Source organism: Saccharomonospora sp. (assembly GCF_027317685.1).
In the GTDB taxonomy this organism is placed as follows: domain Bacteria; phylum Actinomycetota; class Actinomycetes; order Mycobacteriales; family Pseudonocardiaceae; genus Saccharomonospora.
The window spans coordinates 1-50,492 of sequence record NZ_DAHVQP010000149.1 but is presented as its reverse complement, the minus strand read 5'-3'; the positions used below and the strand labels follow the sequence as shown (position 1 = coordinate 50,492).

General features: G+C 66.2%; 45 protein-coding genes. 21 read left to right on the top strand and 24 right to left on the bottom strand.

Translation table 11 applies throughout. From position 1 onward, the window contains the following. A partial coding sequence (locus M7H19_RS18525; RefSeq protein WP_298183405.1) for an aldehyde dehydrogenase family protein occupies nt 1-549 on the bottom strand: 549 nt, incomplete at its 3' end. A gap of 92 nt (nt 550-641) precedes the next feature. Next, nucleotides 642-1,544, bottom strand: coding sequence for a 3-hydroxyacyl-CoA dehydrogenase family protein (locus M7H19_RS18520; RefSeq protein WP_363321385.1), 903 nt, complete (start codon nt 1,542-1,544; stop codon nt 642-644). A gap of 126 nt (nt 1,545-1,670) precedes the next feature. Between M7H19_RS18520 and paaI the strand changes: the two genes are divergently transcribed. The 7 genes from paaI (at nt 1,671) to M7H19_RS18485 (ending at nt 9,054) form a co-directional block, all read left to right on the top strand. Continuing rightward, nucleotides 1,671-2,057, top strand: a complete 387-nt coding sequence (paaI, locus tag M7H19_RS18515; RefSeq protein ID WP_298183413.1) for a hydroxyphenylacetyl-CoA thioesterase PaaI — start codon at nt 1,671-1,673, stop codon at nt 2,055-2,057. Between the two features lie 14 nt (nt 2,058-2,071). Next, on the top strand, nt 2,072-3,418 hold the full coding sequence (paaK, locus tag M7H19_RS18510; protein WP_298183401.1) for a phenylacetate--CoA ligase PaaK: 1,347 nt from the start codon (nt 2,072-2,074) through the stop codon (nt 3,416-3,418). 22 nt (nt 3,419-3,440) lie between these two features. After that, entirely contained in the window at nt 3,441-4,058 is a 618-nt protein-coding gene (locus M7H19_RS18505; protein ID WP_298183399.1) for a TetR/AcrR family transcriptional regulator, read from the top strand. 263 nt (nt 4,059-4,321) lie between these two features. Continuing rightward, nucleotides 4,322-5,203: a manganese catalase family protein gene (locus tag M7H19_RS18500; protein ID WP_298183396.1), complete on the top strand. Its 882-nt coding sequence runs from the start codon at nt 4,322-4,324 to the stop codon at nt 5,201-5,203. A 447-nt stretch (nt 5,204-5,650) separates the two neighbouring features. After that, nucleotides 5,651-6,166: a hypothetical protein gene (locus M7H19_RS18495; protein ID WP_298183394.1), complete on the top strand. Its 516-nt coding sequence runs from the start codon at nt 5,651-5,653 to the stop codon at nt 6,164-6,166. A gap of 164 nt (nt 6,167-6,330) precedes the next feature. After that, nucleotides 6,331-7,197 (top strand): arpA protein, encoded by an 867-nt coding sequence (locus M7H19_RS18490; protein WP_298183391.1) that lies wholly within the window; start codon nt 6,331-6,333, stop codon nt 7,195-7,197. Between the two features lie 57 nt (nt 7,198-7,254). Next, nucleotides 7,255-9,054, top strand: coding sequence for a choline/carnitine O-acyltransferase (locus M7H19_RS18485; protein ID WP_298183411.1), 1,800 nt, complete (start codon nt 7,255-7,257; stop codon nt 9,052-9,054). A 10-nt stretch (nt 9,055-9,064) separates the two neighbouring features. Here the strand turns inward: M7H19_RS18485 and M7H19_RS18480 are convergent, their stop codons facing one another. After that, nucleotides 9,065-9,877 (bottom strand): IclR family transcriptional regulator, encoded by an 813-nt coding sequence (locus M7H19_RS18480; protein WP_298183389.1) that lies wholly within the window; start codon nt 9,875-9,877, stop codon nt 9,065-9,067. Between the two features lie 146 nt (nt 9,878-10,023). Here M7H19_RS18480 and M7H19_RS18475 point away from each other — a divergent pair, with 146 nt between their 5' ends. Continuing rightward, complete coding sequence (locus tag M7H19_RS18475; RefSeq protein WP_298183387.1) at nt 10,024-11,199, top strand: 4-hydroxybenzoate 3-monooxygenase; 1,176 nt, start codon at nt 10,024-10,026, stop codon at nt 11,197-11,199. A gap of 36 nt (nt 11,200-11,235) precedes the next feature. After that, a complete protein-coding gene (locus M7H19_RS18470; protein ID WP_298183385.1) occupies nt 11,236-11,730 on the top strand; it encodes a MarR family transcriptional regulator in 495 nt (164 codons plus the stop codon). A gap of 17 nt (nt 11,731-11,747) precedes the next feature. On the opposite strand, the gene M7H19_RS18465 is transcribed toward M7H19_RS18470, so the two are convergent. Both M7H19_RS18465 and M7H19_RS18460 read right to left on the bottom strand, forming a co-directional pair. Then, a complete protein-coding gene (locus M7H19_RS18465; RefSeq protein WP_298183382.1) occupies nt 11,748-13,259 on the bottom strand; it encodes a long-chain fatty acid--CoA ligase in 1,512 nt (503 codons plus the stop codon). Between the two features lie 27 nt (nt 13,260-13,286). After that, nucleotides 13,287-14,132 (bottom strand): p-hydroxycinnamoyl CoA hydratase/lyase, encoded by an 846-nt coding sequence (locus M7H19_RS18460; protein WP_298183379.1) that lies wholly within the window; start codon nt 14,130-14,132, stop codon nt 13,287-13,289. Nucleotides 14,133-14,685: 553 nt separating this feature from the next. On the opposite strand from M7H19_RS18460, the gene M7H19_RS18455 reads away from it, so the two are divergent. The 5 genes from M7H19_RS18455 (at nt 14,686) to M7H19_RS18435 (ending at nt 18,483) form a co-directional block, all read left to right on the top strand. Then, entirely contained in the window at nt 14,686-15,279 is a 594-nt protein-coding gene (locus tag M7H19_RS18455) for a hypothetical protein (RefSeq protein ID WP_298183377.1), read from the top strand. A 312-nt stretch (nt 15,280-15,591) separates the two neighbouring features. Further along, the gene (locus M7H19_RS18450) at nt 15,592-16,059 is read left to right on the top strand and encodes a helix-turn-helix domain-containing protein (RefSeq protein WP_298183375.1); all 468 of its coding nucleotides are present in this window, start codon (nt 15,592-15,594) and stop codon (nt 16,057-16,059) included. A 168-nt stretch (nt 16,060-16,227) separates the two neighbouring features. Beyond that, a complete protein-coding gene (locus tag M7H19_RS18445) occupies nt 16,228-16,716 on the top strand; it encodes a hypothetical protein (RefSeq protein WP_298183373.1) in 489 nt (162 codons plus the stop codon). Beyond that, the gene (locus M7H19_RS18440) at nt 16,716-17,846 is read left to right on the top strand and encodes an MAB_1171c family putative transporter (RefSeq protein ID WP_298183371.1); all 1,131 of its coding nucleotides are present in this window, start codon (nt 16,716-16,718) and stop codon (nt 17,844-17,846) included. The genes M7H19_RS18445 and M7H19_RS18440 overlap by 1 nt, the downstream gene beginning before the upstream one ends. 28 nt (nt 17,847-17,874) lie before the next feature. After that, the gene (locus M7H19_RS18435; protein WP_298183369.1) at nt 17,875-18,483 is read left to right on the top strand and encodes a hypothetical protein; all 609 of its coding nucleotides are present in this window, start codon (nt 17,875-17,877) and stop codon (nt 18,481-18,483) included. Nucleotides 18,484-18,505: 22 nt separating this feature from the next. Here the strand turns inward: M7H19_RS18435 and M7H19_RS18430 are convergent, their stop codons facing one another. Further along, complete coding sequence (locus M7H19_RS18430) at nt 18,506-19,135, bottom strand: TetR/AcrR family transcriptional regulator C-terminal domain-containing protein (RefSeq protein WP_298183366.1); 630 nt, start codon at nt 19,133-19,135, stop codon at nt 18,506-18,508. 45 nt (nt 19,136-19,180) lie between these two features. Between M7H19_RS18430 and M7H19_RS18425 the strand changes: the two genes are divergently transcribed. Next, nucleotides 19,181-19,717, top strand: a complete 537-nt coding sequence (locus M7H19_RS18425; RefSeq protein WP_298183364.1) for a GNAT family protein — start codon at nt 19,181-19,183, stop codon at nt 19,715-19,717. 165 nt (nt 19,718-19,882) lie between these two features. After that, complete coding sequence (locus tag M7H19_RS18420) at nt 19,883-20,518, top strand: HNH endonuclease family protein (RefSeq protein WP_298183362.1); 636 nt, start codon at nt 19,883-19,885, stop codon at nt 20,516-20,518. Between the two features lie 129 nt (nt 20,519-20,647). Here M7H19_RS18420 and M7H19_RS18415 read toward each other — a convergent pair whose 3' ends face one another. The 6 genes from M7H19_RS18415 to M7H19_RS18390 all read right to left on the bottom strand — a co-directional run bounded on the left by M7H19_RS18415 (nt 20,648) and on the right by M7H19_RS18390 (nt 26,188). Further along, entirely contained in the window at nt 20,648-21,790 is a 1,143-nt protein-coding gene (locus M7H19_RS18415) for an ABC transporter permease (protein WP_298183360.1), read from the bottom strand. After that, entirely contained in the window at nt 21,790-22,674 is an 885-nt protein-coding gene (locus M7H19_RS18410) for an ATP-binding cassette domain-containing protein (protein WP_298183358.1), read from the bottom strand. Before M7H19_RS18410 ends, M7H19_RS18415 begins: the two co-directional genes overlap by 1 nt. A gap of 83 nt (nt 22,675-22,757) precedes the next feature. Then, nucleotides 22,758-23,477, bottom strand: a complete 720-nt coding sequence (locus M7H19_RS18405) for a response regulator transcription factor (RefSeq protein WP_298183355.1) — start codon at nt 23,475-23,477, stop codon at nt 22,758-22,760. Continuing rightward, entirely contained in the window at nt 23,474-24,829 is a 1,356-nt protein-coding gene (locus M7H19_RS18400) for a sensor histidine kinase (RefSeq protein ID WP_298183353.1), read from the bottom strand. Before M7H19_RS18400 ends, M7H19_RS18405 begins: the two co-directional genes overlap by 4 nt. A 58-nt stretch (nt 24,830-24,887) precedes the next feature. Next, nucleotides 24,888-25,616 (bottom strand): hypothetical protein, encoded by a 729-nt coding sequence (locus M7H19_RS18395; protein ID WP_298183351.1) that lies wholly within the window; start codon nt 25,614-25,616, stop codon nt 24,888-24,890. A gap of 56 nt (nt 25,617-25,672) precedes the next feature. Beyond that, nucleotides 25,673-26,188: a Pycsar system effector family protein gene (locus M7H19_RS18390; RefSeq protein ID WP_298183348.1), complete on the bottom strand. Its 516-nt coding sequence runs from the start codon at nt 26,186-26,188 to the stop codon at nt 25,673-25,675. 169 nt (nt 26,189-26,357) lie between these two features. Here M7H19_RS18390 and M7H19_RS18385 point away from each other — a divergent pair, with 169 nt between their 5' ends. From M7H19_RS18385 to M7H19_RS18365, 5 genes are all read left to right on the top strand, one after another. After that, nucleotides 26,358-26,996 (top strand): Crp/Fnr family transcriptional regulator, encoded by a 639-nt coding sequence (locus M7H19_RS18385; RefSeq protein WP_298183345.1) that lies wholly within the window; start codon nt 26,358-26,360, stop codon nt 26,994-26,996. 103 nt (nt 26,997-27,099) lie between these two features. Further along, on the top strand, nt 27,100-28,029 hold the full coding sequence (locus M7H19_RS18380) for a hypothetical protein (RefSeq protein ID WP_298183342.1): 930 nt from the start codon (nt 27,100-27,102) through the stop codon (nt 28,027-28,029). After that, nucleotides 28,026-30,053, top strand: a complete 2,028-nt coding sequence (locus M7H19_RS18375) for a hypothetical protein (protein ID WP_298183339.1) — start codon at nt 28,026-28,028, stop codon at nt 30,051-30,053. The genes M7H19_RS18380 and M7H19_RS18375 overlap by 4 nt, the downstream gene beginning before the upstream one ends. Further along, nucleotides 30,054-31,265, top strand: coding sequence for a hypothetical protein (locus M7H19_RS18370; protein ID WP_298183337.1), 1,212 nt, complete (start codon nt 30,054-30,056; stop codon nt 31,263-31,265). A gap of 109 nt (nt 31,266-31,374) precedes the next feature. After that, complete coding sequence (locus M7H19_RS18365; protein WP_298183335.1) at nt 31,375-32,145, top strand: endonuclease; 771 nt, start codon at nt 31,375-31,377, stop codon at nt 32,143-32,145. 20 nt (nt 32,146-32,165) lie between these two features. Here M7H19_RS18365 and M7H19_RS18360 read toward each other — a convergent pair whose 3' ends face one another. The 12 genes from M7H19_RS18360 to M7H19_RS18305 form a co-directional block, all read right to left on the bottom strand. Beyond that, nucleotides 32,166-35,459 carry a glycosyltransferase gene (locus M7H19_RS18360; RefSeq protein ID WP_298183333.1) on the bottom strand — a complete coding sequence of 1,098 codons (3,294 nt, stop codon included), beginning with the start codon at nt 35,457-35,459 and terminating at the stop codon, nt 32,166-32,168. A 13-nt stretch (nt 35,460-35,472) separates the two neighbouring features. Further along, the gene (locus M7H19_RS18355; RefSeq protein ID WP_298183330.1) at nt 35,473-36,426 is read right to left on the bottom strand and encodes a hypothetical protein; all 954 of its coding nucleotides are present in this window, start codon (nt 36,424-36,426) and stop codon (nt 35,473-35,475) included. Between the two features lie 643 nt (nt 36,427-37,069). Continuing rightward, nucleotides 37,070-37,546 carry a DUF4383 domain-containing protein gene (locus tag M7H19_RS18350; RefSeq protein WP_298183327.1) on the bottom strand — a complete coding sequence of 159 codons (477 nt, stop codon included), beginning with the start codon at nt 37,544-37,546 and terminating at the stop codon, nt 37,070-37,072. Between the two features lie 141 nt (nt 37,547-37,687). After that, on the bottom strand, nt 37,688-38,815 hold the full coding sequence (locus M7H19_RS18345; RefSeq protein ID WP_298183324.1) for a glutathione-independent formaldehyde dehydrogenase: 1,128 nt from the start codon (nt 38,813-38,815) through the stop codon (nt 37,688-37,690). A gap of 281 nt (nt 38,816-39,096) precedes the next feature. Then, complete coding sequence (locus tag M7H19_RS18340; RefSeq protein ID WP_298183321.1) at nt 39,097-40,371, bottom strand: cytochrome P450; 1,275 nt, start codon at nt 40,369-40,371, stop codon at nt 39,097-39,099. Between the two features lie 187 nt (nt 40,372-40,558). Next, nucleotides 40,559-41,740, bottom strand: coding sequence for a tRNA uracil 4-sulfurtransferase ThiI (thiI, locus tag M7H19_RS18335; RefSeq protein ID WP_298183319.1), 1,182 nt, complete (start codon nt 41,738-41,740; stop codon nt 40,559-40,561). Between the two features lie 49 nt (nt 41,741-41,789). Next, nucleotides 41,790-42,725 carry a metallopeptidase gene (locus M7H19_RS18330; RefSeq protein ID WP_298183317.1) on the bottom strand — a complete coding sequence of 312 codons (936 nt, stop codon included), beginning with the start codon at nt 42,723-42,725 and terminating at the stop codon, nt 41,790-41,792. A 407-nt stretch (nt 42,726-43,132) separates the two neighbouring features. Continuing rightward, nucleotides 43,133-44,041 carry a methylenetetrahydrofolate reductase gene (locus M7H19_RS18325; protein WP_298183315.1) on the bottom strand — a complete coding sequence of 303 codons (909 nt, stop codon included), beginning with the start codon at nt 44,039-44,041 and terminating at the stop codon, nt 43,133-43,135. 82 nt (nt 44,042-44,123) lie between these two features. Beyond that, entirely contained in the window at nt 44,124-45,581 is a 1,458-nt protein-coding gene (gene ahcY, locus M7H19_RS18320) for an adenosylhomocysteinase (RefSeq protein WP_298183313.1), read from the bottom strand. Between the two features lie 35 nt (nt 45,582-45,616). Beyond that, nucleotides 45,617-49,165 (bottom strand): methionine synthase, encoded by a 3,549-nt coding sequence (gene metH, locus M7H19_RS18315; RefSeq protein WP_298183409.1) that lies wholly within the window; start codon nt 49,163-49,165, stop codon nt 45,617-45,619. A 2-nt stretch (nt 49,166-49,167) separates the two neighbouring features. Beyond that, the gene (locus M7H19_RS18310) at nt 49,168-50,145 is read right to left on the bottom strand and encodes a carbohydrate kinase family protein (RefSeq protein WP_298183309.1); all 978 of its coding nucleotides are present in this window, start codon (nt 50,143-50,145) and stop codon (nt 49,168-49,170) included. A 171-nt stretch (nt 50,146-50,316) separates the two neighbouring features. Further along, nucleotides 50,317-50,492, bottom strand: a 176-nt coding sequence (locus M7H19_RS18305) for a methionine adenosyltransferase domain-containing protein (protein ID WP_298183407.1), incomplete at its 5' end; no start/stop codon positions are given.

The following is a 50,492-nucleotide window of genomic DNA, read 5'->3' as shown; positions in this document are numbered from 1 at the left end:
ACTCGGCACGCCGGCCAGGAACGCGGGCGCGAACTTCTCCAGCGGCCCCCATACGGGGAAGTTGAACGCGTTGATCTGCACGGCCACGCCTCGCAGCGGGGTGCACACGTGCTGGCCGACGAACGTGCCGCCCTTGCCCAGTGGCTCCACCGCACCGTCGAGGTAGACGGTGTCGTTGGGCAGTTCGCGCCTGCCCTTGCTCGCGTAGGAGAACAACACGCCGATGCCGCCATCGACGTCGAATCTCGAATCCCCTCGCGTGGCGCCGGTCCGCGCCGACAACGCGTACAGCTCGTCACGGTGTTCCCGCAGGTGGGAGGCCAACGCCTTCAGCAACGCGGCGCGCTGGTGGAAGGTCAGTTCCCGCAGCGCCGGGCCGCCCACGCGCCGGCCGTAGTCCAGGGCCGCGGCCCGGTCCACGCCTTCCGAGGAGATGCGCGCGACCTGTTCACCGGTCACGGCGTCACGCAGCGGTACACCCTCGTTCTCGGCGGTATGCCAACCACCGTTCACGTAGCTCCGCAACATCGGTGTCGCCCGCTCTCCCATCACGCCTCCCTCGAATTACCAACCGACCGTTCAGAAAGTTATGGTAGCGCGCCGCCACCCCGGAAAGGAAGTGACGACGAGACGCTTTCCGGTCAACTCCAGTCGAAGAAGCCACGCCCGGTCTTGCGTCCCAGCTCTCCAGCTGCGACCTTGTCGCGCAACAGCTGCGGCGGCGCGAAACGTTCACCCAAAGTGGAGTGCAGGTATTCGGCGATCGCCAACCGCACGTCGAGACCCACCAGGTCGGTGGAACGAAGCGGACCCATCGGGTGGCGATAACCGAGTTCCATCGCGTTGTCGATGGCCGCAGCGTCGGCGACGCCCTCCTCGAGCATCCGAATCGCCTCCAGTCCGAGCAGGACCCCGAGCCGACTGGTCGCGAATCCTGGAGAATCACGGACGACGACATCGGTCTTGCCGAGCGCCCGCACCCAGCTCCGCACCCGGTGGGCCACCGATTCCCGGGTGTGCGGCGCGGTCACCACCTCCACCAACTTCGAGGGCGGAACCGGGTTGAAGAAGTGCATTCCGACGAAGCGCCCCGGCTCACGCAGGGCGGCACCGAGTTCGGCGATGGACAGCGAGCTGGTGTTGCTGGCGAGGATCGCGTCCTCGGACACCGCGGACTCGACCCCGGTGAGCACGTCGACCTTGAGGTCGGCGCGTTCGGGCACCGCCTCGACGACGAGTTCGACGTCCGAAGGCAGCAGTGTCAGGTCATCGAGCACCGTCACCCGTTCCAGAACGGTGGCGGAGTCCTCCTCCAGCTTGCCGCGTTCGGCCGCTTTGGCCAGACCGTCGGCGACTCTCTTCCGCGCCGCGGTGGCCGCGGCCGCATCGCTCTCCACAACGGACACTCGCGCGCCCTGGGTCGCGAACACCTGGGCGATGCCGGAGCCCATGCGTCCACCGCCGACCACCCCGATCGATTCGGGCACCTCGCTCGCACGCACCGCTTCCTCCGTTTCCGGGACCGGATCGACCGACCCGTTCACCCCTTGACACCCGTTCACGCGCTCGTTTTACTGAAGCTCATTAATAACCGTCCATTCGGTAAGTAAGCAAGGCGGTGGACCACCGTGTCGCACTCCGAACCCGACATCGCGGACGCAACGCGGACCATGCTCGCCACCGATACCGCCTCCACCTCCCTCGGCATCGACGTCGTGAAAGCCCGGGACGGGCACGCGGTCGCGCGGATGCGGGTGACCGAGCGGATGGTGAACGGGCACGGCATCGCCCACGGCGGTTTTCTGTTCCTCCTGGCCGACACGGCCTTCGCCTGCGCGTGTAACAGCCACGGACCGGTGACCGTAGCCGCCGGAGCCGAGATCTTGTTCGTCGCAGGCGTCCGACTCGGTGACGAACTGATCGCCACCGCCTCCGAGCGCACCCGCTACGGCCGCAACGGCATCTACGACGTCACCGTGCACCGCGAGACCCCCACGGGTCGGGAGGTGGTCGCCGAATTCCGGGGGCGCAGCCGCACCGTCGGACAAGTTCAGTAACGAGGAGTTCCCGCATGGCCACCCTGCACATCGACGTGCCGAGCACCAAGCGGCTGGGTACCGCACCGGCCGCGGCCGACCTGTCCCCCGCCGAACGCCTCAGTGTGGACGAGCTGCGCGCCCGTCAGCTGGAGCGGCTCCGCCGGACCCTGCGCCACGCGTACGAGAACGTGCCGCTCTATCGACAGAAGTTCGACGCGGCCGGGGTACATCCCGACGACTGCGCCGAGCTCGCCGATCTGGCGAAATTTCCCGTCACCACCAAAGACGACCTGCGAAAGACCTATCCGTTCGGCATGTTCGCCGTACCGCAGGAGCGGGTGCGCCGCATCCATGCCTCCAGCGGCACCACGGGCAAACCGACCGTCGTCGGCTACACCAACTCCGACCTCGACACGTGGGCGACGCTGATCGCCCGGTCCATCTTCGCCGCGGGCGGACGGCCGGGTCACAAGGTCCACGTCGCCTACGGCTACGGCCTGTTCACCGGTGGTCTCGGCGCACACTACGGGGCCGAGAAGCTCGGCTGCACCGTCGTCCCCGCCTCCGGTGGCATGACGGCCCGACAGGTGCAGCTCATCACCGACTTCCGGCCCGAGGTCATCATGGTCACCCCGTCGTATCTGCTCACGCTGATCGACGAGTTCGAACGACAGGGGATCGACCCGCGCAGCACGTCGCTTCGGGTCGGCATCCTGGGCGCCGAACCGTGGACCGAACGGATGCGCACGGAGATCGAGGAACGCCTGGACCTCGACGCGGTCGACATCTACGGCCTGTCCGAGGTGATGGGTCCCGGCGTGGCGCAGGAATGCGTCGAGACCAAAGACGGCCTGCACATCTGGGAGGACCATTTCTACCCCGAGGTCATCGACCCGGTCGAGGGAACCGTGTTGCCGGACGGCGAGACCGGCGAGCTGCTGTTCACCTCCCTCACCAAGGAGGCGCTGCCGATCATCCGGTATCGCACCCGCGATCTCACCGCTTTGCGCCCCGGCACCGCACGTCCGGCCTACCGGCGGATGGACAAGATCACCGGCCGCAGCGACGATCTGATCATCCTGCGCGGGGTGAACGTGTTCCCCACCCAGATCGAGGAGATCGTGCTCGACACCCCCGGCCTCTCCCCGCATTTCCAGCTGATGCTGAGCAGAAAGGACCGAAAAGATCACCTGACGGTGGTCGTGGAAGCGCATTCCGACACCTCGGCGGATCGTCGCGACGTGGCCGCGACCGAGGTCGCCACCAGGGTGAAGGACGGTGTCGGCGTCACCGTCGACGTCGATGTCGTCGATCCCGGAACCATCGAGCGCTCGGTCGGCAAGTTCCGCCGGGTACTCGACCGACGTCCGAGCGACTGAACCCGACTGGGATAATGAGGTCATGGCCAACACATCCCCGAACCGACCCGCCAAGCGGGGCAGGCCGGGCTATGACCTGGAGACGGTGCTCGGGGTGGCGGTCAAGCTCTTCAACGAGCGCGGCTACGACAGCACGAGCATGGAGGACCTCTCCCGCAAGCTCGGTATCACCAAGTCGGCCATCTACCACCACGTGCCAAGCAAACAGGAACTCCTGCGACTGGCAGTCAATCGGGGCCTGGACGGGTTGTTCACCGAGGTGGACAAGCTCGACGAGGTCGAGGGACGCACGATCGACAAGCTCGAGTACCTCGTGCGCGCGAGTGTCGGCGTGCTGGTCGATCAGTTGCCGTTCGTGACGCTGCTGTTGCGGGTGCGGGGCAACACGAAGGTGGAACGTGACGCCTTGGCGCGCCGACGCGAGTTCGACCAGATCGTCTCCGAGCTGGTGAGCAAGGCCGTCGCAGACGGTGACCTACGCCCCGACGTCGATCCCGCGACCGCCGCCCGACTGCTGTTCGGCATGGTCAACTCCCTGGTCGAGTGGTACCGGCCGCGCGGGGGCATCGGCGCCGACGCTCTGGCCGACACCATCGTCGCCGTGGCGTTCGACGGATTGCGCGTACGCGGCGAGGACTAGGGACCGACACCGCCGCCTCGAGTCCGACCTTTGTGGACTCACCACAGTGGTGTGGAACAACCGGTGAGCACTGTGGTTTCCTGCCGGAAGACCCCACCCACACGCGTGTTCCCCGACATACGCGCGGATCCTCCCACCAACGGTGGAATGAGGACGTTTCACTGCCTGGCCGGCCGCCGATTTGTTTGAACGCACCCACCTCGGGAAGACGATGTCCGCGTCGCTCGATGACACGCAGTGGACCTCAAGGGAGTTTTTTTTCGATGTTCTTTCACCGGCAGGAAGTGCAGTACAAGGCGACCCCGGACAAGCCCGACGCGGTCTACGCCCGCAAGCTGCAGGAGGTGCTCGGCGGCCAGTACGGCGAGATCACCGTCGCGATGCAGTACATGTTCCAGGGCTGGAACATGCACATCCCCGGCAAGTACCGCGACCTCGTATTCGGTATCGGCTCGGAGGAGTTCGGCCACGTCGAGATGCTGGCCACCATGATCGCCCAATTGGTGGAGAAGTCTCCGATCGGCGTGACGGAGGACGCGGTGCAGTCGGACCCCGCGGTGGCGGCCGTCATCGGCGGTACCGACCTGCAGCACGCGATCGTGTCGGGAGCGGGCGCCCGGCCGGTCGACAGCATGGGCAACCCGTGGCAGGGGTCGTATGTCACCGCCAGCGGGAACCTGATGGCCGACTTCACCTCAAACGCCAACGCCGAGATGCAGGGGCGGCTCCAAGTCTCCCGACTTTACCACATGACCGACGACCACGGCGTGCGGGACATGCTGGCCTTCCTGCTGGCCCGCGACACCATGCACCAGAACCAGTGGCTCGCCGCCATCGAGGAACTACGCGAGGAGGGCACCGAGAAACTGCCGGTGCCGAGCAACTTCCCGCAGAGCCAGGAACACACCGAGGTGTCGTACCAGTACCTCAACTTCAGCGACGGGCAACGCGCCGCCGAAGGGCGCTGGGCCTCCGGCCCCACACCGGACGGCAACGGCGAGTTCACCTACCACGACGGCCCCACCACCAGCGCCCCGTACCCGTCCATCACGCACCCCGACTCGCGCATCTACGGCACCACGGAATTGCCCAACACCATGGAGAAAATGGCCGGAGCCACGCAGGACAAGCTGAACAAGGGGTAGTCGAGGGGTTTGGTTCGAAAGACACGAGAGTCCATAATCTTCGGACGAGGTCGGGTTCTCCACCCCGTCCGAAGAGCCCGTCGCAGCCGGTTCACACCGATGGGCGCGAACTCCTGCCCACTTTCCTCGATCGCGCCTGCCGCGGCGACCGCTTATCCGGTCTGGCTTCCGTGCCCTGAGAGGAACCACCTGTATCGGCCCGAACCGCGATCGGCTGGTTCGCGAGCATGGTCGCCGGGCCGCGCGGCTTCCACCGACCTCGGCCCGGAGAACGGGACAGACAGCCGGCCACACCCATCCCATCGATACCCGCGAGAACCGATCTTCGCGCAGACTCGTACACGTCGGCGTGACGATGAGCGCGAACGACACACGACGACCGAGAAAAGCCCCTAGAATCCCCGTGATCCACGCCACCCCGGCGTGGAAGCGCTGCCTGGGGGATGCGTGAAATTCCGGAAATCGTACACACTGACCTGGTTCTCCGTGGCCCTGATGGCCGCCGGCGCCATCGGCACGATTCTGTTCGTCGGATGGCTGTTCAGCGACGCGGGCCGCCGCCACATCGTGATCCTCATCCTCTCGCCGCTCGTGTTCCTCATGGGCCTCTTTGGATTGATCGCCACGCTCGCGCCGCTCAGCCTGCACATCGACCAGTACGGCATCCGTGTCCGTAACAAGCGGACGCGGGTGAATCTGCCGGCCCCGGTGCCGTGGCAGGCATTCACCGCCGTCACCATCGAGCCCAAATCGGATGAGCCGGACGGCGGGCCGTACCTGGTCGTCTGGCCGTACGGACCGATTCCCGGGCTCTCGGAAGCCGAGGTGATACGCCGAGGCGACGCCGTAGGTGTTCCGGTGGTACGGCTCAGCGATCTCGCCCAGCCCGACGAGCAGCTCGCCGACGCCCTACGCCGGTTCGCCGGGCCACTCTTTCGCGAGGACACGACACCGGCGACATAGGCGGCTCGCTGAAACGCCTGCACGCCCGCCTGGAATGCCACTCGACCACGCCTTGAAAGCGGAGAAATCAGACAACAGAGTGACACAGACAGTAACCAGTCTGTCTACTATTCGTTGGCATGTGTCGAGAGCATCGAGGGCATTGAGGCGTGGGAAGGATTCCGATGAACTCTTCTGTGGCAGGCCGAACCGAGCAGGTTGTCGACACCGATCGGTATCCGATCTCCGCGCCGGAGACACCGGCCTGGTGGGAGGCGGTCGAACGGGTCCGGCAGGACCTGGAGCGCGACGGATGCAGCGTGTTGCCCGATTTCGTGCGCGGCTTCCGCCACGACGAGCTGCGGCGTGAAGGCTCCGACATCGCGCCCCACGCGCACTACGACGTCGAAGTCGTGAACGCCTACAACATCTCCACCGACACGGCTTTGCCGGAAGGGCATCCCGCTCACATCACCATGCAGCGACGCAACGCCTTCGTTGCCCGCGACCACATTCCCGCACGATCCATCATCCACCAGCTCTACACCGACCCCAATTTCCAACGTTTCCTCGCCGCGTGTTTCGGCCTGCCCGAGATCTACGAACTGGCCGATCCGCTCGCCGGACTGGTGCTCAACGTGGTGCGCCCCGGCATGGACCACCCGTGGCACTTCGACACCAACGAGTTCGCCGTTACCCTGCTCACCCAGGCGCCCGAGTCCGGCGGCGTGTTCGAATACTGCCCCGGAATCCGGTCCGAGAACGCCGAGAACTTCGCCGACGTGCGTTCCGTCCTCACCAGAGCTGGCGACCACCTGATCCGTCGCCTCTCGCTGCGCACCGGCGACCTCCAGCTGTTCAAAGGCCGCTTCGCGTTGCACCGCGTGACACCGGTGGAGGGGCCGACCGAACGGCACACCGCGATCTTCGCCTACAGCGCGCGCCCCGGCGTCGTCGGCAGCGTCGCCCGAACCCGGCAACTCTTCGGTCGGGTGACCCCCGAACACCTCGCCGAACGTCAGGCCGTCCGCGGCGACCGACTGCTGGACTGATAGCGCCTCCACCGATCCCTGCCAACCCGTGAAGCGTCCGCCCAATCATTTTCGAGGATCACCGTGAACACCCGTGAAAACTGGTCGAACAGCACCTTCGGCAACGAGGACTGCCTCCCCCGCGTCCCCTTGCCGACGTTGGAGGACAGCTGCGCTCGCTTCGTCGAGTGGTGCGCCCCTCTGCTGACCGCCGAAGAACTCGCGACGACCGAAGCGGCGGTGGCCGACTTCCTGCGCCCCGACAGCCCCGCGCACACCCTGCACGCCGAACTGCAACGCTATGCCGCCTCGGACGGTGTGCGGAGCTGGTTGGACCTGTTCTGGCCGTCACGCTACCTGGGTCGCCGGGACCGGATCGCGCTGAACGCGAACTTCTTCTTCCTCTTCACCCCGTCGTCACAAGCACAGATTTCCCGCGCCGCCTCGCTCATCGCGTCGACGGTGGACTACAAGCTGCGCCTCGACGCGGAAGCCATCCCACCCGCCTTGCAGCGTGGGCGCGCGTTGTCGATGGAGCAGAACAAATTCCTGTTCTCCACGACCCGCATCCCCGGCGAGGAGCAGGACACCGTCCGCGCGCCCTACAGTGCCGAGGAACCCGGCCCGTCGCGGGCCCGGCACATCGTGGTGTTCTTCCGGGGAAACATGTTCCGAATGGACGTGTTGGACCCCCAAGGCAACCCGTACTCGCAGGTGGACCTGGAAGCGGGGCTGGAGGAGGTCAGGAAAGTCGGTGCCGTCGCCGCGCAGAACCCGGTGGGACATCTGACCACCGAGGCGAGAGCGGAATGGGCAGCCGACCGGCGGGCGCTGCGGGCACTCCCCGGCAACGCCGACGCGCTCGACGCGGTGGAGACCGCGCTGTTCTGCCTGTGTCTGGACGACATCACCCCGGAGGACACGCAACAGGCCTGCGACCAACTGTTGCACGGTGACAGCGGTAACCGCTGGTTCGACAAGTCGGTGTCGTTCATCGTGTTCGCCGACGGCACGGCCGGTATCAACATCGAGCACTGTGGACTGGACGGCACCACGGTCCTGTCTTTCGTCGACACCGTGCTCACCACGCAGCCGGAACCCGTGTCGCCGAAGGGCTCTCCCCCGGTGACCCCCATCGAGTTCGCCCTCGACGAGGCACTGCGCACGAGTGTCCGCACCGCCGCAACCGCGTTCGCCGACTACGCCGCCGCGAACGCCACTACCACCGTGTCCTTCGACGACATCGGCTCCACTCGCATCAAGGAACTCGGCGCGTCCCCGGACGCGTTCATGCAGCTGGCCTACCAGCTCGCACACAAACGCACCAAGGGATTCACCGGCGCGACCTACGAATCGATCGCCACGCGCCAGTACCAGAACGGTCGCACGGAGGCGATGCGGGTGGTCACCCCCGAGGTGCTGCGTTTCGTCGACGTCATGGACGATCCCGACACCGACTCGGTCGAGCGTCTCTCGGCGTTCCATGCCGCGGCCACCGAACACGTGGCCCGGGCCAAGGAATGCCAGGCGGGGCAAGCCCCCGAACAACACCTGTGGGAGCTGCAACTCATCGCCAAGCGGCGTGGTGCCGAACTGGGTGTCGCCGCCGATCAGCTCGCCCTCTACGACACCCCGGGCTGGCGGATCATGCGCGACGACTACCTGAGTACGAGCTCGGCGCCCTCGACCAACATTCAGTACTTCGGGTTCGGCTCTACCAGCAGTCACTGCATCGGGGTCGCCTACGTCCTGCTGCCCGACCACGTCAACCTGTATCTGAGCACGCCACGGCCGGTGGCCGAGCAGATGCACGCGTTCGCCGAGAACCTGACCGTCGCCGTGTACGAGCTGGAGGACCTGCTCCTGGCCGACGGCTGATTTCGGCTGGTCAGCGGCCCGGTCGCCGGGGGAAGTCGTGCACGGCCCCCGGGGCCGGGCCGTCGGTGTCCTCCCGTAATCTGCGGGCGATGCCGTCGGCCGCCGCGCGCAGGTCGGGAACCAGTTTGGGCAGGTCGGCACGCGCCGAGTGCACTACCACTCCGATCGCGCCGGCGGGCTCGCCCGCCTCGGCCGGGATCGGCACGGCCACCGAGCACGAACCGAGGGTCATTTCCTCGTTCGTGAGCGCGTAGCCGCGGGTGACCGTGGTCCGTAGCTCCCGCAACAGCCTGCCCCGCTCGGTGATCGTGTATCGCGTGTGCCGCACCAAATTACGCTCTACATAGGACTGTATGACCTCCGGCTCGGCGTGGGCGAGCAGCGCCTTTCCCACCCCGGTGGAATGCAACGGCAGTCGTGTCCCGAGCCGGGAGATGGTCGGCACCGACCTGTGTCCGGAGAGCTTTTCCACGTAGAGAGCGTCGAACCCGTCGCGGACGGCGAGGTGGATGTTCTCCCGCGTCGCCTCGTACAGATCCTGCAGGAAAGGCAACGCGACCTCGCGGAATCTACTCGACACGCGAGCGAGCGAACCCAACTCCCACAGCAACAGCCCGATCCGGTAGTAGCCGTCCTCGTCGCGTTCGAGCGCGCGCTGTTGTTCGAGCTGACCGACCAGCCGGTGCGCTGTAGCCAGCGGTAGTTCCGCCCGCTGCGCGAGTTCGGTCAACGACAAGCGCGGATGGGCCGGATCGAAGGCGCGAAGAAGCGCGAACACACGGCCGCTCACCGACTGGCCCGGTTTGCCGGTGTTCCCCGCCATCGGCTGCCCTTCCACCTCGTCGCCCGGATCGACACCCGGCGTGCCGCCACTGTAGTCGCCGGGCCGACCATCACCATGGTGCGGGTTTTCACTGGATGGAAGCCAAAACTGGTCAGGAGGGCACCGTGGGTCGTTGAGTGAGGCACATGCGAACGCAAGTCGGAATCGTGGGAGCCGGACCTGCCGGACTGATGCTGTCCTTGTTGTTGGCGGAGCGGGGAATCGACTCCGTCGTCGTCGAGGCACGTAGTCGCTCGGCGATCGAGCAGACCATTCGCGCCGGTGTCCTCGAACAGGGCACGGTGGAACTGCTCGATCAGTGCGGTGTCGGCGACCGCGCGAGGGCCGAAGGTGCCAGGCACGACGGCATCGAACTCCGGTTCCGCGGCGAGGGGCATCGGATCGACTTCGCAGGTCTGGTCGGGCGGTCGGTGTGGCTGTATCCGCAGCATGAGGTGCTCACCGACCTCATCGCCGCGCGACTCGCGGCCGGCGCCGACATCCGGTTCGAGTGTTCCGACGTCGAGCTTCGCGAGGTCACGTCCGACCGACCGGTGATCGCGTTCACCGAGGCGGACGGCACCCGAGTCGAGCTGGAATGCGACGTGATCGCCGGCTGTGACGGTTCGACGGGCATCAGCAGGAACAGCATCCCGGCTTCCGCCCGCACCGACCATTTCCGGGCTTATCCGTTCGGCTGGTTCGGCATTCTCGCCGAGGCACCACAGTCAGCTCCCGAGCTGATCTACGCCCATTCCGAGCGGGGATTCGCGTTGATCAGCACGCGAACACCGACCGTGCAACGCATGTACTTCCAGTGCGACCCCGAGGAGAACGCGGACGACTGGAGCGACGACCGCATCTGGGAGGAGTTGCAGACACGCGTGGCCGGAAACGGTTTTCGACTGGCCGAAGGGCGGATCTTCCAACGCAGTGTGCTTCCGATGCGTAGTTACGTCTGCGAACCCATGCAGTACGGCCGGTTGTTCCTGGCGGGCGACGCGGCCCACACCGTTCCGCCCACCGGCGCGAAGGGCCTGAACCTCGCTGTCGCCGACGTGCTGGTGCTCGCGCAGGCACTTGAGTCCTTCTATTCGACCGGGGTCACCGAGCGGTTGGAGAACTACGGCGCCACCGCGTCCCGCCGGGTGTGGCGGGCCCAGCATTTCTCGTGGTGGATGACCTCGATGTTGCACACCGACCCGCACGGCAGTCCCTTCGACCTGCGGCGCCAACTCGGGGAACTCGATTCGGTCACCAGCAGTGTCGCGGGCTCGACCTATCTGGCCGAGGCCTACACCGGGTGGCCGCTGTCCCTCTGACGAAGGTGTCGCAAGCGACGGTGGGACGATGACGGTGTGACAGCGGATCGTCCCACCACCGGAGCACCGTCTCGAAACCCTGAGCCGCCCCTGACGTTGTACCTGGTCAAGCGGCTCGAACTCGTCGTGCGCGCACTGCTGGACGATGCTTTGCGGCCGCTCGGGGTGACCACGTTGCAGTACACGGCGCTGAGCGTGCTGCAGCGACGTGGCGGCCTGTCCTCAGCTCAACTGGCCCGCCGGTCATTCCTCCGTCCCCAGACTATGCACGAGATGGTGCTGACACTCGAACGGCGTGGGTTGATCAGCCGAGAACGCGACCCCCGAAACCGGCGGGTCCTGCTCGCCAACCTCACCGACGAAGGCGAAGCCCTGCTCGCGCGATGTGAACCGCTGGTGCTCGAACTGGAGGAGCGGTTGCTGTCCCAGCTCGGCCCGAGTGAGCGCCGAGTGTTCAGGGACAGCCTGGAACGTGGAATCTCAGTACTCGGAGCACTGGCACACGGCGGCGGTACGGAGTCGCGGGACTGACCGCACGCCCACCGGTCTCACCCGTAGAGTTCGCGGATCCTGCCTTTGAGCAGCTTGCCGGAGCCGGTGGTCGGCAGGGAGTCGACGAACTGGAATCGCCGGGGCACCTTGTAGGCGGCCAACCTCTCCCTCAAATAGGCGACGAGCTCGTCGACGACCAGCTCGACCCCCTCGGCGGGCACGATCACGGCTTTACCGACCTCACCCCATTTCTCGTCGGGGACGCCGATGACCGCGCAGACGTCGATTCCGCCGTAACCGTAGAGTTCGTTCTCCACCTCGGCCGGGTAGACGTTTTCCCCACCGGAGATGATCACATCCTTGATCCGGTCGACGAGGTAGAGATAGCCATCATCGTCCACAGTGGCCACATCGCCGGAGCGGAACCACCCGTCCCGCAGCACACGTGAGGTCTCCTCCGGTCTACCCCAATAGCCCCGCATCACGTTGGGGCCGCTGACCACGACCTCGCCCCGCTGTCCCGGCCCGACATCCTCGCCGCTCCCGTCGACGACCCGGACATCGGTGAAGAACGACGGTACTCCGGCCGAACCGATCTTCGTCTTGGCGTGCTCGCGGTCGAGGATGGTGACCCCGGGCGCCGCCTCGGTCATCCCGTAGCCCTGGACGAAACTCAGCCCACGATCAAGGTAGCGGCGAATGGTCTCGGTGGGGACGGGCGCTCCACCGCAGCTCAGGGTTCTGACACTCGACAGGTCCGCCGACAACCATCGCGGATGGGCGGCGAGCGCGTTGAACATGGTCGGCACACCGAACATCCACGTCACCCGGTGCCGCTCGATCGACTCCAGCACAGCCTCCGGGTCGAACGTGTCCTGGAGGACGACGGTACCGCCCTTGAGCAGGGTGGGCAGGCAGCTCATGCCCAACGCGGCGGCATGGAACAGTGGGGCCACCACCAGCGTGACCTCGTCGTTGGCGAGTTCACTCTCGACGAGGACGTTGACGCAGTTCCACGTGAGGTTGCCGTGCGTGAGTACGGCACCCTTGGGCCTGCCGGTGCTGCCCGACGTGTACATGATCAGACAGGGGTCGTCGAGCCCGACGGGCTCACAGACGAAGTCGGTGGGTGTCGCTTCGAACAGTTCCTCGTACTCGTGGTCCGCCCCACCACCTCCGTCCACCGCGACCGTCCGCAGGTGTCGTGCCGTAGTCGTCCGCGTGAAGGTGTCCTCGTGCTCACCGGTGTAGACGAGCACGCTCGCGCCGGAATCGGCCAACACGTGGTCGACCTCGGCGGCGGTCAGGCGGACGTTGACGGGCACGAACACCGCACCGAGCATTCCGCTGGCGAACAAGCACTCCAAGTACGCCGGTCGATTCGGCCCCAGATAGGCCACCCGGTCACCGAACCGCACCCCGAGGCGGTGTAAACCGTGTGCCACACGCGTGGCCCGCTCGTCGAGTTCGGCGTAGTCGAGGCTGCCACCGCGAAACCGAACGGCGGTCTTGTTCGGCGTCATGCGGGCACGACGCGTCGGCCAGGAACCCAAACCGTGATTGAGCATGCCTGTCCCTTCCGCCGAGAAACGCGCTCACTTGGTCGGGTCGAAGGACTCAAGCCCCGGGCGGTAGGACTTGTCGTCCAGGAACTGTTCGAGCCCCTTGGCTCGGGACCGGGCACGGTCGAGTAGCTGGGACTGCTCCAGCTTGGCGTAGAGGTAGTCCTCCGCCTGCTCCCACGGCATGTCGCGGCTCATCTTGTAGCCCAGCTTGGCCGAGTGCAGCACGACACGGTTCATCGACGCCAGCTTCAACGCCACTTCGCGAGTGCGCTCACGCAGCCGTTCGGCGGGCAGCGCTTCGTTGACCAGACGCAAACGTTCGGCCTTGCGGCCGTCGAACCGCTCCCCGGTCATGATGTAGTACAACGCATCACGCTGACTCAACGTCGCGGCCAATGCACGCGTCACCACGCCGCCCGGCGGAATTCCCCAGTTTATTTCGGACAGTCCGAATTGAGCGTTCTCGTCGGCGAAGGCCAAGTCACACGCCACCAACGGGGTGAAAGCACCTCCGAAACACCAGCCGTTGACCATGGCGATCGTCGGTTTGCTCCACTTGGCCAACCGTTTCCACTGCCACTCCGCACTCGCCCGACGCACGCGGAGCTGCACGGTGTAGTCGCCGACCTCGTCGACATCGCGGAAGTACTCCTTGAGGTCCATACCGGCGGAAAAGGCCTCGCCCGCGCCCGTGAGCACCAGAACCCGACAGCGGTCGTCTCCTTCCAAGTGGTCCAGCACGCGGACCATCTCGTCGTTCAACGTCGGATTCATCGCATTGCGCTTGGCCGGGCGGTTCAGCGACACCCACGCGATTCCTTCGTCGAACTCCACGGAAACGGTGTCACCCCACGGTTCCTCGGCACTCTGCCTCATCACGGACCTCCATAGTTGTCAGGATTGCTGATATACCAGATAGCAAGCCGCGGAACACGACGTCAACAGCCATTCACCGACACCTCGGACGATCACTCGAACACCTCATCGACGAATACGCACGGTCAGCCCCGCGCACCGTCCTCCACTCGACAGGCGGAAGACAAGAAAAACGTCGATGTCCAAGATGAAAATCAGGACAGAGCCGGTGAAAAGTCCAAAACACGCGTTTCGGCAAGAGTGATCCAGGTGAATGTCGGGGACATCTGAAGCGAAGCGAGAAAGGTCGATAATCGATCCTCGAAAACCTGATCGACCGACTGGGAACCCGGTCTCATTCGCCGTCCACTCAAGTGAAGAACTCGCCCGAGAAGTCAAAGGACACATCCATCGGATCGACAAGAAACGCGTAGAGGAGAACCCCGGTTACTCTCCTCAACGCAAAGCCGACATCATCCCCGCCTCCAGGCGAGACTTCACCACCGCCCCGTGGGACGTCCTCGGTTTACTCGGCCGGGCCACGGCCCTGTCCTCACACGGGTCCTCTCGCGCATTGTCGCAACAGTGGAACAGTCTGAAGTACATCAGCGTTTTCCAGGAGAACCCACACGACCGCATGGAGTTGTCCGTGGACGAAAAAATCCCGGAGTTCTTCCGAAAGGCCGTCCAAGCGCAGGATCTGGGCTTCGCGTTCGGGCTCGCGACCGCGCTCGACATCGCCCAACGTCGCCATCCCGAATACCGATTCGATCAACTCGCCAGAGCCTCCGAAGAGGTCCACACCACTGCGATGGGCCCGGAGCACGCATCGGCGACGACTTCCTCCAACCGGACACCGGTGTGCACCGGGACACCGGAATCGAGCTCGCCGGCATTCGCCTCGTCGGAACGGACCATGTCTTCCGGTTCCAAGGACAACGAGTGGAGGTCTTCTCGGCACTGCCCGAAAAGCTGTACACCACGCTGTACAACCAGGACTTCGAGAACTGGGAGACAGCTCGAAGGACCGTATGCGAACAGTGGCGTAGCAACCGGAAAACGCGCCGAAGCGCAGTGGGCCGAAGACCGGCGGGGGCTCATCACCATGGACGACGACGGCGCCGTATTCGGCCTGCGGGTGATGGGTACGGGGCATCCACTCGACTGACCCGCCGAACATGGCGCGACCGGCCTGCTGCGATCACCGGACTTCAGCACCGAGTCACCGAAAGCTGTGGGAGGCCATCGAGAGGCAACAGTCGGGAAGCCGACCGAGAAGCTGCCGAGAAGCTTGTGGAAGGCCGCGCCACGTGACCGAACGGCTCCGCAGGCGACTGGACGCGGTCACGTACCCCCTTCGGCACGACCTCCGATCATAGTGTTAACAGTTGTTACACACCCCGTCAACAGTTGTTACTCATTGGCGGAGCCAGTAGAGTGCCGTGCTGCCTGGCTGCTGAGTGAGCTTCGGAGCCCCACCATGAGCGAGACCCCGACCACCTTCGCCGAGAAGTTGGCATTCCTCATCGAGACGATGCACCCGGCTTCGCGGGGGCCGTACGACGACGGGGAACTCGCTCAGGCCTGGGGCGTGTCACGGCAGTACGTGTGGCAGCTACGGACGGGCAAACGCGCCGAACCACGGCACACCGTCGCCATGAAGATCGTCCGCTTCTTCGGCGTCCCGGAGGACTACTTCGTCGACGACGACACCACCGTTTCCGTGATGCGCCAGGTCCAGGACCTCATCAACGCCCGTGACGCCTCCCCGAACGCGAACGACCCACGGGAAGACGTGGAGCTTCGTCGGCTGACGTTACGGATACTCGGACTCTCCGCCGACGAACGCGAAGTCGTCTCCACGGTCGTGGACAAACTTCGACCCTACGACCAGACGCCGCGTCATCGTCGCACCCGCCGCAAGCCCATCCCACCCGACAGGGGATGACCTGGGCTCATGCACCAAGATCGCCATGACGCACCCGATAGCCGGGACGTCCCGTCCCGGTGTGTGCGGGCGGCTTCGACAAACGCGTGTCCGGTCAATTCGTCGGGAGGGGGCGACACAGTGAATCACGCCGAGGTTCGACACCGCTGCGAAACGCTCGTCGAAAACGTGCTGAACCGAACCGGCATCCCACAACCCTGGGACATCAACGAGTGGCTGAACTGTCTGGAACGGGCACGCGGACGCGACATCGACCTGTGTGCCCTGACCTGGGAACCGGGGGACGCGACGGGAGCGTGGCAGCCACGCGGCGACCACGACGTGATCGCCTACCCGGCGAACACCTCGGGCTACCACCAGAACCACATCATCCTCCACGAGGTCGGCCACATGCTGTTCCAACACCCCAGCCGTTGCGTGTTGTCCCGCAAGGAAGCGCGCCGTATCGCGCCGAACCTCAGCGCCAACGCGTTCACGCACCTGTTCGGCCGGGCCCACGGCACCGTCGAGGAATACGAGGCCGAGCAGTTCGCGCACATCCTGCACGCGAGGGTCACGACGCGGTCGGTTCCTCGCAGCCGGAACTACCGGTCTCCACAGGACGACACCACCGCCTCCCTGGCCGCTCGGCTGGCGGACACCTTCGACGAGCCGTGATGGGAAGCATCGTGAACTTGGCCGCCGGTTTCGCGGCCATCGCGGGTGGTTCGGCACGGTTGGTGTGGGCGCGCGGGAATCTCTCCCCGGCAACGCGGTACCTGTGTCTGGGGGTGATCGCGGCGGGCTTGTCGGCCGCACTGTCGGCACCGGGGGTGTTGGCGGCCGCCGCTCGCGTCGAGCCGCATCCGAACGTGACCCGGCTGTTGGTCAACTGCATCGGCATGGTCGCCGCCTGGTGTGTACACAGCCTGCTCATCCACCTGGTGACCGAGGAGACCACACGGGCTCGCACGGCGGTGCGGTTCCAGGCCGTGGTGCTGGTACTGGTCATCACCGCCATGTCGGTGCTCTTCCTGTCGGCCGAGATGACGTATCGCCCGGATTTCCTCGACGCGTTCGCCGACCTGCCCGGAGTGTACGGATACCTGCTGTTGTTCGGCGGTTATGTCGGCTGGAGCATGGTGCGGTTCGTGCAGCTCATGGGCCGGTATGCCGGGCTCACCGAGCGCCGGTGGCTCCAGGTCGGGATGCGCACCATGCAGGTCGGGGCGGGCTTCGGGGTGGCGTGGGCGGTGCACAAGGTCGTCGCGTCGACGGCCGTGTTCACCACCGGTTCGTCCTATCCCGGTTCGAGCGTGCTGGCGTCGGCGTTGCCTGCCGCCTGTGTCGCCCTGGTCGCCGTGGGGGTCTGCATCCCGGTGGGTGTCCCGGCGGTGACAGGACTGTTGCTGCGGACGAAACGGCGACGACAGTACCGGAGTCTGGAAGCGTTGTGGACGGCTCTGTCGCCGGTGATCGCCCGAGTGCGGCCCGTCGACACGGTGGGTCAGACCATTCACGAGCGGTTGAGCGCACGTGTCGTCGACATCCTCGACGCACTACTGGTGCTGGCTCCGTATCGGGACACGGCGGACAGCGGTCACGCGGACGCGGAACGAGAGGCCGCCTCGATCACCACCGCACTGGCCCGGTGGCGGTCCGGTTCCGATCCCGTGCTGGATACGGTTCCCGAGCCGGGGCGCACAATGGACGACCTCGACGGGGAAGTCGCGTGGCTCCGCCGTGTCGCACGGGCGATGCGACGACGACCCGCGCCGACATCGGACAGTGTCATCGAGGACCGGTAGAGGTCCCCAAGGACTGGCAGAGGAAGACTTGAGCGTTCGAACGGACACCGAACCCACCACCGGATCGATGTGGGCGAAGGTGCTGAGTGAAGTGTTCGCCCCCTGGGTGCTCGTGATCGTGTTGTCGGGCGCTGTGGCCTGGCAGGCGACACACGCGGTGCTGCCCGCGACCGTATGGGGCCTCGTGATCGCCTTGACCAGCAGCGTCATTCCCATGGGCGTGATCGTGTGGGGGGCTCAGCGAGGCCGGTGGGACGGACACCATGTGCGGGACCGAGAAGGCCGGTTGGTGCCTTTTCTAGCGCTGATCGTGTTGAGCGGGCTCGGTCTCGCGCTGCTGGTGGTGTTGGACGCACCGTGGCTTTTGGTGGCGTTGGACATCGCCATGCTGGTGTGCCTGCTGGTGACGGGCGCGATCACGATCTGGTGGAAGGTGTCGATGCACGCAGCCGTCGCCGCCGGCGCGGTCGCGATCCTCGCGGTGACGTACACGCCGTGGCTGTGGACACTGCTGCCCGTGGGGGGAGCGGTGTGTTGGTCCCGAGTGCGTTTGCAGGACCACACCACCGCGCAGGTGACGGTGGGGTCGGTGCTCGGGGTCCTCGTCGGAGGCGGGGTCTTCGCGCTCGTGTTGTGAGCACGGTCGTGCGCCGGTGCGTTCACGAGGCGCCGCCGACGAGGAGACCGACCCCTTGCCGCACCACATCCGTCCAACGGTGTGGGAATCGTGCCGCCGCATCCTCGAGGTGGGGGAAGGAGTCGAGCGCGACCGCCGAATAGCCGGGAGCGGCGTGGTGTGCGCGCCGGGCATTGTCGTAGGCGATGGCGTGTCCGGCGACCATCGCGGTGATCGCGTAGGACCGTCCTAGTACCTCGTCGGCCGCGGTTCCGGCGAGGCGCAGCAGACGGCACAGTTCGTCGGCCAACGACAGGTACGACGGTCCGAGCGGTGTGCGTTCGAGTACGAGCGGAGCCGCCCAGGGATGTCGGACGAGGTGGTCGAACCAGCCGAGCGCGAGTGCGGTGACGTCGTCGCCCGCGGTGGCGGTGAGCTCCGCCAATTCGGTTCCCAGCGCGTGGTCGAGCGCGAGGTCGAGCAGATCGTCGCGTCCCCGCACATGCCCGTACAGGCTGGCCGGTGCGACCCCGAGTCGCTGGGCCACCGTGCGCATCGACAACGCGGGTGCTCCCCCGTCGTCGAGTACGGCGACGGCGGCCTCGGCCAGCGCCGCGGCGGTGAGCACCCGCCGGCGTTCCCGACCTCGCCGTTCCGCCGTCCAGTACGACATGCCACCATCGTAAGCAAAACGAACACCGTTCGCTTAGGAGGTGGGATGAGGCTCCGGAACGCCCTCCCCGTCGCCCATGCCGACGTGCTGCTGCGTCCGCTCGCCGAACGGGACGCCGTCGCCTACGCCGAGGGGACCACCGATGACGCGGTACGCCGATTCGCGCACCTTCCACTACCCGAATACACCGCCGAAACCGTGCGCACTCTGGTGCGCACGGATGTCCGAGCCGGACTGGAGAACGGCACGCTCGCCGTACTGACCATCGCCGACGCGGTCGACGACATCTTCCTCGGCAGTCTCGTTCTCTTCGACATCACGGCGCACACGGCCGAGGTCGGTTTCTGGCTGTCCCCGAACGCACGCGGACTCGGCGTTGCCACGAAGGCATTGACGGCCGCGGTCGTTCTCGGCGACCGACTCGGGCTGCACACCCTCACAGCGCGTACCGACCCCGCGAACACCGCATCCCGGCGCACACTCGTCGCCGCGGGGTTCGAAACGGTGGGCGCTCCGCACGAGAGCACGGCCCCGTCCGGAGCCCACGTGCGCACCCAGCACTACCGGCTGCGTCTGAACTGAGGGCACGACGCGCCACGGTCCGGCATCGGCCGACGGACACGGTCGGCCGCTCGACGCGGGAACGTTTTTCCGCTTATTCCCTACTCCCGTCGGTTCCGCCGACGACGCTCCGGCACGCATGATCGAGGCGCCCTCCGGCCTCGTTTCTTCACAAAGGAGCTTGCCGTGCGTCGTCTCGCGGCCCTCGCCGCCGTCGCCGCCATCGGTGCGACCGTCCTCGTCACCGGGCCTTCGGCCCAACCAGCTCTCGCCTATCCACCCACACCGCCCGGTGAGTCGGTCACCCGCGACCACCTCACCCAGCTCACCGTCGCCCCCGACGACTCCATGGACGGCTACGACCGGGATCTGTTCCCCCATTGGTCCTCCCAGAACGGTACCTGCGACACCCGGGAAACCGTGTTGCAGCGGGACGGCACGAACGTCACGGTCGATGACGACTGCAGCCCGACCGGCGGCAGTTGGTACAGCGTGTACGACGCCCAGTGGGTCTCCGACAGCTCCGACGTGCACATCGACCACGTCGTCCCCCTGGCCGAGGCATGGCGCACCGGGGCACGCGACTGGAGCGACAGCGAACGTGAGTCGTTCGCCAACGACCTCGGGTCGTCACAGCTCATCGCCGTCTCGGGATCGAGCAACATGTCCAAAGGCGATTCCGGGCCGGAGCAGTGGCGTCCGGACAACACCGGCTACTGGTGCATGTACGCGCGGTCGTGGGTCGATGTGAAGTACCGCTACGACCTCACCGTCAGCGAGGACGAGGTCGCCGCTTTGAACGACTTGCTGAACAGCTGCTGAACGACAACTTGACCACGGGGTCGTGTGATGCCTCCCGCGTCACCCCGGCCCGCATTGCGAAGGCCACCTTCCACTGCACCACGTGCAGGGAAGGTGGCCTTCCTCCACCCCCGGGTTGGAGCTATCCGGTCAGTTCTCCGCGCGAGCCCACGCCTTCGTCAGGGCGACCTTTCCGCCCGTCTGCAACAACGCACCCGCGTACAACCGGGCCGCGAGCATGGTGACCACCACGACCGTGGCAGCGAGCACGCCCAGTGACGCCAACGCCTCCCAGGTCTGTGCCTCCCCGGTGAACGCCCGCACCGGCATCGCCACGGCCGCCGAGAACGGCACGTACGACATCACGGTCATCACCACCGCGTTCTCCGACAACATCAGCACCGCGAAGTACGGCCCCATGACGAGCAGCATCACCAGACCCATGCTCGTGCTGAGGTCCTCCTGCCTGCTCACGACCGCGCCCGAGACCGCCCACATCGCGGCCAGCAGCAAAAAGCCCAAGCACATGAACGGCACGAACCAACCGAGCGCGGGCAAAAGCACCGACAACAGTTCCCCGTGGTCTCCGATGCTCAGCGCGATCGGCGCCGCGATCGCCACCACGACGACCTGCCCGAGCGTCAGCAGCGCATGCCCCAGGATCTTGCCCGCCAGCAGCGCCCGCACCGGAACCGTCGCCACGAGGATCTCGACGATACGGGTCTGTTTCTCCGTCACCGTGCTCTGGGCGATGGCCACTCCGCCGATGCCGAACATGACGAACAGCAGCGCGAACGCCATGATGACCAGCGCACGTTCCCCCTGACCGACGTCGGAAGTCTCCAACAGGTCCACGGGCGGCACCGTGCCCAACGCCGTGACGACCTCCGAGGGCGGGGACGACAGCGCGACCACCCGCACCCCCGTGGCCGACTGCCCCGTGGTGTCCGGCACCACTGCGGCGTCGACCTCCTCCTCCCGAACGAGGTCCTGCGCGGCGGCGACGTCCTCCGCGGGAACGACCTCGACGTCGGCCTGCTCCAGCACCGCGTTCACCGAGGAGTCCACCACGGCGACGCTCGTGCTCCCCGTGAACAGCTTCGGCAGGACGGAGGCCGCGAACAAGGCCACGACGATCATGCCGAGGCCGATCCAGAAACCCTTCGTGCGGACGTATGTCTTGATCTCTCGCTCGGCCACCAGCCACGTCGCCGTGGCGAACGACGCGCCGCCCTCGGGCTTCTCACTCGCGTCACCGGTGCGGTGCTGCGGTTCCTGCGTGGTGACGCTCATCAGATGACCTCCTTGAAGATTTCGTCCAGCGAAGGCAGCACAGGCGTGAAACTGCGCACCGCGCCCCGATCCAGCGCCGCCCGCAACACGTCCTGGTCACCGGGCCCGCCACTGTCCAATTCGAACACAGCACGGGGGCCGTCCAGGTCGAGGATCCGCACCCCGGGCAGGTCACGCAGCCATCCCGCGTCGTTGTCGACCACGAGCTCGTACCGCGAGCCGCCGTAACGAGAGCGCAGTTCCTCGCGGTCACCGTGAGCCGCGATCCGCCCTCCCGAAATGATCACCAGGTCGTCGCAGAGCTGCTCGACGATCGCGAGCTGGTGGCTGGAGAACAACACGGGCACGCCCTCGGCGGCCCGCTCACGCAGCACGCTCAACACCGTGTCGACGGCGATGGGGTCGAGCCCGGAGAACGGCTCGTCGAGGATCAGCAGCGCGGGATCATGCACCAGTGCCGCTGCCACCTGGACGCGCTGCTGGTTACCGAGCGACAGGTCTTCCAGCTTGTCGTTCGCCCGTCCCCCCAGGTCCAACTGTTCGAGCAGGCGCTTGGTGTTGCGACGTGCCGTGGCGCGGTCCAGACCGTGCAGCTGGCCGAGCCACTCGACCTGCTCGCCGATCTTCATCTTCGGATACAACCCACGCTCTTCCGGCATGTAACCGAAACGCTGGCGCAGTGACGGGGTCACCGAGCTGCCGTTCCACGTCACCGACCCTCCGTGAGGGGCGAGCACCCCGAGGATGATGCGCATCGTGGTCGTCTTGCCCGCGCCGTTGGCGCCGAGGAAGCCCGTCATTCGGCCCGGGCGCACCTCGAACGACACGTCGTCGAGCACCCGGTTCTCACCGAACCGGCGGCTGATCCCTGTCACTGTCAACATGCCGGTCAGTCAAGCAGGAATCGAACACCGTGTCGTCCAACCGGGGGACGATTGCTCCCTCCTCCGAGGGAGGGACACGACAATCAAGCGCTACCGGGAGTGACGATTCCGTTCTCGTAGGCGAACACGACGGCGTGGGTGCGGTCCCGCAGATTCAACTTGGTGAGAATGCGGGACACATGTGTCTTCACAGTGGTCTCGCCGAGGAACAGCTGTTGGGCGATCTCCGCGTTGCTCGCCCCCTTGGCGAGCAACGACAACACCTCGAACTCCCGGTCGGTGAGCTCCTCCGGACGACTCGGCGGCCCGGCTACCGCCATCGGCGTGGAGAACCGCGCGATCACCCGACGGGTGACCTCGGGCGACAGCAACGCGTCACCACGCGCGACGATCCGAACGGACTCGATCAAATCCTCCGGCGAGGCGTTTTTGAGCAGGAACCCGCTCGCTCCCGCACGCAACGCCTCGAACAGGTAGTCCTCCCGGTCGAACGTCGTGAGGATGATGACCTTCGTCGGGTGGGCGGCCCCGGAGGAACCGAGCAGCCGGCGGGTCGCCTCCAGGCCGTCGAGCCTCGGCATCTGAACGTCCATGAGGACGACGTCCGCCCGCTCGCGCGTGGCGACCTCGACCGCTTCCCGACCGTCCCCGGCCTCGCCGACCACCTCGATACCTTCGCCGGAGGACAGGATCACCCGGAACCCGGCGCGCACGAGGTGCTGGTCGTCCGCGAGTACGACCCGCAACGGCCTGTCGTCGTCGCCTTTCGCGGGCACCGCTTCGTCGGTCACCGGGTCGGTCACCAGCTGCTGTCCTCCTCGGCCACGCCGTTTTCCGTCCACCCTTTGCTCACCTGTGGGCGGGGGAACCTCGCGCGAACACGGTACCCCTCCTGCCGCCGCGGCCCCGTCTCCAGTTCACCGCCGTGCACGGCGACGCGCTCGCGCATCCCCAGCAGTCCGAGGCCGGTGCCCTGCTTCCGCCCCGGGCCGGAGGGGCCGCGCCCGTCATCGGTGATCTCCACTTCGAGGCCGACGTCGAGATAGCGCAGGCGCACTTCCACCGAGCGGGCCGCGGCGTGTTTGACCACGTTCGTCAACGCCTCCTGCACCACCCGGTAGGCCGTCAAAGCCACACCGTCCGACACGGGATAGGGCTCGCCGTAGATCGCGAACGTGGCTTCCAGCTCGGCCGATCGCGTGTGCTCCACGAGATCGGGCAGCTCGGTCAGTCCGGGAGAAGCGGCGTGTGACGTGTCGTCGGTGTCCTCGGACCGCTCCTCGGATCCGGGGTCTGCTCGGAGCACGCCGAGCAGACCCCGCAGTTCGTCGATGGCGGTACGGGCCGTCTGCTCGACCGTGTCCAACGCCGTTCGCGCGAGCTCGGGATCGGTGTCGAGCACTCGACGTGCCGCCCCGGCCTGGATCCCCATCACCGACACGTGGTGCGCCACGACATCGTGCAGATCCCGGGCGATGCGGACGCGTTCGGCCACGATCGCCCCGCGAGTGTTCTCCTCCTGCGACAACCGCAGCTGCTGCGCCTGGTCCTCCAACTCGGCCTGGCGACGGGCCGACAGCCACGCCACCTCGCCGAAGAAGTAGGCGGACAGGAAGAACACCAGGTTGAAGACGATGTTGTAGAGCACGGCGGCCAACACCGGATCCAACGGACCCGGTGCGGTCGGAAAGGGCTCGGGGGCGAACAACTCCTTGACGATCGACAGCCCGAGCCAGCAGAACATCACCACGATGACGCCGACACGCGACCACCGCGCCGCGGCCCGATTACGTTCCCATGCCCCGACGGTGTAGATGGCGAGGAACAAGGCGATGGACGGCACCAGATTGTCGCCGAGCTGCCGGGCCTGCACGAAGATGAACAGGACACTGACCACGGCGAGTACGGCCAGCGGATAGCGGCGACGCACGACCAACGGCGCGGTGACGGCCGCGCCCAACAGCAGCTGTTCACCCAGCGATGGGGCCTGACCGAACGCGAGAAACCCCATGCTGTTGACCAGCAGGAGCGTGAACTCGGCTCCGGCGAGCACTGCCAGCGCACTCCATATGTCGCGACGTTGCTGCCGAGGAGTGGGAAGTGGGCGTCGCCACTGCTGCCAAACCGGTTCGCTGTCCTCGCTCGCCCTTGCCACGTGAGTCAACGTAGCAAGGGCGCCGAAGCACTCCCGTGGACGCCGGAGCCCGTGCGGGTCACCGTGCCTCGCCGAACGCGGCGGAGGTCACGTCAGCGCGTTCCCGCACCACGCGATCCCCGTAGGCGGCGGGCCGCACGACCTCCAACACCAGGCAGAACTGACCGGACAGGCCGTATCGCGACAGCAACGTTCGATAGTTCTCCGACAGATACCGCGCGGCGGCCCGGTTGGTGATGGCGGTCTGTCCGCAGACGGTGAACAACGGCTTGCGGCTTCGGCCGGTGTCGACCTTGGCGAGCGCCACGAACTCGACCTCCCCCGGCACACGCGTGAACACCTCACCACCCACGCGCAAATGCAACGCGTCGCCTGCCTCCGCGTACGGGTCCATCGACACCCCCGGGAGGAAGGTCTCCAGGTGTGCGCTCATCCGCGTGTTCGCCTCGGGCCCACCGACACAGAACTCCGTGGCGGAATGGAAGGTGTCGTCGAACAGGACGTTCTGTCCCTGGACTTTGAGCACGACGTTCGCCCCGCACTCCCGGGCCACGGTGGCGATCTCGACGATGGCGGCGACGTCGAGCTGATTCACGCTGTACGGCGAGGACGAAGCGGCGTGGCGGGGTGCCACGATCACACACTCGGCCCGCTCCTCCAAACCGAAGAATCGCCGACGACGAGCATCACGCCGACGACGCCGCACCCGTTGGAACAACCACACCGCGGTCCCGGCGATCACGCTGGCGAGCAGGTTGATGGACAGATCCCCGATGTTGGACTCCATCGACCCTCCCTAGCCCGTGCGCGATCACAGTAGTGGATCACTGTGACCACGGGGCGTCATACCGGGACGACCCCCGCGACGATGGCCACGAGCAGGCCCGCGACGAGGCACCAGAGCGCGGGGGTGACGTGGCGGAACTTGCGTCGCGCGACGACGCTGACCGCCCACGTCTGTTCGGCGATGGCTCTCGAGAGGCGTTCCTCGTCCGCCAACAGTTCCTGTGACGCGGCGACATAGTCGGCGGGCCGCGCGTAGCTTGCGGCGATGGTCTCGAAGTGCAGCAGCCCAGATCCCGTCGAGACCACCGTCTCCGGCGACCCCGCGGCACGCAGGCGAGGCGCGAACACCCGCAACGCCAGCACGATGGCCACGCACACGAGTCCGAGCGAAGTGAGCAGCAACGCCACCCGCCACGGATGTCGAGACCACTCCGCGTGTGGCGGAATCCCCGCCAGCACCAATCCCGCGAGCACACCACCCGCCGTGATCACCACACCGGCCTTGGTGTCGGCGACCTTCACCCAGTCACCGGCGATCGTCAGTGTCTTCCACCCGTCTTCCGTGTTGGTCACGTCGGAAGTCTGCTGGGATCGGCGCGTGCGGCCAAGTCGGTTCCCGCCCGACCGCCCGAGATTGCTCTGAACGAGGGGAATTGGGGCGAAGTGGTCGCGCCGCCATCTCTGTACCGGTACCTGACACAGTGTGTGCCACCAGACGGTCACTCCACGTGGATTCGCCGCCTTGCTCGGACCTCGGCGTTGGGCCGCGCTCCTGGACGCGGGGCACCTGCGCAGTTATCGCCCCGGCGCGGCCCTACTGCGGCAGGGGGACAACGGCGGCTTCGTCCTCGCGGTGAGCAACGGCCGGATCGCCGTTTTCGGTGGTGATGCCGACGGCGGTGAGGTGTTGCTCGCTCTGCGCGGTGCCGGCGATCTGATCGGCGAGCTGGCTCTGGCTTCCGGCTCTCGCACCGCCACAGTGAAAGCCGTGGACCGGTGTACCGCCCACGCGATCGCCGCACCCGTCTTCCAGTCGTTTCTGAACACGCACGACGCGCACGCGGCGTACTCCGAATACCTGGCCGCCAAGCTGTCCGAGACGGTCCCGCACTCGGTTCGGCAGGCCCATCGCAGCCCTTTCACCCGCGTATGCCGCCTGTTGTGGGATCTGCTGGTCCTGGAGGGGAACACGCCCTCGTCGGCACGTCGAGTGCCGCTGTCGCAGGAAGCTTTGGCCAAAGCACTCGGGCTGGCCCGCAGCACCGTCGCGGAACAGATAGCGGAACTGCGCCGGACGGGGGTCCTGGGGCCGGGGCCGCGCCTCGTCGTCTCCGACCCCGCCGCCCTCGCCCGACACACCGACATCGAGACGGGAAAGTGATCAGCACCACATCTCGACTGTCCGGCGGCGGACAGTCCGCGACCACCTGTTCCGGCCACTCTCGACACGTTCGTTCTCACCCGCCCGAGCGAAAGGCGACGACATGACCGAGCTCGCCACAGCACGCACCGAAGTCACCGAGCTGCCCGACTACCGCGCCCTGTTCATCGTGGACATGCGCGGGTTCGGCAGTGTTCCCGGACGCGACCACGCGCAGGTGACCCAAGCGATCCCCGGCCTGCTGCGGCACGCGTTCCAACATTGCGGACTCGACTGGCTCTGGGAGAAGGCCCTTTTCCAAGGCACCACGGGCGACGGCTACTTCCTCTGCTTTGGCAGCCGGTACGTCCCGTTCCTGTTGAATCCGTTACTTGCCGCGCTCCAGGACGTGCTCGAATTCCAGAACTCCCTCCTCCCCCATCCGATCCGGATGCGAGTGAGTGTCAACGTCGGCCCCCTGACCGACACCGACGCCGAGTCGATCAGCCGCGGCAGCGGTGCCACCCGTGTGGAGACGCATCGCCTGCTGGACTCTTCCGCGGTGCGCTCGGTGTTGGACGCTTCCGGCCCGGAGACCTGCGTGGCGGCGATCGTTCCGGAGCGGGTGATCGACGACGTCGTCGCCGCCGGGTACAGCGCCGAAGGTACGAGCCTCTACCACCGGGTGGAGGCGAAGGAGAAAGAATACCGGGGCGTGGCCTACCTACGGGTTCCGAAACCGTCGGGCGGACTGCTGGCCCACGGATTCGAACCCCACCGCGACACCGATCCGGACACCGAAGACGATCGAGCGACACCGGAGACCGACCACGTCACCGCCACAACCACGGTCACGCACGTCGACGGACCGGTGGCACAGGGCGGAAGTCGGATCACCACCGGGATCGACGCCTCGGGTAGCGGCAACACCGTGACCACCGTGCACGGCGACCAGCACCAGGGTCCGCGCTACGAGGGCGACGGGCAGGTCCACATCGGCGGTGACAACGCGGGCGTCATCAGGCAGACCACGAAGGGCAGGCGCGCCCGATGACCGCCACAGCACCGCGCACGACACCGTGGGGTACACGCACCGAAGGCGACGGCCAGACGCATGTCGGCCGGGACAACCACGGCACGATAATCCAGCTGTTCGGGGCATCGGACGACACGCTGTCCGTCGAACTCCGACGGATGCTGCAGGAACCGGTCACACCACGCCTGTTGCAGCAGGACACTCTCACACCGGTCGAGGAGACCTTCGTCCCTCCTCCGGAATACTCCTCGCTGAGGAACGCGCTGAGCACCAACCGCACCGTGATGCTCAGCGGCGAACCGGGCACCGGGCGTCGCACGACGGCATTGATGCTGTTGCGATCCGTCATCCCGGCCGACGGGAACTGTCGCGAGATCTCCGCCGAGTACGACGACGAATCGACACCCGACCTGGATCTGGGCGATGTGGAGGAAAACGACGGGCTACTACTCGACCTGTCGTCGTCCACCGCCGAGAACGCCGACCGCCTGCTGACGGCCGTGCAGCAGGAACGGCAACACCTCGACGAGAAGAAGTGCCATCTCGTCGTCCTCGTCTCCCGCGACATCTCCGTACGGCTTTCCGAGCCCTGGAGACAATTCGTCCGGAAACTCGATCCACCACCGGTGCGTCCGGTGTTGGCCAGACACCTGGCCGCCCACGGTGTCGAACACTCCGCGCACGAACTCGAAGGCCTGATCGGTGAGCTGACCACCAGACGCATGGCCGACCTCGCCGAGCTGGCGGCGCTCGCCGCCGCCGAACGCGGCCGCGACCCGCGAGGATCGTTCGGGAAGTGGACTCAACAGGCCCGCACCGCCATCAGTGACAAAGCCACCGAGGTGTCCCGGTGGCTCGACTCCCACCCGAACGGATACGACCGGGCGTTGATCCTCGCGGCGGCCATGCTGGAAGGCGCTTCGACCGACGCCGTGTGGGCGGCCCGCAAAGCCTTGCACAAAATAGTTCGGTTCCCAGAGCCGGACACACATTCCCTGGAACGCCAGGGGTTGAGCGGACATCTCGACACGGTGGGCTTCGAGGTCGACCGGCACCGGAAGGTCCGTTTTCGCAGAACTGACTTCCACCACCGCCACGTGCGCGACTACTTCTGGGCCGACCACCCGGAGCTGCGTGCACCACTGCGGCAGTGGGTGGAACGCCTGGCCGGTCACCGGGTACTGGCACCGACCGAACGCATCACCCTCGCCCTGCGTTTCACCGAGCAGTGCCTCGCGGTCGGTCGTCCCGATCACGTGACTTCCGTGGCGGCGGCATGGGCGAGTCCGTCGAACGACGTCCCGGAAAACCTGCTCGACTGCATACACGCGATGCTTCGGGCCGGCCTCCTCGACGAACGGCACGGCGCGCATTTCCGACGGCGCGTCCGCGAATGGGCCCAACGCAGAACCGACCTGTCCGCACGATTCCACCTTCTGCTGGTGCGCTTGAGTGCCGAGGTCATCGCTCCTCTGTATCCCGACCAGGCGGTGGTGCGCCTGCACCATCTCGCGCATCATTCGAACCCCGACGTGGCCGACCACGCCGGTGACATGCTCGAAAACCTCGCCCACGACCGGCTGTTCCTGCGCCGCGTCGTACACCGGTTCGGAGAAACGCTCGAAAAACGACGTCTTCGAGATGTGGAGCTGTTCTTTTCGATCATCGCCCCCCGCCGTCTGCTCGACAGACGAGAACGCGGCAGGCCTCTGCTCGACGATCGCGTGGTCCGCGGCCAGTTGGTCCACTGCTGGCGCCTCGTGCAACGCCACGCCCTCGACGCCTGGGGAAGCGGTGCGCACTCCTGGCTCACCGCGGTACTCGACACCGACGACCGGAATTCGGTGCTGGATCTACTGGTGGACGCGGCCGGGGGTGACGGACTCGCCGTGAGCCGTCTCGAACACGCCGCGACGGCATGGGCACGCAAGCTCCCGGCCGACCGTCATCGCGACGGCAGGGACCTCCTCACCGAACTGGTCCACCGTCTCGACACCAGCCAGAACCTGCACTTCCTCGCCTCACAAGGAGAACCACGCTAGATGGACAGCCTCGCAAACCGCATCGCCGCCATCGGAGGAGTGGTCGCCGGCGGCACGATCATCGTTCTCGGCCTTGTCCTGGGCTGGGCGACCTGGGTGTGGTTGCCGTTCGCAGCCGTCCTCGCCACGGTGACCGTGGTCGTGCTGCGCTCGGCCCTGCACGAACGCGAACTCAACGCCTCCACGCCCCTCCGACAGCACGTTCCCCCACCGACGCCCGTTCCGCCGTCGGGCCCCACGCCACGGCGGGAAACCATCTCCGAACTCCCGCTGCCCAGCCAGGAGCAGGACTACCGCTTCCTGTTCTCCGCCACCGTGCTGTGGGAACGGCAACCACACGTCCCCGCCATGACAACCGACTTCGGCGCGGCCGCCAAACAGTTCGTGATCACACGTGCGGCCGGGCTGACTCAGCAGCACCATCCCGAAGACTCCACCATGGCCACGACGAATCTGAGTTCTTACCTGGCTGAGAGACAACAGGTGGTCAACGGCCACTACGTCTGGGCCACCGACGTCACACTTAAATTGTCCACAGAGGACTCAGAACGGCTCGCACGGATGGCGAAGCTGCGTAAGGACCGGGCACTGTGGGAACAGGAGCGTGCCCACGAACTCAGCCTGCGCGACTACATCGGCAAGGAGGTACTGCGTGATCCCGGCACGGCGGTGCTGTGGTGGTTCGCCCGTAATCTGCAGGACCCCGACGGGCTCACCAAGACGGTGAACGATATCGAGAAACTACGGCGACTGACATCCGCCGCACACGCCACCCACGTTCCGCCGTGGGATCAGGAACCGTTCACCCCGCCTCACCACGAGAACGGACAGGCATCCCTTTTCACCCCGCCCGCCGTGGTCGAGGGCACCACCGCCGAACCCGATCCCACCCTCCGCCTGGTCGACGCGGTGGAGCAGCTCACGGACAACACCGAACCCGCCTTGCGCTCAACCCTCCACCGACGCCTGGTGCAGCTTTTCCACGCCCAGGGTCTCACCGCGACGGCGGACGAGATCGCCCGGCGGTTCGACGTGGTCGTCGAACGCCCGACCGAGGACGTCGACCGACCATCCGAAACCGACGGCCGTTCCCCGGACAGCGGTGAGGACCGGACCCCCAACGGAGATCGGTCACCCGGTGACGACGAGCAGCCACCGGGCAGCGACGGTGAGCCCACCGATTCGCTCCCCCACCCGCCGCCCTCGCTGTGATCCACGTTCACGGACGGTAATTACAACGTTCGTCGGTACTCTCGGCCGCTCGCTTCATGGAACCGTGCACCCGACCAGTTCGAACTGCGCGCAGAAACGAGGTCGGGGCATGCGTACTCGAACCGGGCGGTGGCTTGCGGTCGCCCTCACAGCGACGGTCGTGGTCGTGGGGGCTCCCGCGTCGGCCGAAGCACCGTTCGACGACTACTACTCCGGAACCGAAGGACTCACCGGCGAGGCGCTGAAGGACGCCTTGCACGACATCATCAGTGATGCCGAGCAACTGTCCTACGGCGAGATCTGGGACGGCATCAAGGCCACGGACGAGGACCCAGCGAATCCGAACAACGTCGTTCTGCTCTACAGCGGCGAGTCCCGCTCGAAGAACTCCAACGGCGGCAACGTGGGTGACTGGAACCGGGAACACGTGTGGGCCAAGTCCCACGGTGGTTTCGGCACCTCAGGCCCGGGCGCCGACCTGCACCACCTGCGGCCCACCGACGTCCAGGTGAACAGCATCCGTGGCAACAAGGACTTCGACAACGGTGGCGACCCCGTGGACGGCGCCCCCGACAACTACACCGACAACGACTCGTTCGAACCGCGGGACGAGGTGAAGGGCGATGTCGCCCGGATGTTGATGTACATGGCGGTCCGGTACGAGGGCAACGACGGTTACTCTGATCTGGAACTCAACGACCAGGTCGGTAACGGTTCCGCGCCGTACCACGGTCGGATATCGGTGCTGTTGGAGTGGCACGAGGCCGACCCGGTGGACGACTTCGAACGCAACCGCAACGAGGTCATCTACGAGCAGTTCCAGCACAACCGCAACCCGTTCATCGACCATCCCGAGTGGGCGGGCGAGATCTGGGGTTAAAGCTCGACATCCGGAACATTTCACGCTTTCGCCGTGCGGAGACGTGTTCTCGCGTGTTTCGGTTTCGGCGGAGCTCCCGGCAGGAACTGGATGCGGCGTCGCGCCGCCACGTCCTCCACCCAGCCGAACAGGAACACGGCACCCGCCGTCAACAGCACGGCGAGCGTGAAATGTTCCACCCGCGAGTACTCGCCCCACCACGACACGAGGGGCGCGGCGAGGTAGATGGCCACGTTGTGCCACAGATACACCGTGACCGCGCGGGAGTTGAGCACGGTGACGAGTCGGTTCAGCGCGGGCACGCGGTCGAGCAGACGCAGCGACGGTGACACACGCAGCGCCACGAGCACGAAGCCCGCGCTCACCAACGCCTGTCCCAACGGGATCTCGTTGAGGTCGTAGGAACCCCACGCGGGATGGGTCGCGGCCCACCACAGTCCTGCCGATATCGACAACGCCGCCACCGTCACGAGCACCCCGGCACGGGCACGGGCGAGCAGTCCGTCCCGATGCGCGAAGCCGAGCACCCAACAGGCACCGAATGTGCAGAAGTCGAGCACGCCCTGCCCCACGTCGCCCATTCCGGACAGTGGTGAGCCGAGCACCACGTCAGCGGCGACGACGGCGAGAGGTGTCAGCGTGGTGACGAACGGTCGACGGCGGAACAGTCGCAGCAACACCGGGGTCAACAGCACGAACCACAGGTAGGCGCGCACGTACCACAGAACGATCGCCGCGTCCCGGCCCAACCCCCAATCGCTGTGGGGCGGATCGAGAACGGGGAAGATCCACAGCGCGAGTTCCGGCCAACGCAGTGCATCACCGGCCCAGCTTTCCTCTGTGGCCGCGCTCCAGCCGAACATCAGCATCAACGGCACCATCACGACGGCCAGCCCCCACAGTGGGGGCAACAGCCTGATGATCCGCCGGCCGACGACGTCCACGGCCGGCTGGTTGTTCATCGACCTGGCCGCCAACGACCCACCGATGGCGAACATGACGCCCATCGCGGGGAACACCATGCTCAGCCAGGGCCAGCCCACCGTGTGGTATAGCATCACCCGCCCCAGCGCGGCCGCCCGGAGTACATCGAGCCAGCGCTCGCGGACCCGAGGTTTCCCGGGTGAGGACGAGGAAGTCGGAGCGTCCGCCACAGTCTCCGCGGTCGCGGTGGCCCTCCCGTCCTCGGACGTGGACCTCGGGGCCGGAACGGTCGCTTCCGGGGTACGCATGGCCGGGAACCGCGCGGTGCCGGCGCGACGCATGTACTGCCACCGCACGCGCACACCCGAGGCCGCGGCGGCGAGCGACTGCACCAGCACCACGTACATCAACTGCCGGTAGATCAGTTGCTGAGCGGGCAGCAACCACAACACCGTCTTACGTTCGCCGTCCAGGCGGAAGGCGAACGCCGCCGCGGCCGCTTGTATACCGAGCATGGTCGACCAGAGCAGCACCGTGGTCCACGGGTCGAGGAACAACACCCCGTACACGAGGAAGACGTCGAGCACCGGGGCGATCATGGGTAGCAGAACCTGGAAACACATCACGTGCAGCAGCCCGAACCGGCCCAATCTGCCCGCGGCTCCGCGCTGCACGATGCTCTTTCGGTGTTTCCACAGAGCCTGCAGCGTGCCGTACGTCCAGCGGAACCGTTGCCGCCACAGCTGACGCACGGTGGTCGGGGCCTCCGTCCACGTCACGGCCTTCTCCTGGAACACCGTGTGCCAGCCGGCTCGACCGATGCTGATGGTGAGGTCGGTGTCCTCGGCGAGGGTCTGCGCACTCAGCCCGCCTACCTGAAGCAGTGCCGAGCGTCGGAACGCACCTCCCGCGCCGGGCACGGTCGGCATCGAACGCATGACATCGTGGACTCGCCGGTCGACGTTGAATCCGACAACGTACTCGATGTGTTGCAGCCGGGCCAGCAGCGTCTCCCGGTTGGCGATCTTGACGTTGCCCGAGACCGCACCGACCTCCGGGTCGGCGAACGGCTGCACCAGTTCGTGCACCGTGGTCGGTTCGAACACGGTGTCACCGTCGACCATGACGATGAGCTCGTGACTCGCGGCGGCGATACCCGTGTTGAGCGCGGCGGCCTTGCCCCGGTTCGGTCGCCGCAGCACCCGGACACCCGGCAGTTTGAGTGCCTCCACGAGGTCGGCGGTGCCGTCGGTGGACCCGTCGTCGACCACGATGATCTCGACCGGTTGGGTGCTCGCGGCCGCCGATCTGACGGTGGCCTCGATGTTGGCGGCCTCGTTGTACGCGGGCACGATCACCGACACTGGATCGGTGACCGGCGGCCCCCACCGAGAACGTCGACGTCTGTGTCTCGCGGCGTGCCCGCGTGCCACCACGACGAGCAGAAGCAGGCGCAGCACCGTGAGCGCGCCCACCACGACCAGCAGCCACTTCAACACGGTCACCACGGCCAGGGCCCCGTTGACGAGGAGAACGAAAGCGGAGCCCGAGGCACGGTCCTCCGCCGACGCGGGGTCGGCGCGGTCGGTGCCGATCACGTCGGTGATGGTGGTGAATCGGTAGCCCTGTTCCTTGAGCTGAGGAATGAGCACGTCGAGGGCGGCTACTGTCTGTGACCGGTCGCCCCCGGCATCGTGCAGCAGCACCACTCCGCCCTGGCCGTCCGGCGGTGTCGCGTTGCGCACGATGGCATCGACGCCCGGCCGTTGCCAGTCGGCACTGTCGATGTCGCTGAACACGCTGACATAGCCGAGTTCCCCCGCTTTGCGCACCACATCGTAGGCGGGATTGTCGAGGGCTTCCGTCGTCGACGAGTACGGAGGCCGAAACAGTCGCGTAGTCACTCCGGCCGCGCCTGCGAGCACCATCTGGGTCTGGTCCAGTTCGCGTTCGACCCGCCACGAGGAAACCTGCGCGAGATCTGGGTGGGTGAACGTGTGCACGCCGAGTTCGGAACCGGACTCGTGGATGTCGCGGACCAGCTCCGGATGACGTGCGGCCATCGATCCGACCACGAAGAAGGTGGCGGGCACGTCGTGTTTGTTCAGTACTTCGAGGATCTGTGGTGTCCACACCGGATCGGGTCCGTCGTCGAAAGTCAGGGCCACGGTGTGTGGCGGCATCGCCGTGGACGCCACCGAATCGTCCTGGGCGTGCACGAGTGTGCCCCCGTTGAGCACCGCGCTCGGCACGTCCGACTGACTTTCGAATTCCCGTTCGGGTTTGGCGTCGTTGCCGATCTCCGACATGGCCCACCCAGCGATGAGCAGCGTCAGGACGAACAACAGGCCGATGACACCCGCGACGATCCACGATCCTCGGACTCGCATGACTGTGTTCCCCTCACCGGTCCCGCAGCTGCTGCGGACCCGTCAGGGAATCGTCGAGTATCGAGAACCATTCCTCCGTGGAGAAGGTGTGCCGTGGCGGCACTTCCATCGGGGCAGGGCTTTCCTCTGCGAGTTGGGGCTCGGTGCCATCGGCGCTGTCGGTGTCCTCCTCCGCGCCTTCGGCGCCGTCTTCTCCACCGGCGTATCCCACGCCATCGTCGGCGGTGTTCTCCCCGGTGCTCTCCTCGGTGTTGTCGGCGGTGTTCTCCTCGCTGTTCTCCCCGGTGCTCTCCTCGACACCGTCCTCTCCACCGGCGTGTCCCTCAACACCCTCGGCGTCGCTTCCGTCGGTCTCCGTACCGCCGGGCTCCACCTCGAAGGTGCCGTCGGCTTCTCCCTCGGAGCCCCCCTCGGCCTCGGTCCCGGTGAACTCCATGGCGCCGCTGTGGGTGTCTTGGAGCTCCCTGTTTTCGCTGTTCGTGCCGTCGAGCTCGGCACCACTGGCCTCGGTGCCGGTTCCTGACTCCTCACCGCCTCCGGCGTGGATCTCCTCGAACGGAGCCGTGTCGAGAGCGTCATCGAGTGGTTCGGAGGGCTCCGGAACGAGCGGGGACGGCTCGGACGGCACCTGTTCACCAAGCACGTCGTCCCTGGCCCGTTCCCTCGAAGGTTCGAGGTCTCCGCGGCCCCCGGCGGCACCGTTTCGGACATCGCCTGGTTGCAGGGAAAAAACATCGCTCATCGCGCCGGAGGAAACGATCTCCCTGCCCGGTAGCGCGAGTGAGTTGGTCGCCGATGACGGCCGCTCGGAGAAAAGCAGCCCGCACGTGACCACGGCGACGACGCCCGTCCCCGTCGTCACACCGGCCGTCAACCGCAACCACATCCGCCGCCGTCCCCGGGGGTCGAGGAAAATGGGTTGGTCGACATGCGCCGAATCGCTCTCGGCGGCTTTGGAGTCGGTCACGATGCGTTCCTCCTGCTGAGTCGTGAAGCGATCGCTGACGGGCGGCCGAATGAATGCCTGCGGTGGCCGTGGAGGCCCTCGAGGGAACTCGAAAACCTCCGGGTGACCAGGAAAAAACAGCGCAACGGCAGAGACGATGAGAACGAATGCGACCAACACAGCGTAGGCAGTGAAGTCGGCGAAAACGGTGAAGACAGTGAAGACAGCGGAGACAGCGGAGACACTGCACCGGTCAGCGGAGTCGAGGGCGACAGCGCTGCTACCCAGCGGCCGGCGAACCCCGAAAGACACCTCTGCCGTTCCTTTCCTGCCCGTCTCCAACACTACGGGCCACAATTTTGAAACGCTGTGTAGTCACCTGAAAGCGCCCATCGGCGCCCTCGACCGCGATGAGCCGAACTCGGCAACCGTCCAAGATGGCCGATATGAATCACGTCCCCACGAAGGTGTCGCAAGCACCCGCACGCGCGGACACGCTTATATCTACGGACCATCCAGAGGCGGAGTTAACGCCCTTTCCGAGGGAAAATAAGACTTGATATGTCCACTAAGGACAGAAATAAATCTGTTTTGGACACAGAGAAACCACCTTGCCCGCCTGAACGGGCAAGGTGGTTTCTCAATTCTCTCGGTTGTCGAAGCCTCAGCGCGGCGTCTCGGTACTGCGCCCGCCCGCGCCCAACGCCAGACCCAACCCAGTCATGCCGATGGCGAGGCCGAGGTGAAGCCAGTTGTCGGCATTGTTGAGCGGAACGAAGTTCGCCGTGGACTCACTCCCGACGATCAAGCCGTACACCCACAGCGCCAGGTAGATCAATCCACCGCCGATCAGGAACGTGCGTGCCGCACCCGCTGAGCGCATCATGCTCAACCCGGCGACTCCGAACAGCAGGTGCACGATGTTGTGCAGAATCGACACCTGGAAGATGCCGAACAGCATCGCCTGGGATTCGTGCCCGGCGAACTGCATGGTGCTGTAATTGGTCGTGATTCCGGGGATGAACCCCAAGATGCCGACCAACAGGAACACCGCACCGACCAAGCCCGCAGCCGTCTGCACCGCTGGGCGTGACCGCATCCCTGCCGTCGCGCGCCAGGGGTGCGCGGATGAGTAACTCATTCGTCCCTCCCTCCTCGGGCAATTGAGGAGTTCCCTCACGCATGGGTTTCACACCCGGCGCGGAGCAAAAAATCCGTCCCCGGTCGAACATGTTCACCGACCCGAGTGACACACCACCGGGTCGCACAGCGGTCGCGAGCGTCACGGCTTGAGGACGACCTTGGTATAGCCCGGCTCACGGCGGTCGAACCGGGCGTAGGCATCGGGTGCCTCGTCCAGGGGACGCCGCTGCGACACCACGAAGCTCGGCTCGGCCCTACCCGCGATGATGAGGTCCCGCAGCTGCCGGTTGTAGGCCTTCACGTTGGTCTGCCCGGTAGCCATCCGCAGACCCTTCTCGAAGAACTTGCCGACGCTGATGAGCAACCGGCCGTTGCGTGCGTCCTCCGTCGGTCCACCGGGATCCTTCGGCACATAGAGCCCCACCACACCCAGCGAACCGGTGGGCCGCACCGCTTCGACGAGATCGTTGAGCACTACGGAGGGCTGTTCCTCACCCTCGGGCACCGTGGCCTGGTAGCCCACCGCGTCGATGCCCCTGTCCACACCGCCTCCCGTACTGTCGACGATCTGTTCAGCGGCACTTCCCTTGGTGAAGTCGATCGGGGTCGCGCCGATCTCCTCGGCCACCCTCAGACGGTCGGGCACCTTGTCCGCCACGAACACCTGAGAAGCACCGCGCAGGATCGACGAGTACGCCGCCATCAACCCAACGGGTCCTCCACCGAACACGGCGACGGTGTCGCCCGGTGCCACACCGGCGAGCTCCGTCGCGTGGTAGCCGGTGGGGAAGATGTCGGCGAGCATCGCGAAGTCGTCCTCGTGCTCCCTGCCGGGTGGAAGTTTCAAGCAGTTGAAGTCCGCGAACGGCACGCGCAGGTATTCGGCCTGGCCGCCCTTGTACGGCCCCATGCCGACGTAGCCGTAGGCTCCGCCCGCGAACCCGGGGTTCACCGTCAAGCAGAACCCGGTCTTCCCCGCCAGGCAGTTACGGCAGAAGCCGCATGCGACGTTGAACGGCATGACGACTCGGTCGCCCTTCTGCAGGCTCGTGACGCCTGGGCCGATCTCTTCCACCACGCCCATGTTCTCGTGGCCGAACACGATTCCGGGTTCGGCGACCGTTCGGCCCTCGTACATGTGTAGGTCGGACCCACAGATCGCGGTCGTGGTGACTCGAACGATCACGTCGGTCGTAGCTTCGATCTTCGGGTCCTCGACTTGCTCCACCTGGACCTCGTTGGGCCCCTTGTAAACCACTGCCTTCATGATGCCCTCCTGCTCGCACAGCGCTGTTGCCGCTGTTGTCTGCCGCTGCTGTCGCTTTCCGACTACCCGAGGAGCGACAAGACATGCGGCTTCCACCCCGAACCTGTTCGCAGCAGACAGGAGGGCGAATCAGCGCCGGAAGAAGCCTGAATCACCCGGCCCGAGAACAGCACGAGAACACCCGCCACGAATTCGGCCGTGGCGGGTGTTTTCAGCCGCTATCGGTGATCAGTCGATGACAAAAAGTCGATATTCGAGGACCGCGAACGCCGAGGATGGGCTCAGTCGACCAGAATGGGGAGTTTCTCCACGCTGTAGACGGCCGAGGTCTTGCGGAACTCAAGATCTTCCACGGGCACGGCCAACCGCATCGACGGAAAACGCCGGACCAAGGCCGGGTAAGCGGCACGCAACTCCATGCGGGCCAACTCCGCGCCGACGCAGCGATGCACGCCGTAGCCGAACGCGAGGTGCGACATCGGCGGCCGAGTACCGTCGAAGATCTCCAGGCCCTGGCCCAGTTTCTCGTCGCGGTTGGCGCCGCTCAACGACACGATCGCCATGTCACCCTGTTTGATGGTCACGCCGCCGACCTCGACGTCCTCACGCGCGAACCGGGGAAACGCCACCTGCACCACCGCGAGGTAACGCAACAGTTCCTCGACGAATCCGTGCACCGGCTCGTCATCGTCGTGGATGCGTTTGAACATCTCCCGGTCCTGTAACAGCACGAGCGCACCGAGTGACAACATGCTGGCGGTGGTCTCGAAACCACCCGTGAGCACCCCGTCAGCCAGCCCGGCGAGTTCCCGGTCCTCGATCTCGTCACCGTGCTCTTTGATGATCATGCCGAGAAGGCCGTCGCCCGGGTTCTCCCGCTCCTTACGGACCACGGTCAGCAAGTACTCCAGCGACTCGGAGATGGCCCCGAGGGAAGCGGCCGCACCGCCGAAGAGGTCGAAGCGCTGGACCGCCAGGTGCTGGAACTCGGCACGGTCGGAGTACGGCACTCCGAGGAGCTCGCAGATCACCAACGACGGGATGGGCAGCGCGAACTCCTCCACAAGATCGACCGGCCCGTCGGCCTCGGCGATCACGTCGAGACGTTCGTTCACGATCGTCTCGATCTCCGGCTTGAGTCGCGCCAGCCGCCGCATCGTGAACTCCGGCGTCAGCAACTTGCGCAGACGCGTGTGCACGGGTGGGTCGGAGAACCCGAGACCGCCCGGATTGTCCTCGGCCCGCGCACTGGTCTTGCCGACGAGGTTGGTGAAGTCGTTACTGAACGTCTTGGCGTCCCCGAGGACGGCCTTGGCCTCGTCGTAACCCGTCACCAGCCACACGTTCAGGCCGAACGGCACCGGCAGCTTGCTCACCGGTTCCTCTGCCCGCTTACGCCCCAGTTCGGGCACCGGGTCCAGGCCGTCGCGGCGCAGTGGCATCAGCACATCGTCCGGCAACAGAGCGATCTTCGACAGGTCGAGACCTTTTTTCTGCACCCGCGCGAAGTAACGACGCGTGAACCACGACGTAATTCGAGAACGGAGATTCCCCACGGAGGGAAACAGTAGCAATCCCCACCCGCTTCACGGCGTCATCTTGATGAAAAAGCCGATGCAACGTGACCTTCGAGAACCCCTGGGAAGGATTCGGGCCGGGACTTTCGCCGTGACCGGGGTTTCCCCGCTTCCCGTCCGCATCCGGCGGACGGAAAGCGGGCTCAAACCCTTCGGGAAACGGACGTCACGCCGCCCCGGGAACGTGGACCTGGACGTCAGCCAGCAACTTCGGCACCAGCTCGTCCAGCTCCATCCTGCGCTCGACACCTTCCAGCTGTGTCGGCGTGGTACGGGTCGCCACCCGCGGCGGCGACAGCAGACTGCAACAATCCTCGTCGGGCAGCTTCGAGATCTCGGCCGTGCCGATGCGGCGGGCCTCAGCGATGATCTCGTCCTTGTCCCAGGCCACCAGAGGACGCAACAGCGGCAACGACGCGGCCTGCTCCACGGTCGCCATGTTCGCCAACGTCTGGCTGGACACCTGGCCCAGGCTGTCGCCGACGACCAGTGCCTGCGCGCCGAGATCCCGAGCGAGCGCGTCGGCGGTATGGACCATGAGCCTGCGCTGGGCGATGATCTGAAGATCACCCGCCCCGGCCGTGGCCAACGCTCGCTGCGCATTCCCGATGGGGATCACGTGCAGCCGCGAGTCGCCCTGGAACCGGTCGAGTTCCCGCACCAGCGCGTACGCCTTGTAGGTCGACGACGGCCCGGTCAGCGGCGCGCCCGTGAAGTGCACGAAGTCACAGCGCAGCCCGCGCCGCATGGCGCGGTACGCGGCGACCGGCGAGTCGTAGCCGCCCGACAGCAGAACCAGCGCGCGCCCGCTGGCGCCCACGGGCAGTCCACCCTGACCACGCTGCTTCTCCAACGAGACGAACACCTCGCGGTGATCGACCTCGATGGTGATCTCCACCTCGGGGTTGGTCAGGTCGACGGGCCAACCCCACTCCTCGACCACCTTGCTGCCGACGTGCGCGGCGAGCCGGTCCGAACCCATCGGGAAGGTCTTGTCCCTACGGCGGGCGCGGACCGCGAACCGGCGAGCACCGGACTGTTCGGGACTGCCGAACCGCTCCTGCAACGCCTGCGACACGGTCGCCACGGTGTCGTCGACCGAATGCCCGGCGCGAAACGCAGGCTGCACGACGTTGACACCGATCACTCGGTGCGCCCGCTCGACGAGCTCATCGAGCGGCGCACCGGACAACACCACCACACCCGGTCGCTGGGAGATCCGGACAGGAGCGGACGCCCCGTCCATCGCATGCTGCAACGCCTCGCGCAGATGATCCTCGAACCTGCCGCGATTACGTCCTTTGAGCATGAGTTCGCCGTACTTCAGCAGCACGCACGGCCGAGCCATCCGCTCACCTCCTTCGAGTGCCCGGTCATCCCCGCGACGATACCGGTCCTCACCTTGTGGTCGACACGGTCGGTCCGGCAACGCGCTGTACCGGCAGATTCGAGGGTCGACGCACCAGGTGCGCGGCGGGCCTGGCACCCGAACCGGTGCCCGCCCCACACACCGACGGCGGTCCGGATTTCACGGTGCGATCCACAGCGGCCTCGTCGGGCAACGGCTCGACCAGCGGCAACGCCCCGGCCAGCGCTTCCCGCGCCGTGCGCAGCTCGGCGACAGCACGGCGACGCGCCGCTTCCAAGGTGCGCACGCGGGCCGTGGCCTGGGACACAATCCGCTCCGCTCGCGTGTTCGCCTCAGCCACGATCCGTTCGGCCTCGGCCTTCGCGGCTTCCTCACGCCGCGCGAGCGCGCGGTTCATCTCCTCCCTGCGCACCGCCAAACTCTTCGCGAAATCGCGTTCGAGCTCCTGCCTGCGGCGGACAGCTCGCTCGTCTTCCTCCCGGCGCTTCCGCGCCGCCTCCTCCGCTTCGGCCGCGGCCTCGGCCTTGATGCGGTGCACGAGCTCCCGATGTTCCGACTCGAGCTCGGCACGCCGAAGCTCCAGCTCGGCCTCGCGCTTGTCCATCTCCTCGCGCCGACGTTCGGCCTCGGCCCGCGCTCCCTCGAGAATGTCCTGCGCTTCTTTCTGCGCAAGGTCCACCATGCGCCACAGCCGTTCCGACAGCCCGTCGGTCTCCACAGGCGTCCGGCACACGCGATCGAGGCTCTGCCTCAGTTTCTGATTCTCGGCACGCAACGCCGCCAGTTCGGCGGACTGGCGGCGGATATCGTCGACGGCGGCATCCCGCTCGGCGGTCGCCGTGTGAAGTGCGTCTCGTAGCTCTCGCACGCACTTTTCGACTTCGGCACGATCGTATCCGCGCCACGTAACACGGAATTCACCGCGCTGGTGCGACCGCCCGTTCAGATCCTGTGCACTCGTCATACCCACCTCGCCCGGCGTCAGTGCGAATGGCCAACCCTAGACGCATCGCCACCTCAAGATTAGTAAAGGATTCGACGAAGTCGGTCATGGCCTCTTTCGTGTCCCCGAAGTCACGGTGGACACAGTGGACACCGCGGTGAGCAACGGGCGAAACGGCCCGCCCCATTGCCGGAAACAGTGTGTCCTCGATTACGTCGGTCCGCCCGACGGATCGTCGAAAGTCCCGTTCCGGCAACGAACAGGGGGATTCGGCAGTTCCGCCGTTTCCCTCACACCCCGAAGGAACGCAGGAGAACCACCGAGTCACGATCCGTACAAAAAAGCGTTTTCGAGAACGCGGGCGAAGGTGACCGCTCCCCGTTGAGCGGTCACCACGGTCCCACGGTTTTTTCCGTGGGACGCCTTTTTCAGTGTTGCGCGGCGAGGACGGGTTCCGCGCGAGACGAACGCAGCCCGAGCCGATCCACCAACTCCCGCGTGGCCTTCGACCGGTTGAAGGTGTAGAAGTGCAGCTCCGGCACCCCTTCGGCAAGCAACCGCTCACACAGCTCCGTGATGACGTTCAACCCCTCGGCACGGAACGCCTTCGGATCGTCGGTGAGCGGTTCGAGCCGATCGGACAGCCACCGCGGTGGCGTGGCCCCGGACAGCTCGATGGTCTTCCGCCAGGTCCGCGGTGTGGTGAGCGGCATGATCCCGGGCAGCATCAGCGCGTCACTGCCCGTCGCCACGCGATCCCGCAACCGAAGGAAGTCCTCGGCCTCGAAGAACAACTGCGCGATCGCGAAGTCGGCGCCCGCATCGAGCTTGCGGAGCAGATACCGCGTGTCGGTCTCCAGATCGGGCGATCTAGGATGACCGTACGGGAACGCCGACACACCGACGCAGAAGTCGCCCAGCTCACGGATCAGCCGAACGAGCTCTTCCGCGTAGTTCAGACCCTCGGGGTGCGCCACCCACTCCCCCATCGGGTCTCCGGGCGGATCACCCCGCAACGCGAGGATGTTGTGCACGCCCACGGCCGCGAAATGCCCGATGACGTTACGCAACTCCGCCACCGAGTGATTCACCGCCGTCAGATGCGCCATCGGCACCAGCGTGGTGTCGGTGGCGACCCGGGCGATGTTGTGGATGGTGCCGTCGCGGCTCGACCCACCCGCTCCGTAGGTGATGGACATGTACGCGGGGTCAAGCGACTCCAGCTCGCGGATCGACTTCCACAGAATGGCCTCCTCCGCCTCGTTCCGAGGTGGGAAGAACTCCACCGAGAACGTCGGACACCGCTCGCTGCTCAGCCGGTCGACAACCCTCCGCACGATCAACTCCCTTCGGGAGGGGCACCGTGAGGGCCACCGGTCCCGCAGTCGGGCACTCGGCGGGCCCTCACGGTCAGCACCATCAGTAACGGTAGTGGTCGGGCTTGTAGGGGCCCTCCACGTCGACGCCGATGTACTCGGCCTGTTCCTTGGTCAGCTTGGTCAACTTGACGCCGAGGGCGTCGAGGTGCAGCCGCGCGACCTTCTCGTCGAGCTTCTTGGGCAGCACGTACACCTGCTTGTCGTACTCGCCCGGCTTGGTGAACAGCTCGATCTGCGCCAGCACCTGGTTGGTGAAGCTGTTGGACATCACGAAGCTCGGGTGACCCGTGGCGTTGCCGAGGTTGAGCAGCCTGCCCCTGCTCAGCAGGATGATCGAGTGGCCGTCGGGGAAGACGTACTCGTCGACCTGCGGCTTGATCTCGACCCGCTTGATGCCCGGGATCCTCTCCAGGCCGGCGACATCGATCTCGTTGTCGAAGTGGCCGATGTTGCCGACGATCGCCTGGTGCTTCATCCGAGACATGTGCTCGGCGGTGATGATGTTGAAGTTCCCGGTGGTGGTGATGAAGATGTCGGCCGTCTCGACGACGTCCTCCAGCACGGTCACCTCGAACCCGTCCATCGCCGCCTGCAGCGCGCAGATCGGGTCGATCTCGGTGACGATCACTCGGGCGCCCTGGCCCCGCAGCGACTCGGCACTGCCCTTGCCGACGTCACCGTAGCCGCACACCACGGCCACCTTGCCGCCGATCAGCACGTCGGTGGCACGGTTGATGCCGTCGACCAGCGAGTGACGGCAACCGTACTTGTTGTCGAACTTCGACTTCGTCACCGAGTCATTGACGTTGATGGCCGGGAACAGCAGCTCACCGCTCTTGGCGTACTCGTACAGGCGGAGCACCCCCGTGGTGGTCTCCTCGGTGACGCCCCTGATGTTGGACGCGATGCGGGTGAACCTCTGGGAGTCCTCGGCGAGGCTCTTCCGCAGCCGGTCCAGCACGATCCTGTACTCCTCGGAGTCGTTCTCCGAGGGCTCGGGCACGGCGCCGGCGGCCTCGAACTCCACGCCCTTGTGCACGAGCATGGAGGCGTCACCGCCGTCGTCGAGGATCATGTTCGGACCGTCGTCGCCGAAGCGGAAGATCTGGTCGGTGCACCACCAGTACTCCTCCAGCGTCTCGCCCTTCCAGGCGAAGACGGGCACGCCCTCGGGCTTTTCCGGGGTGCCGTTGCGACCCACCACGATCGCGGCGGCGGCCTCGTCCTGCGTGGAGTAGATGTTGCACGACGCCCACCGCACCTCGGCGCCGAGTTCCACCAGCGTCTCGATCAGCACCGCCGTCTGCACGGTCATGTGCAGCGAACCGGCGATCTTGGCGCCCTTCAGCGGCTTCGAGGCCGCGTACTCCTTGCGAGTCGCCATCAGGCCGGGCATCTCGTGTTCCGCCAACCGGATCTGATGCCTGCCTGCCTCGGCCAACGACAGATCGGCGACGGCGAACTCGAGGCCGTTCACCTTCTGCAACTTCGCGCTCATAGTTTCCTTTCTCGTCGTGGGAACGACCCCACTGGTTAGGTGTTGAAGTACTTAGCCTCAGGGTGGTGGGCCACGATCGCGTCCGTCGACTGCTCCGGATGCAGCTGGAACTCCTCGGACAACACCACACCGATACGCTCGGCGTCGAGCAGTTCCACGATCTTCGCGCGGTCCTCCAGATCCGGGCAAGCACCGTAGCCGAAGGAGAACCGTGCTCCTCGGTAACCCAGTCTGAAGAACTGCTCCACGTCCTCCGGGTCCTCGTCCGCCACGGGGGTACCGGAGGGGAACAGCAGCTCCTGCCGAATCCGGCGGTGCCAGTACTCGGCCAGCGCCTCGGTGAGCTGCACGCTGAGCCCGTGGATCTCCAGGTAGTCCCGGTAGGCGTTGCGCGCGAACAGCTCGTTGGCGTAGTCGGCGATGGGTTGGCCCATCGTGACGAGCTGCATGGGTAGGACGTCCACCTGGCCGGTCTGCTCGGCCTTCTCCTTCGAACGGAAGAAGTCGGCCAGGCAGAGCCTGCGGTCGCGCCGCTGCCGGGGGAACCTGAACCGCACCCGCTCCAGCGCGTCCGGTTCCTCCTTCTCCAGCACTATCAGATCATTGCCGTCCGAATAGCACGGGAAGTACCCGTACACCAGCGCCGCGTGAGCGAGGATGCCCTGGGTGGACAGCTCGTCGATCCACGCCCGCAGCCGCGGCCTGCCCTCGCTCTCCACCAGTTCCTCGTACGAGGGACCTTCGCCCTTCCTCGCTCCCCGTAGACCCCATTGCCCAAAGAACGTCGCCCGCTCGTCGAGCAACGACAGGTAGTCCGCCACGGCCACGCCCTTGACGACCTTGGCACCCCAGAACGGCGGCGTCGGCACAGGGACATCGGGATCGACGTCCGAGCGCGTCGTGTCGTAGAGGTCGGGCTCCGGCCCCTGCTCGGCCTTCCGCTTCTCGGCGATCCGCAGCGACCGCTGTCGACGAGCCTTGCGCTCGGCCTTCTTCGCCTCCTCGGCGGCGTCCTCCTCCGGGGTCTCACCGCGTTTGATGGCCATGACCCGGTCCATCAGCTTGAGGCCCTCGAAGGCGTCCTTGGCGTAGCGGACGTCACCCTCGTAGATCTCGTCCAGATCGTTCTCGACGTAGGTGCGGGTCAACGCGGCCCCACCGAGCAACACCGGATACTTCTGCGCGACCCCGCGGGAGTTCATCTCCTGCAGGTTGTCCTTCATGATGACGGTGGACTTCACCAGCAGTCCCGACATCCCGATGGCATCGACCCGGTGCTGTTCCGCTGCCTCCAGGATAGCGTTGATCGGCTGCTTGATGCCGATGTTCACGACGTCGTAGCCGTTGTTCGACACGATGATGTCGACCAGGTTCTTGCCGATGTCGTGGACGTCGCCCTTCACCGTGGCCAGCAGAAGCTTGCCCTTACCCCCGGAGTCGGTCTTCTCCATGTGCGGTTCCAGGTAGGCCACCGCCGCTTTCATCGTCTCGGCCGACTGCAGCACGAACGGCAGTTGCATCTGGCCCGAACCGAACAGGTCACCGACCACCTTCATGCCGGCGAGTAGGTGCTCGTTGACGATGTCGAGCGGCTTCTTCTCCCGCATCGCCGCGTCGAGATCCTCTTCCAGGCCGGTGATCTCGCCTTCGACGATACGTTTCTCCAGCCGTTCGAACAGCGGTAGCTTCGCCAACTCCTCGGCTCGCGAGGCGCGCGTCGAGGACGCCGTCTTGCCCTCGAACAGCTGCATGAGTCGCTGCAGCGGGTCGTAGTCGTCCTGGCGCCGGTCGTAGACGAGGTCGAGTGCGACCTGCTTCGGCTCGTCCTCGATCTTGTTCATGGGCAGGATCTTGGACGAGTTCAGGATGGCCGAGTCCAGTCCCGCTTCCCGGCATTCGTGCAGGAAGACCGAGTTCAGCACCTGCCGTGCGGCCGGGTTGAGCCCGAACGACACGTTCGACAAGCCCAGTGTCGTCATGACGTCGGGGTGACGCCGCTTCAGCTCCCGGATCGCCTCGATGGTCTCCAGCGCGTCCTTGCGAACCTCCTCCTGTCCCGTGGTGATGGGGAACACGAGACAGTCGATGATGATCGACGATTTGTCCAGTCCCCAGTTATTGGTCAGGTCGGAGATGGCGCGCTCGGCCACCCGCAGTTTCCATTCGGCGGTGCGCGCCTGCCCCTCCTCGTCGATGCAGGTGACGACCACGGCGGCGCCGTGCTCCGCCGCCAGCTCCAGCACGCGCCGGTAGCGACTGTCCGGACCGGTGCCGTCCTCGTAGTTCACCGAGTTGATCGTGCACCGCCCACCGAGATGTTCCAGACCGGTGCGCACCACGTCAGGCTCAGTGGAGTCCACCATGATCGGCAGCGTGGAGGCCGTGGCGAGCCGGGAGGCCAGTTCGGCCATGTCGGCGGCGCCGTCCCGACCCACGTAGTCCACACACAGGTCGAGCATGTGCGCGCCTTCACGGGTCTGCGCCTTGGCGATCTCGACACAGTCGTCGTAGCGGCCCTCCAGCATCGCCTCACGGAACGCCTTCGACCCGTTGGCGTTGGTCCGCTCCCCGACGTTGAGGATCGAGGCGTCCTGCTCGAACGGCACCGACTGGTACACCGACGACACCGCCGGGTTGTGGTCCGGGCGACGTTCCTTCGGGGTCAGCGACGACACCGCCTCCACCACCGCCCGCATGTGCTCGGGCGTGGTGCCGCAGCAACCGCCCACCAAGCGGGTACCGAACTCGGTGACGAACGTGGCCAACGCCTCGGCCAACTCGTCCGGCCGCAGCGGATACACCGCGCCGTTCGGCCCCAGTTCGGGCAGGCCGGCGTTGGGCATCACCGAGATCGGCACGCGGGCGTGCTCGGACAGCACCCTCAGGTGCTCGCTCATCTCGGCCGGCCCGGTGGCGCAGTTCATCCCGATCAGGTCGATACCGAGCGGCTCCAACGCCGTGAGCGCCGCACCGATCTCGGAGCCGACCAGCATGGTGCCCGTCTGCTCCACGGTCACCTGAGCGATGATCGGAACCCGCCGCCCGGCCTTGGTCATCGCCCGCTTCGCACCGACGATCGCGGCCTTGGTCTGCAACAGGTCCTGCGACGTCTCCACCAACACGGCGTCCGCACCGCCGTCGAGCATCCCCAGCGCGTTCTCGATGTACGCGTCACGCAACACCGCGTACGGAGCGTGACCCAGCGTGGGCAGTTTCGTGCCCGGTCCCATCGAACCGAGCACGAACCGCGGCCGGTCCGGCGTCGAGTACTCGTCGGCGCACTGCCGCGCCAACGTCGTGCCCTTCTCGGCCAGCTCCCTGATCCGGTCGAGGATGCCGTACTCACCGAAGTTGCCGTAGTTGGTGCCGAACGTGTTCGTCTCGATGGCGTCGGAGCCGGCCTCCAAAAACCCGCGGTACACCGACGTCACGACGTCGGGGCGGGTCTCGTTGAGGATCTCGTTGCACCCTTCCAGCTGAGCGAAGTCGTCCAGCGTCAGGTCGAACTCCTGGAGCGCGGTGCCCATACCGCCGTCCGCGACGAGAACCCGCCGCTCCAACTCGGCGAGAAAACGACTGTCCATGTTCATACCCGCAGCTTGGATTCGATCTCGGCGGCGGCCTCACTGCCGTAGGTCGTGGCTACCCGCTTGGAGAATTCCGCACGATCCAGCGTGTATTCCTGTGTCCCGACGGTTTCCAGGACGATGGCGGCCAGCGTGCAGCCCACCTGTGCCGCTCTCTCCAGGCTGAGCTTCGCGTGCAACCCCCACAGGAATCCGGCGCGGAAGGCGTCACCGACACCGGTCGGGTCGACCTCGTCGACCACCTTCACGGCGGGCACCACCAGCGGATCGGCGTCCTTCCTCTCGATCCGCACCCCCTCGGGGCCGTAGGTCTTCACCCAGCACCCGACCCGGTCGAGCACCTCCGGCTCCGACCAACCCGTCTCCTTCAACAGCAGCGACGTCTCGTATTCGTTGGTGAACAGGTAGGCCGCGCCTTCCACGAGCGTGCGGATCTCGGGGCCTTCCATGCGTGCCAGCTGCTGCGAGGGGTCAGCGGCGAACGGGATGCCCCGCGCACGGCACTCCTCGGTGTGCCGCACCATGGCCAACGGGTCGTTGGGCGCCACCATCACCAGGTCGAGACCGCCCACCCGGTCGGCGATGGGCTGGAGCTCGATGTCCCGCGCCTCCTCCATCGCTCCCGCATAGAAGGTCGCGATCTGCGCCTGCACCTGGTCGGTGGTGCACAGGAAGCGCGACGTGTGTTTCGTCTGCGACACATGCACCGACTTGGTGTCGACCCCGTGCCGCTCCAACCAGGAACGGTATTCGTCGAAGTCCGCGCCGACCGCCCCCACCAGGATGGGGGTCATTCCCAGGCTGCCGAGCCCGAAGGAGATGTTGGCGGCCACACCTCCCCTACGGACATCCAGCTGGTCCACCAAGAACGACAGGGACACCCTCTCCAGTTGGTCGACGACGAACTGGTCGGAGAACTTGCCGGGAAAGACCATCAAGTGATCGGTCGCGATGGAACCGGTCACGGCTATGCGCATTGGGACACACTCCTCATGGGGCCTTGAGGCCAACGCTTGGATTGGAACCGCACCCCCACGGGTGCGGTCGGGTGACCGGGAGCACGGACCTGCGGCCGGTTCCCGACCACCCACGGCACACCGTCGATCAGTAAGGTGCTGTGAGCGGATGACGTCGACGACGAGAAACGGTCACGCCTTCGCCGCGTCCTTCAACGCCGGGGCGCGGTCGGTGCGTTCCCATGGCACGTCCAGGTCTGTACGCCCGAAGTGCCCATAGGCAGCCGTCGGCGCATAGATCGGCCGCAACAGATCCAGATCACGAATGATCGCCGCAGGCCGCAGATCGAACACCTCGGTGATCGCCG

Coding starts and splice junctions, on each gene's coding strand:
- paaI (WP_298183413.1), top strand. CDS start 1,671: ATGCTCGCCACCGATACCGCCTCCACCTCCCTCGGCATCGACGTCGTG.
- paaK (WP_298183401.1), top strand. CDS start 2,072: ATGGCCACCCTGCACATCGACGTGCCGAGCACCAAGCGGCTGGGTACC.
- M7H19_RS18505 (WP_298183399.1), top strand. CDS start 3,441: ATGGCCAACACATCCCCGAACCGACCCGCCAAGCGGGGCAGGCCGGGC.
- M7H19_RS18500 (WP_298183396.1), top strand. CDS start 4,322: ATGTTCTTTCACCGGCAGGAAGTGCAGTACAAGGCGACCCCGGACAAG.
- M7H19_RS18490 (WP_298183391.1), top strand. CDS start 6,331: ATGAACTCTTCTGTGGCAGGCCGAACCGAGCAGGTTGTCGACACCGAT.
- M7H19_RS18480 (WP_298183389.1), bottom strand. CDS start 9,877: ATGGCGGGGAACACCGGCAAACCGGGCCAGTCGGTGAGCGGCCGTGTG.
- M7H19_RS18475 (WP_298183387.1), top strand. CDS start 10,024: ATGCGAACGCAAGTCGGAATCGTGGGAGCCGGACCTGCCGGACTGATG.
- M7H19_RS18465 (WP_298183382.1), bottom strand. CDS start 13,259: ATGCTCAATCACGGTTTGGGTTCCTGGCCGACGCGTCGTGCCCGCATG.
- M7H19_RS18460 (WP_298183379.1), bottom strand. CDS start 14,132: ATGAGGCAGAGTGCCGAGGAACCGTGGGGTGACACCGTTTCCGTGGAG.
- M7H19_RS18450 (WP_298183375.1), top strand. CDS start 15,592: ATGAGCGAGACCCCGACCACCTTCGCCGAGAAGTTGGCATTCCTCATC.
- M7H19_RS18440 (WP_298183371.1), top strand. CDS start 16,716: ATGGGAAGCATCGTGAACTTGGCCGCCGGTTTCGCGGCCATCGCGGGT.
- M7H19_RS18430 (WP_298183366.1), bottom strand. CDS start 19,135: ATGTCGTACTGGACGGCGGAACGGCGAGGTCGGGAACGCCGGCGGGTG.
- M7H19_RS18425 (WP_298183364.1), top strand. CDS start 19,181: ATGAGGCTCCGGAACGCCCTCCCCGTCGCCCATGCCGACGTGCTGCTG.
- M7H19_RS18415 (WP_298183360.1), bottom strand. CDS start 21,790: ATGAGCGTCACCACGCAGGAACCGCAGCACCGCACCGGTGACGCGAGT.
- M7H19_RS18410 (WP_298183358.1), bottom strand. CDS start 22,674: ATGTTGACAGTGACAGGGATCAGCCGCCGGTTCGGTGAGAACCGGGTG.
- M7H19_RS18395 (WP_298183351.1), bottom strand. CDS start 25,616: ATGGAGTCCAACATCGGGGATCTGTCCATCAACCTGCTCGCCAGCGTG.
- M7H19_RS18380 (WP_298183342.1), top strand. CDS start 27,100: ATGACCGAGCTCGCCACAGCACGCACCGAAGTCACCGAGCTGCCCGAC.
- M7H19_RS18375 (WP_298183339.1), top strand. CDS start 28,026: ATGACCGCCACAGCACCGCGCACGACACCGTGGGGTACACGCACCGAA.
- M7H19_RS18370 (WP_298183337.1), top strand. CDS start 30,054: ATGGACAGCCTCGCAAACCGCATCGCCGCCATCGGAGGAGTGGTCGCC.
- M7H19_RS18365 (WP_298183335.1), top strand. CDS start 31,375: ATGCGTACTCGAACCGGGCGGTGGCTTGCGGTCGCCCTCACAGCGACG.
- M7H19_RS18360 (WP_298183333.1), bottom strand. CDS start 35,459: ATGCGAGTCCGAGGATCGTGGATCGTCGCGGGTGTCATCGGCCTGTTG.
- M7H19_RS18350 (WP_298183327.1), bottom strand. CDS start 37,546: ATGAGTTACTCATCCGCGCACCCCTGGCGCGCGACGGCAGGGATGCGG.
- M7H19_RS18345 (WP_298183324.1), bottom strand. CDS start 38,815: ATGAAGGCAGTGGTTTACAAGGGGCCCAACGAGGTCCAGGTGGAGCAA.
- thiI (WP_298183319.1), bottom strand. CDS start 41,740: ATGGCTCGGCCGTGCGTGCTGCTGAAGTACGGCGAACTCATGCTCAAA.
- M7H19_RS18330 (WP_298183317.1), bottom strand. CDS start 42,725: ATGACGAGTGCACAGGATCTGAACGGGCGGTCGCACCAGCGCGGTGAA.
- ahcY (WP_298183313.1), bottom strand. CDS start 45,581: ATGAGCGCGAAGTTGCAGAAGGTGAACGGCCTCGAGTTCGCCGTCGCC.
- metH (WP_298183409.1), bottom strand. CDS start 49,165: ATGGACAGTCGTTTTCTCGCCGAGTTGGAGCGGCGGGTTCTCGTCGCG.
- M7H19_RS18310 (WP_298183309.1), bottom strand. CDS start 50,145: ATGCGCATAGCCGTGACCGGTTCCATCGCGACCGATCACTTGATGGTC.